This window comes from uncultured Odoribacter sp., assembly GCF_937966165.1.
Classification (GTDB): domain Bacteria; phylum Bacteroidota; class Bacteroidia; order Bacteroidales; family Marinifilaceae; genus Culturomica.
On the sequence record NZ_CALCLB010000030.1, the window covers coordinates 1 to 51204 of the forward strand.

General features: G+C 39.0%; 41 protein-coding genes, 1 tRNA gene and 2 pseudogenes. 18 read left to right on the plus strand and 26 right to left on the minus strand.

The window, feature by feature from the left end:
* Nucleotides 1-144: 144 nt before the first annotated feature.
* From Q0465_RS11425 to Q0465_RS11470, 10 genes are all read right to left on the minus strand, one after another.
* Complete coding sequence (locus Q0465_RS11425; protein ID WP_298616373.1) at nt 145-444, minus strand: class I lanthipeptide; 300 nt, start codon at nt 442-444, stop codon at nt 145-147.
* A 112-nt stretch (nt 445-556) separates the two neighbouring features.
* Nucleotides 557-814: a class I lanthipeptide gene (locus tag Q0465_RS11430; protein WP_298616375.1), complete on the minus strand. Its 258-nt coding sequence runs from the start codon at nt 812-814 to the stop codon at nt 557-559.
* Nucleotides 815-879: 65 nt separating this feature from the next.
* Nucleotides 880-1173, minus strand: a complete 294-nt coding sequence (locus tag Q0465_RS11435) for a class I lanthipeptide (RefSeq protein ID WP_298616377.1) — start codon at nt 1171-1173, stop codon at nt 880-882.
* A gap of 566 nt (nt 1174-1739) precedes the next feature.
* A complete protein-coding gene (locus Q0465_RS11440; protein ID WP_298616379.1) occupies nt 1740-2033 on the minus strand; it encodes a hypothetical protein in 294 nt (97 codons plus the stop codon).
* A gap of 447 nt (nt 2034-2480) precedes the next feature.
* Complete coding sequence (locus Q0465_RS11445) at nt 2481-3707, minus strand: DUF2264 domain-containing protein (protein WP_298616381.1); 1227 nt, start codon at nt 3705-3707, stop codon at nt 2481-2483.
* A 21-nt stretch (nt 3708-3728) separates the two neighbouring features.
* The gene (locus Q0465_RS11450) at nt 3729-4937 is read right to left on the minus strand and encodes a glycoside hydrolase family 88 protein (RefSeq protein WP_298616383.1); all 1209 of its coding nucleotides are present in this window, start codon (nt 4935-4937) and stop codon (nt 3729-3731) included.
* Between the two features lie 369 nt (nt 4938-5306).
* Nucleotides 5307-6488, minus strand: coding sequence for a nicotinate phosphoribosyltransferase (gene pncB, locus Q0465_RS11455; RefSeq protein WP_298616385.1), 1182 nt, complete (start codon nt 6486-6488; stop codon nt 5307-5309).
* On the minus strand, nt 6485-7288 hold the full coding sequence (locus Q0465_RS11460) for an isochorismatase family protein (protein ID WP_298616388.1): 804 nt from the start codon (nt 7286-7288) through the stop codon (nt 6485-6487). Before Q0465_RS11460 ends, pncB begins: the two co-directional genes overlap by 4 nt.
* Before the next feature lie 4 nt (nt 7289-7292).
* Nucleotides 7293-7880, minus strand: coding sequence for a uracil-DNA glycosylase family protein (locus Q0465_RS11465; RefSeq protein WP_298616391.1), 588 nt, complete (start codon nt 7878-7880; stop codon nt 7293-7295).
* A gap of 59 nt (nt 7881-7939) precedes the next feature.
* A complete protein-coding gene (locus Q0465_RS11470) occupies nt 7940-8896 on the minus strand; it encodes a carboxylesterase family protein (RefSeq protein ID WP_298616394.1) in 957 nt (318 codons plus the stop codon).
* Between the two features lie 342 nt (nt 8897-9238).
* Between Q0465_RS11470 and Q0465_RS11475 the strand changes: the two genes are divergently transcribed.
* The gene (locus Q0465_RS11475; RefSeq protein ID WP_298616396.1) at nt 9239-10630 is read left to right on the plus strand and encodes an MFS transporter; all 1392 of its coding nucleotides are present in this window, start codon (nt 9239-9241) and stop codon (nt 10628-10630) included.
* Nucleotides 10631-10793: 163 nt separating this feature from the next.
* Here the strand turns inward: Q0465_RS11475 and Q0465_RS11480 are convergent, their stop codons facing one another.
* Nucleotides 10794-11204: a secondary thiamine-phosphate synthase enzyme YjbQ gene (locus Q0465_RS11480; RefSeq protein WP_298616398.1), complete on the minus strand. Its 411-nt coding sequence runs from the start codon at nt 11202-11204 to the stop codon at nt 10794-10796.
* On the opposite strand from Q0465_RS11480, the gene Q0465_RS11485 reads away from it, so the two are divergent.
* Nucleotides 11193-11813 (plus strand): HAMP domain-containing sensor histidine kinase, encoded by a 621-nt coding sequence (locus Q0465_RS11485; RefSeq protein ID WP_298616401.1) that lies wholly within the window; start codon nt 11193-11195, stop codon nt 11811-11813. The two genes, Q0465_RS11480 and Q0465_RS11485, sit on opposite strands and share 12 nt — an antisense overlap.
* On the opposite strand, the gene Q0465_RS11490 is transcribed toward Q0465_RS11485, so the two are convergent.
* Both Q0465_RS11490 and Q0465_RS11495 read right to left on the minus strand, forming a co-directional pair.
* Nucleotides 11726-12796, minus strand: a complete 1071-nt coding sequence (locus Q0465_RS11490) for a Gfo/Idh/MocA family oxidoreductase (protein ID WP_298616465.1) — start codon at nt 12794-12796, stop codon at nt 11726-11728. The two genes, Q0465_RS11485 and Q0465_RS11490, sit on opposite strands and share 88 nt — an antisense overlap.
* 70 nt (nt 12797-12866) lie before the next feature.
* Nucleotides 12867-13586 carry a DUF5131 family protein gene (locus Q0465_RS11495; RefSeq protein WP_298616404.1) on the minus strand — a complete coding sequence of 240 codons (720 nt, stop codon included), beginning with the start codon at nt 13584-13586 and terminating at the stop codon, nt 12867-12869.
* A gap of 326 nt (nt 13587-13912) precedes the next feature.
* On the opposite strand from Q0465_RS11495, the gene Q0465_RS11500 reads away from it, so the two are divergent.
* From Q0465_RS11500 to mnmE, 5 genes are all read left to right on the plus strand, one after another.
* A complete protein-coding gene (locus tag Q0465_RS11500) occupies nt 13913-15136 on the plus strand; it encodes a mechanosensitive ion channel domain-containing protein (RefSeq protein ID WP_298616466.1) in 1224 nt (407 codons plus the stop codon).
* Between the two features lie 272 nt (nt 15137-15408).
* Nucleotides 15409-16797, plus strand: coding sequence for an RNA-directed DNA polymerase (locus tag Q0465_RS11505; RefSeq protein WP_298616407.1), 1389 nt, complete (start codon nt 15409-15411; stop codon nt 16795-16797).
* Between the two features lie 2 nt (nt 16798-16799).
* Complete coding sequence (locus Q0465_RS11510) at nt 16800-17384, plus strand: SLATT domain-containing protein (RefSeq protein WP_298616409.1); 585 nt, start codon at nt 16800-16802, stop codon at nt 17382-17384.
* 23 nt (nt 17385-17407) lie between these two features.
* A complete protein-coding gene (locus tag Q0465_RS11515; RefSeq protein WP_298616411.1) occupies nt 17408-17887 on the plus strand; it encodes a hypothetical protein in 480 nt (159 codons plus the stop codon).
* A 422-nt stretch (nt 17888-18309) separates the two neighbouring features.
* Nucleotides 18310-19704, plus strand: a complete 1395-nt coding sequence (gene mnmE / locus Q0465_RS11520; protein ID WP_298616413.1) for a tRNA uridine-5-carboxymethylaminomethyl(34) synthesis GTPase MnmE — start codon at nt 18310-18312, stop codon at nt 19702-19704.
* Nucleotides 19705-21213: 1509 nt separating this feature from the next.
* On the opposite strand, the gene Q0465_RS11525 is transcribed toward mnmE, so the two are convergent.
* Genes Q0465_RS11525 through Q0465_RS11535 form a run of 3 tightly spaced genes read right to left on the minus strand, consistent with a single transcriptional unit; the run spans nt 21214 to nt 22683 of the window.
* A complete protein-coding gene (locus tag Q0465_RS11525) occupies nt 21214-22149 on the minus strand; it encodes a HipA domain-containing protein (RefSeq protein ID WP_298616468.1) in 936 nt (311 codons plus the stop codon).
* Nucleotides 22142-22480 carry a HipA N-terminal domain-containing protein gene (locus Q0465_RS11530; protein WP_298616416.1) on the minus strand — a complete coding sequence of 113 codons (339 nt, stop codon included), beginning with the start codon at nt 22478-22480 and terminating at the stop codon, nt 22142-22144. Before Q0465_RS11530 ends, Q0465_RS11525 begins: the two co-directional genes overlap by 8 nt.
* Nucleotides 22477-22683, minus strand: a complete 207-nt coding sequence (locus Q0465_RS11535) for a helix-turn-helix transcriptional regulator (protein ID WP_298616419.1) — start codon at nt 22681-22683, stop codon at nt 22477-22479. Before Q0465_RS11535 ends, Q0465_RS11530 begins: the two co-directional genes overlap by 4 nt.
* A 529-nt stretch (nt 22684-23212) precedes the next feature.
* Here Q0465_RS11535 and Q0465_RS11540 point away from each other — a divergent pair.
* The 4 genes from Q0465_RS11540 (at nt 23213) to Q0465_RS11555 (ending at nt 26611) form a co-directional block, all read left to right on the plus strand.
* Nucleotides 23213-23461: a helix-turn-helix domain-containing protein gene (locus Q0465_RS11540; protein WP_298616470.1), complete on the plus strand. Its 249-nt coding sequence runs from the start codon at nt 23213-23215 to the stop codon at nt 23459-23461.
* 711 nt (nt 23462-24172) lie between these two features.
* On the plus strand, nt 24173-24715 hold the full coding sequence (locus Q0465_RS11545) for a hypothetical protein (protein WP_298616422.1): 543 nt from the start codon (nt 24173-24175) through the stop codon (nt 24713-24715).
* 365 nt (nt 24716-25080) lie between these two features.
* Entirely contained in the window at nt 25081-26259 is a 1179-nt protein-coding gene (locus Q0465_RS11550; protein ID WP_298616424.1) for a hypothetical protein, read from the plus strand.
* 13 nt (nt 26260-26272) lie between these two features.
* Nucleotides 26273-26611, plus strand: coding sequence for a hypothetical protein (locus Q0465_RS11555; protein ID WP_298616426.1), 339 nt, complete (start codon nt 26273-26275; stop codon nt 26609-26611).
* A 226-nt stretch (nt 26612-26837) separates the two neighbouring features.
* Here the strand turns inward: Q0465_RS11555 and Q0465_RS11560 are convergent.
* Together Q0465_RS11560 and Q0465_RS11565 are read right to left on the minus strand one after the other, a co-directional pair.
* Nucleotides 26838-26980 (minus strand): annotated as a pseudogene (locus tag Q0465_RS11560) (restriction endonuclease subunit S); the annotation flags it as partial.
* 240 nt (nt 26981-27220) lie between these two features.
* Nucleotides 27221-27508 (minus strand): annotated as a pseudogene (locus Q0465_RS11565) (metallophosphatase); the annotation flags it as partial.
* A 332-nt stretch (nt 27509-27840) separates the two neighbouring features.
* Here Q0465_RS11565 and Q0465_RS11570 point away from each other — a divergent pair.
* The 3 genes from Q0465_RS11570 (at nt 27841) to Q0465_RS11580 (ending at nt 34773) form a co-directional block, all read left to right on the plus strand.
* Nucleotides 27841-29805, plus strand: coding sequence for a DUF262 domain-containing protein (locus tag Q0465_RS11570; RefSeq protein WP_298616428.1), 1965 nt, complete (start codon nt 27841-27843; stop codon nt 29803-29805).
* A 4-nt stretch (nt 29806-29809) separates the two neighbouring features.
* On the plus strand, nt 29810-32128 hold the full coding sequence (locus Q0465_RS11575; protein WP_298616431.1) for a DUF262 domain-containing protein: 2319 nt from the start codon (nt 29810-29812) through the stop codon (nt 32126-32128).
* Between the two features lie 1697 nt (nt 32129-33825).
* Nucleotides 33826-34773, plus strand: coding sequence for an NADP-dependent oxidoreductase (locus tag Q0465_RS11580; protein WP_298616433.1), 948 nt, complete (start codon nt 33826-33828; stop codon nt 34771-34773).
* 301 nt (nt 34774-35074) lie between these two features.
* Here Q0465_RS11580 and Q0465_RS11585 read toward each other — a convergent pair whose 3' ends face one another.
* The 3 genes from Q0465_RS11585 to Q0465_RS11595 are packed head-to-tail and all read right to left on the minus strand — an operon-like array spanning nt 35075 to nt 40221.
* Nucleotides 35075-36481: a BACON domain-containing protein gene (locus tag Q0465_RS11585; protein WP_298616436.1), complete on the minus strand. Its 1407-nt coding sequence runs from the start codon at nt 36479-36481 to the stop codon at nt 35075-35077.
* A gap of 30 nt (nt 36482-36511) precedes the next feature.
* A complete protein-coding gene (locus Q0465_RS11590; RefSeq protein ID WP_298616438.1) occupies nt 36512-38980 on the minus strand; it encodes a BspA family leucine-rich repeat surface protein in 2469 nt (822 codons plus the stop codon).
* Nucleotides 38981-39024: 44 nt separating this feature from the next.
* On the minus strand, nt 39025-40221 hold the full coding sequence (locus Q0465_RS11595) for a BACON domain-containing carbohydrate-binding protein (RefSeq protein WP_298616441.1): 1197 nt from the start codon (nt 40219-40221) through the stop codon (nt 39025-39027).
* A gap of 487 nt (nt 40222-40708) precedes the next feature.
* Between Q0465_RS11595 and Q0465_RS11600 the strand changes: the two genes are divergently transcribed.
* Nucleotides 40709-41308: a DUF4251 domain-containing protein gene (locus Q0465_RS11600; RefSeq protein WP_298616443.1), complete on the plus strand. Its 600-nt coding sequence runs from the start codon at nt 40709-40711 to the stop codon at nt 41306-41308.
* Between the two features lie 52 nt (nt 41309-41360).
* Here Q0465_RS11600 and Q0465_RS11605 read toward each other — a convergent pair whose 3' ends face one another.
* The 3 genes from Q0465_RS11605 to Q0465_RS11615 all read right to left on the minus strand — a co-directional run bounded on the left by Q0465_RS11605 (nt 41361) and on the right by Q0465_RS11615 (nt 46915).
* Complete coding sequence (locus tag Q0465_RS11605) at nt 41361-43880, minus strand: alpha-N-acetylglucosaminidase (protein WP_298616445.1); 2520 nt, start codon at nt 43878-43880, stop codon at nt 41361-41363.
* Between the two features lie 121 nt (nt 43881-44001).
* Nucleotides 44002-45381 carry a tryptophanase gene (locus Q0465_RS11610; RefSeq protein ID WP_298616448.1) on the minus strand — a complete coding sequence of 460 codons (1380 nt, stop codon included), beginning with the start codon at nt 45379-45381 and terminating at the stop codon, nt 44002-44004.
* A 268-nt stretch (nt 45382-45649) separates the two neighbouring features.
* Nucleotides 45650-46915, minus strand: a complete 1266-nt coding sequence (locus Q0465_RS11615; RefSeq protein WP_298616451.1) for a DEAD/DEAH box helicase — start codon at nt 46913-46915, stop codon at nt 45650-45652.
* 263 nt (nt 46916-47178) lie between these two features.
* Here Q0465_RS11615 and Q0465_RS11620 point away from each other — a divergent pair, with 263 nt between their 5' ends.
* Nucleotides 47179-47421: a DNA-binding protein gene (locus Q0465_RS11620; RefSeq protein ID WP_298616454.1), complete on the plus strand. Its 243-nt coding sequence runs from the start codon at nt 47179-47181 to the stop codon at nt 47419-47421.
* Nucleotides 47422-47616: 195 nt separating this feature from the next.
* Complete coding sequence (locus tag Q0465_RS11625) at nt 47617-48795, plus strand: class I SAM-dependent rRNA methyltransferase (protein WP_298616457.1); 1179 nt, start codon at nt 47617-47619, stop codon at nt 48793-48795.
* 50 nt (nt 48796-48845) lie between these two features.
* On the opposite strand, the gene glmM is transcribed toward Q0465_RS11625, so the two are convergent.
* A complete protein-coding gene (gene glmM / locus Q0465_RS11630; RefSeq protein ID WP_298616460.1) occupies nt 48846-50228 on the minus strand; it encodes a phosphoglucosamine mutase in 1383 nt (460 codons plus the stop codon).
* A 156-nt stretch (nt 50229-50384) separates the two neighbouring features.
* A complete protein-coding gene (gcvH, locus tag Q0465_RS11635; protein ID WP_298616463.1) occupies nt 50385-50759 on the minus strand; it encodes a glycine cleavage system protein GcvH in 375 nt (124 codons plus the stop codon).
* A 286-nt stretch (nt 50760-51045) separates the two neighbouring features.
* Here gcvH and Q0465_RS11640 point away from each other — a divergent pair.
* A tRNA-Asp gene (locus tag Q0465_RS11640) sits at nt 51046-51119 on the plus strand.
* Nucleotides 51120-51204 lie beyond the last annotated feature (85 nt).

Consider the following 51204-nt stretch of genomic DNA (forward strand, 5'->3'; position numbering starts at 1 on the left):
ATTAGCCATCCCCTCATTAGTTAAGGAGACAATGATTTCTTTCTTCAGTTCTAATTTTTTTGTTTTCATAGGTATAATTATATAGGTTACAATTTATAAAACAGACTCAATTATTGAATACTGAATTTCCTAATTACAATAGCATCAAGGACAAGTATCTGTTTTAGCAATACAAAAATCACTGAGTATACAATCATCAGTCTTTACTACGCAATATTTTGTATCCGGTATCACACAAAGGCAGGTATCCCATTTTGTCATAGCACAATTCTTTGGGCTTTTTGTAATTTGTACACAAATTCCGCTTCCGCAACCTCCTCCTGCCGAAGGATGTATACAATCGGGGGTATTTCCGACCAGGTCTCCGCCTAGTACATGAGACATTGCATCATTATTCAAAGCTGCAATTACTTCTTTTTTCAGTTCTAATTTTTTTGTTTTCATCAGGAAGTTTTTTTAATCGTTAATTTAAAAGAAAAGAAACAAGTACAAAAAGCACCGATTGGCATTTTAGATTCATATAAATTTTTCAACAGCCTTTTAGAAAGTAGAATAACTACATCTCTACTTCACAATGTACTTCTGTACTGGGGATACACGCGTGGCAGATGGAAGCCACTTCGGTTTCACAGATCTTAATTTGTGAGTCACAATCCAACGTCCGGGAAAGGCACGTCCCTGACAAGCAGACCATATCTTCCGTAACGATACAGCGATTGGTCTGGTTAACGCCTACTTTTCCTCCGTATAATTCAGCCATAGCTTTCTCATTTAAAGTGGCGATCACTTCTTTTTTTAACACTAATTTTTTCATAACTCATTCTTTATTAAAATAAAACATAGGTTAAGCCAGGAAAAGTTTTTACGATAACAGGTTTTCTAACAAAAATCTGTTACTTTACATGCCATATCAGCAGTAGCACAATTTAAGAACATCGTCGGACATTTTGATTCGGTACGGGGAATACAGGCTCCACAAACAGAAGCTTTTGTCTCATCGACACACTTCACTTCTTCTGTTAACCGGCAAGGTTGTGTGAAGCAAGCTATTTCTTTCAGTGAAGCACAGTTTTTATCTGTGATTATCTCAACCCCGCCCAATACTCCAGACATTGTACTTTTATTTAAAGTAGCAATGATCTCTTTTCTCAATTTCAATTTTTTTGTTTTCATGGCAAGACTTTTAAACGTCAATGACAAAAAGAGAGAATTAAAATGAATAAAAGTTATAAACAAACAGACGAATGTTTAAACCAGACAAATAACGAAACGGTCAGCACAACCGTCTGCAGGCTTACCCGGATCCAGAGGTCCACAAATAACATCTGCATTGTTTAAATAAACAACACAATTATTTTCCATTGTTAATAAAGAGCATTTACTTCCGGTTTACAGAATTCCCGGAATAAGAACATACGATCTGAAAATGTTTTTCACTTCCCGTACATTTACCTTTATTTCACTATTTAAGGAAGCAACCGCTTTTTTACAATTTCAACTTTTGAAACTTTATATAAACAGGTCAAAAACTACTTTGAATACTTTTAAAAGCAGATTCTGTAATCAGGGTAACCCACTTTCCAGAATCGGAAGGAATCCTGGAAAGCATAGGGATAGGTCAGTTGTGAATCTTCCAAACACATCGGGAACATTCAGTTTCTACGTTTACTTTTTTATTAAATTTCAAGATTTACAATGATACCCAGACAAATTATTTTTTTTAAATCTTTATTTTACAATTAACAAAACTCCGATATAACACAGTCAATTGACTTACAGGGTGAAACAGTTGTTTTAACAGGAATACATTCATTTACAGTATCACAGGCATCTGATAATTTACAAGGAAAATCCGTTAATTTAATACAATTAAATCCTTCCGTTTGACAAGGAGATTTTTCAGAAATCATACATATGCAATCAGAGGGAGCATGAGTCGGTCCTAAAACATCTCCTCCTAATACGCCTGCCATCATGTTCTTATTCAAAGAAACAATGACTTCTTTTTTCAATTCTAATTTTTTCTTTTTCATACGAGTACAGATTAAATTAATATATAAGGATCGGTTTTTAGAAAAAACCGATAAAACTCGTTTTTCACTTCGACTTGTATTCTTTTTCTACTACTTTAACCGGAGAACAAAAAATCATTAAAAAGATAAGTGTATAATTTTCAGAATAATAACGCTATTACACTACAGCGTGGCACTTTACTACAGACTCAAAGGACTGCATACACCGAAAAAATCTTTTCTCTAAAGAACGAGAACAATATACAAAAAAAATTAATATAAAATATAGAAAAGTAAAGTATATGAAAAATTTTTTATATTTTATTTTACTTATATATAACATTAATTTACAAATACATAATTAAACATAATTATTGTAAGTTATATACATTTTACTCCAAATAATTGGAAGATAAATAAGAAAGAAAAGATGAAAAATTAAATTTTTTATTATTACAGGAGTATATTTTATTCAATGGCATGGTCTTTAGGGAAATTTTGACTGTTCCAGGCTTTTTTCTGGGTCCATGCTTCGTCCGGAACAGTCCAAAAAGAATGTTCTGCCGGTAATCCTAATGGCAGGAATACCAAACTTGTCAAATACAGGCTGCCGTTATTTGTATATACGTCTGCCAACGCGGGCTGTTGTCCTACAAAACCCAGTTGCAGAAATCCTTTGGAATTAAAATTACCGGCAGTAGTAAACATCCGTTTCATCGTACAGGTCAAAGCTGCCCTTACCTGTCCTTCGGTTAATTCTTTCGGTAAGTTTTCTTGCCAGGCCAATAAAGACAAAACATGAAAAGTTCCCAGCCGATAAGTCATGGATCTGCCGATAGCCGGATAACTACCTTCCGGAGAAATAAGCCTTTCGAGTATCACTCCGTAACGTTGCATTCTGCCGATAGCCTTTTCCAAACGCATTGCACTAACTTTAGGAGCTTTTCCCTTTTTTCGTAAAGCCTGTAAAATTTCCACATACATAGGCTGAATCACGTAACTGTTGTAATAATCGAAAGCAAAATCCTTTCCATCGGAATACCATCCATCGCCCACATACCACTCTTCTGTTTTGCGCAATCCCATCTCTATCCGATAGACATCGTACTGTTCCTCTACCGTCATCAGAAATGTCTCTATCATACTCACGAACAATAACCAATTGGAATAAACCGGCGTAAACCGGCGTAATCCCTGAAATTCGGAAATATATCGCTTTTTGGTCACTTCATCCAAAGGGGCCCATAAGCGTTCGGGAGCCCTTAAAAAACTCTCCGCAAGGTAAGCAGCATCTACCAGCGCCTGACTATGCCGATTCCAGAGCAAATAATCCGGGCTCTCCGGATCTACAGCCTGTGCATAACTTTTCAATGCCCAATCCCTTAGTCGCTTCCTTTGCTTTCCTTCTTTCGTATCGTCATCCGGTAAATTTAACCAGGGCGCCAAACCGGCCATAAGCCGGCCAAAACATTCCATGTAAGCAACTTCCGGACAACGACCGTCCCAAACCGGACTCAATTCAAGCTGCATATTCTTTTTCAATTTCCCCTCACTCATATTTTTCAGCACAGGCTCCGCTATCCTGTAAAGCAAATCAGTCCAATACTCCCGGTCCGCCGTACAAGCTGTATTTTCAGCCTTTCCCCCCACCCCAAACAATACGATAAAAACAATAAATAACCCGCTTTTTTTCATCCGTCCAGTTTCGAATAAATACTATCTTTTACTTTCCCTGATTTTCCTGTATCTGAGTAAAGCTTCTACAAAATAATAATCTGCATAGGTCAAAGGGACGTCCACTTCTACGTCTTTCATAAAATGCCCCACGCTGTGTTTCAGAATAAAATTGGCATTTTCCCCCGAAGAAGACAGATAATCAGGAGAACATAGCGTTTTCAACTGTCTCTCGGCCACGTCCATATATTCAGCCGCTTGTTTGGGCTCCACATATCCGCTTAACTCTAATAAAGCTGAACAAATAATAGCTCCGGCAGATGCATCCCGCAAAGCTTCAGGAATGTCGGGAGCATTGAAATCCCAATAAGGGATTTTATCCTCCGGCAAGTTCGGATGGTGTATGATAAAACCGGCAATCGCTTCCGCCTGTTGCAGATACGCACTGTCTTTCGTTTCCCGGAACATCATCGTATACCCGTATAATCCCCATGCCTGTCCCCGGGCCCAAGCCGTTTTATCTCCGTATCCCTGCGAAGTCTGACGAGCTTCCACTTTTCCCGTAAGTGTATCGTAGGAGATCACATGATAACTGCTGTGATCCAGACGGAAATGATTCTTCATGGTCGTAAGCGCATGCGTAACGGCTACCTGCTTAAAATAAGGCTGCCGGAACTTTTTGGCGCTCCAAAGCAGCATCTCCAAATTCATCATATTATCAATAATTACCGGAAATTGCCATTGTTTCGTTGCAGCATTTGCATTCCAGGAACGGGTACATCCTACTACCGGATTAAAACGGGTACATAAAGATTCGGAAGCCTGCCGGATGGGACCTAACCATACCGAATCCCCGGTTATACGATAAGCATTTCCGAAGCTACAAAAAATCATAAAACCAACATCGTGATTATCTGTACGGTATTGCTCTTTTTCCACTCTATAGGTATAATTTTCCGCCCATTTTTTCAATGCCGGATTCCCGGAATATTCGTACAAATACCAAAGCGTCCCCGGGAAAAAACCACTTGTCCACCAAGCAGAACCGGAAGTCTCTAATTTACCTTTATAAATACTTTTCGGTAAACGATCCGGTTGTGATTCCAATAATTCGGCCATCCGTAAACTCTGCTCCAACGCAATATCCAAAGCGATTTTTGTATCCGCCAACAAATGTTCCTGCCGCTTCTTTTCACAAGAAATCATTGTCATGGCTATTATTAACCAAAATATCCAGATTTGCTTCTTCATTTTATGCTTCCATTTTATTGTGGTGTGTATTTCCTCTTTATTGCCTCTTTTTCCAGATAGAGAAGACAACAAAGATAGATAATTATTTTTAAAGAATCGACATATTTATTTATCTATTTTAACTTTAAAGGACTAAATTTCGAACAAATTCTTGTTTATGTTAATATTTGAAAATAATTCAAAAAAATTATATTTGTTTTATATAAAAATACGCCAAAGATTCATGCATTTTATATCAGATTCACATCCGCCTGATAAAACCCGCTGATCAACGGACCTTCAGCCCGGAGGAAAAGATTTGTCCGGAATATTTATTCTCTTTCTCTGGAAAGCGTTAATTTATTTCTGTCAGGGGAAATCGTCCGATAATCAATTAAAAGGATGATCTTCTGCCGTTAAGCGTAATATGCCCAGACAAAGAGCAATTTCGTCCGGCTCACCGGTATGTTTCCCTTTTGTATCAGAAAGTTTTACGGTAGGGATAAAAAAGGGACAACCTTTCGGACGGCATTCGAATAATTTAATCACCATATTCAAAGGTTTCACTCCGACATCATTGGTAAGATAAGTTCCTATACCGTATACGTCATGGACACGTCCTTTTACAAATTCCCGAATTTTCCGGACTTCTTCCAAATTGAGCGCATCGCTATAGACAATTGTTTTGGTGTGGGGATCGACCCGATGTGAACGATAATGGGCGATCGCTTGTTCTGTAAAATCAAAAGGATTTCCGCTATCCCAGCGCAATCCATCAAACAGCTTTGCATATTTAGTTGTAAAACTCCCGAAAAAATTAGCAGATGTATAGGTATCCGTCAAAGCGATACCCAGGGAACCGTCGTAAACGTTCACCCAGTTTGCCAAAGCCAATTCATTCGCCGCCCGGTAACCATAATGGGCTCCGTGATACATAAACCATTCGTGCGGATGAGTACCCATAGGAATCAGATCGTGTTTCATTGCCAGATAGACATTACTGCTTCCGTTAAGCAGGGGGCCCATATATTGTTTTAATATCCCGACCACTTTATCCTGCACATCAAACGAAAACCGCCTACGGGTACCGAATTCAGAGAGTTCCGCTCCCATTTCCGTAAAAGCCCGGGCTTTCTGTACCGTCTTCTCTTCTACCCCTCGTGGTTTCTGGGCAGTCATCTGATAATAAAGTTCAGAAATAATAGCCATCAAAGGCACTTCCCACAACACAGTACGATACCAAAGTCCCCGGATCTCAACCGTCAGCTCTTCTCCTTTCTGCCGGATCATCACCTCACGGGGATCGAAACGGAATCCTTTCAATAAATCAAAAAATACGGCGTCAAAATAATAACATTTCCGCCTCATAAACTGTTCGGCTTCAACTGATAAAAAAAGCGAAGCCATAGCGTCTACTTCCTGCCTGAGTTTTTCTGCAAAACCAGGCGGGAAACGCGTTTTTCCCCGGTCGATAAAACGATAAGCCACTTCTGCTTCCGGAAATTTTTTCTGGATAGCATTCATGGTGGTAAATTTATATAAATCGTTGTCTATAAAATCCCGTATAATCATCTTTTCTTCATTTTATATCTCCCTTGCCGTAATTCCACAGAAGTCATAAAACGAACTCCCATTTCCCTGGCTTTATCGAATACAGCTTCTGCCCGCGGATAATCTCCGGGGACATCACTCATACAATCTTCCACTATTACTATTTTGGGAACAATTGCCGGGAAATCCAGCAATTGTTTGAGGGTAGCCGCTACACAATGAGTGCGGGCTTCTCCTGCTATCCAAATCGTATCGTAAGCATTCAGAACTTGCAGCAAAGACGTATTAAACCAGGTTGAAGGGGCTTCTTCAACGATAACTTCAGCCCTGAAAACACCGAATTGTTCCGCAAAAGGATAAGTTCCCTTTTCCACAATAGATATAAAATGTCCTTTGGCAGCCCAGGCCCGCACTTCCCGCATCACCCTCGAGACAATAGCAGCTCCCTCGCTACCAATAATACAATGTTCCGGCCAAACCCTGTGGAAATCATTTGTTTCCGATTCGAAATGCTGCAAATAATTCAGCACTTTCTCTTTCTCCATAAAAGGAATCCAATCCCCTCTTTCCACCTCCACTGCCTTAATAGGTGTACCGGGTTTCGGATGCCGTCCCCGTATATCCGTCCAAAAAACAGTATGTGTTATATTCATTACCTGATGAGCATCCTGTGCCAGAATAATTCCCTCAATTTCCTTTGTACAACTGGCAATCAAACGGGCAATACGACCCGCATCAAATTCTGCATTCGGAACGTACAAATTGCTGTATGGCCGGCAAAAATCATTCTGCATATCTATAATAAACAAACACATCTTCATCTCTCTATAACATTCCTAGTTCTCTGAACATACTTTTATATATCTCCGCCTTTTCCGCCAAAGGTTTGGGATATGCTCTGGAAGAAGAAGGCATACGGTAAATCCGGATTTGCCGGTCACCCGTTTTATACTCTGAAAAATGCCCCACCCGGGGTTCTTCTGCCGGCAAAAGGGTAAGCAGGATATCCGTGGCTTTCTGCCCTGTCGTAACCAACGCCCGGCACTCCGGCAATTGCGCTAAAATTCCTTTTATATCCGCTGTCTTTACAATCTCTAAAAATTTATCGGAAGCATTTCCCTTTTGACGGATAATCTCCCGGGCCGTATCGGATAAAGCAATTTTTCGCTCCTCTAAAAATTGCCGGATACAAATTTCAGAAAACGATTTCCGATCCGCTGTCAAAAAATGATCTTTGTCGTTGAAAAATACACAACCGAAGATTCTCCACATATCGTTTTGAAAATTCGGATAGTAAAAATTTATTTTCCACCTGTTTCTGGCCGGGGGAAAACTCCCCAGCATCAGCACCCGGGCTCCTTTCGGGAAAAAAGGTTCCAGGGGATGCAGTTCTGTTTTTATCTCATTTGCCATATTCTAAACATTATTCCGGTTGCACACACTCCCGGTATTTTCCGGTTTCTAATAAGCTATCACTCAAAATTATTATTTATATAATCCATCAGATCCAGTTCTTTTTTCATTTCAGCTTTCCCTATTGAGAATATCTCTGTATTGATAATTAGTATCTGTTTCTGCCAGACCAATTTATCCAGAAAAATCTCAATTTCTCCTTTATTCTCCTCCATGGGTACCCCCGCTATTTCATGCCCCGCATTCAAATATACACAAAAATAATGAGGAATATCCATTTTTGTCAGTTGGCGGGCGATGTAATCCGATCCGAAAAAACCTCCCTTTTCATCCCCAGCCTTATAGAAAGGAACCCGTTCATCCGCATCTCCCTGAAACAAAAGCATGGGCACAGGAGACTGTTGCCAATGTAAATCCGGTTGGGTACCCAAAATGGCTCCGGCAAAAGCAACTATTCCGGCATAGTTAAAACCTGAAGGCAATGTTGAAATTGCATTTCCTTGATTACAAATCTCATACTCTCCCTGAAGAACCGTAATCGCACCTGCACTCGAACCACTGGCAATAATACTTTTCCGGTCAATCTTCCACTCTTCCGCCCGGGACAATATATAATTTGTAGCCGTATATAAATCTTCTACAGCCATGCGGACAGCTTCAGTCAAAACAGGCAAAAACTGATCCGGGTTCTTATTTTCTTCCTTCCCTATACCTTTTAATCCTAACCGGTAATCTATAGCGACAACCACATATCCTTTTTCAGCCCAATAATGAAAATAAGGAATATAACGGGCATCATCCCTTTGTCCCCCTACAAATCCTCCGCCAAACAAAAATATCATACAAGGCTTCGGATCTTCTCCCCCTTTCTGCTCATATTTGTCCAAATACAAATGATCCGCCTCTTTTACTGCATATAAAAATGTCTGCTTTTCCACTTCTTGTATATTCTGAGCATTTATACCCGAACATAAAAACAATAAAAATACATTTACAATTCCCAAAACGTTTATCATCTTCCTTTCTCTCCTCCGATTTACGAACCCAATTTCCGGATAAAAATAATTGTTCCTGTTCTTTTGAAAACATACGAAATCTCTCCCTTTTGTGTTTACGGAATTTGCCTGTATTTTAAACCAGAAATAGAGAAGCAGTCTTTCCCTTCAGCCGGACTTCTGCATACAATACAATTACCTATTATTTTCATCTATAGATAAAATTTATAGCTTATCCTAATTCCCTATTTATTTATTGAAGTTTTTGATTAGTTTTGTACTTTTTCAAAAAAGAAGTATAAATAACAGGTGGTGACTTTTTTTCAAATTAAATATAAAACTTCTATTTTTTAAATTATTACAATGAGTACGACAGCAAAACCAAAAGAAAAAATCCGGTTCAGTAAAGCATTTTGGGTAGCGAACACGGTAGAATTATTGGAACGGGCTGCCTATTATGGGGTCTTCATCGTCATCACCCTCTATTTAAGCCGTATTTTAGGATTCAACGACCTTCAGGCAGCAGCCATTGCGGGTACATTTTCAGCTTTTCTTTATTTACTGCCCACTTTTGCCGGAGCAATCGCCGACAAAATCGGCTACCGGCATTCCATGTTACTGGCTTTTACGCTTTTGACAATCGGATACGGAGGATTAGCTTTATTCCCGACTTATCTGGAAAGTGCAGGATTGGTGGAATACGGGAAAACCACTGTATTCAAAGGATTGACGGAAAGCGGAATACGTTATGGCATTATTCCCATCATGACTCTGATTGTTTTGGGAGGTGCTTTTATTAAAAGTGTCATTTCTGCCACAGTAGCAAGAGAAACGACAGCAGAGACCCGGGCAAAAGGTTTTGCTATTTTTTACGGTATGGTAAATATAGGAGCCTTTTCCGGAAAGACAATTGTAAAGCCTTTGCGGGAAGCGATGGGCAACGAAGGTCTAATTAACCTGAATTATTTTTCAGCTTCCATGACTTTACTGGCTCTGATTGCGATCTGGTTTTTCTATAAAAGTGCCCATCACAGCGGGGAAGGAAAAACCTTCCGTCAAATCTGGTACGCTCTTCTGAAAGTCTGTACAAACGGCCGGCTCATCACACTCATCGTCATCATTACCGGTTTTTGGATGGTGCAACACCAGCTGTACGCCACTATGCCTAAATATGTATTACGTCTGGCCGGAGAAGGAGCTTCCCCCTCCTGGTATGCCAATGTAAACCCGCTGGTTGTGGTATTTACTGTAAATCTGGTAACTCAAATCATGCATAAGCAGACAGCTTTGACGTCTATGACCATTGGTATGTTTATCATGCCCGTTTCTGCCCTCTGTATGGCCTACGGAAACATGCTGAATCCCCAAAGTACAATTTTAACCATGCATCCGGTTGCCTTTATGATGGTAGTAGGAATCGTGTTCCAGGGATTGGCAGAAACCTTTATTTCTCCCCGTTTTCTGGAATATTTTTCATTACAGGCACCGAAAGGGGAAGAAGGTCTTTATTTAGGGTTCAGCCATCTCCATTCTTTCCTTTCTTCTATTTTAGGTTTCGGATTGTCCGGTTACCTGCTGAGTAAATACTGTCCGGAACCCGACCTTTTTTCTACCCGCGAAGAATGGCTGGCCGCCAGCAGCCACGCACACTATATCTGGTATTATTTTGCAGGAATAGCCCTTCTATCGGCTATTGCCCTCATTGTATACGGGCAAATTGTCAAACGGCAGGATGCCCGCAAACTGTCTGCTTAATCCTGCTTGCTAAATTTTTCACAACTTTTAGGCTGACAAATATACATCGCAAATCAGAAATACTTCGCTGATTAAACGGACCAAAGTTCAGAACCGGTAGTTCCTTAATCAGCGAAGTTTTAAATCAGTTTTTAAACATAAATATCTTTAACCGTTATCCGTATCAACTGATAACGGTAGCTACCATTCTCCGTTCCCCGCCCAAATGCCTGAACTCACACAAATATATGCCTTGCCAGATCCCCAGATTTAATTTTCCGTTTTTTACGGGCAGGGTAAGACTTACCCCCGTCAAAACAGTTTTCGCATGGGCCGGCATATCGTCATCCCCTTCTGCCGTATGGCGGTAAAAAGTTTCTCTTTCCTTCACTAAACGATCGAATATAGCCTCTAAATCCACCCGTACGTCCGGATCTGCATTTTCATTCAGGGTCAATGCAGCAGAAGTATGCTTTAAAAAAAGATGAACAATCCCCTTCATCGGTAAATCCGGTAAATGACGCTCGATTTCTTCCGTTATTAAATGTATTCCCCTGGAACGGGCCTGCAGCAGAAATTCTATTTGTCCTACCATTTTGTTTCCCTGTTTTGTACAACGAATATACGGAATTTTTCATTAGTCAGCGATGTACTCGATATTTCCGAACTGGAATCCGGTAGTTTTCAAGCTGATTTTATTCCTTGTGATGTCGTCCAGCTCAGTAGTAAAATTTTGAAAGCAGAAGCTGAAAAGAAATCGACCAATGCCCGGTTTATTTTTGATTCTTCCCTCAATTCTTACTGGTTGGAAACAGATATAAAACTACTGAAAAAACTACTGACTATATTACTGATCAATGCTGCAAAATTTACATCCTCCGGAGAAATCATTCTAAAGCTCCGGCCTGCTGCGGAAGATTTCATTTTTTCCGTAACTGACAGCGGATGCGGTATTCCTCAGAATAAACACGGTATTATTTTTGAACGGTTTGAAAAACTCGATCCATTCACTCAAGGAACCGGCCTGGGTTTGCCCCTCTGCAAATTGATAGCTGACACCCTGGGCGGCCGCATCTACATCGATTCGAATTATCAAAAAGGAGCCCGTTTTGTTTTTCACCATCCGCTCTCGAGTCCGGCACCGGCAGAAAATGAAACCGACTTTCTGACATTCTTGTCTGCAGGGAAAACGACACCCAACTGACGGCGGATTTCATCCGTAATTTCCAAAGTTATTAAAGAATGCAGGTGGGAATTGATTTCCGACTCTGGTTTTCCGTCCTGAATTAAATTTATAAATTCAGCTATTTCGTAATAATACTCATCTTTATTCGCCGTAACATCCAGCTTTTGCCGCAGAGGAGAAGCCCCTTTTCCGGAAGTGGCAACACCGTGAGGAATAAAAACTACTTCTGAAATTTTCTGTATTTTATCCAGCAGCAGCGTTCCTTTCTCTCCCTGTATTTCTGCCGGTAAATAAGAATCCGAAATTTTAGAATACAATACAGTCGCATTCATTCCTTCGTAAATCAAATGTACTGCAGCCTGCCCGTCTGCTCCTGTAGGCAATACTTCCCCACATGCCTGTATGGTAGAAGGACGGCCGAATAACACTACCAGCGGATAAATCGTATACACTCCCAGATCCATCGTAGCTCCATTTGAATATTCCGGTTTAAAAGCATTCAATACTACGCCTTCTTTTAATTTATCGTAACGGGAAGAGTACTGGCAAAAAGAAGCAAAATAACGGCGAACCCGGCCTGCATACTGCAAATGCTCCCGGACCCTGTTAAAATGAGGAGTCAAAGTCGGCTTCATCGCTTCCATTAAAGTCACTCCGCAACGCCTCGAAGTCTCAATCATCGCCTTTGCCTCAGCAACATTGGAAGCCAAAGGTTTTTCACACAACACCGGCTTTCCCGACTCCATACACAATATACTCTGGGAAGCATGCATAAAATTAGGTGAGGCGATATACACCGCATCTATGTCAGAACGACCTGCCATTTCTTCCAGAGACGTATATACATACGGAATTCCATGCTTTCGGGCAAACTCCTTCCCCTTCTCTTCCGAACGGGAACAGACTGCTTTTAACTCAAAACGGGCATCCTGACGGGCGCCTGCAATCACCCAGTCCGTAATAAAATTAGTCCCTACGACTCCAAAACGTACTTTCCTCATTTTCTCTCTTTCCATTTTTACACATTAGGGACGTGCCCTTTTGTGTAATTTTACTCTTTCCTGATCCCCTTTATCTTTTATAATCAATACCTGCGCGCCGGGCCTGCGAATGCTGAAACTCCCGCCGGATCCGATATAATTTTCCTCTCTTCCGCAAACGGGCGCCGGTCTGATGAAAACAAAACGGCACCCCTTTTTCCATACATTGCCGCCGGATATCCAATACCCAATCATACTCACAGATTCTCGCCTCCGAACCGGAATCTCCTCCCACAGCAACTTCTTCCACCGAAGCATCCAGATAAGAGATCAAATCTAATTTTTCCAGTAAAGGAGCGCATATAATGATCTTATGCTTAATCGGTAATTCTTTATAAATAGGCAAACGATAATCTGCCATGGCCTGATTTTCCACTGTACAAGCGATAGACACGTGTTCGTATCCTTCTCCCCAATCTTCCGGCAAGGACACCTGAAACCGGTCTATCCGCTTTGTAATCATAAAAAACTTCAAATCCCGTCTTTCGCTGATCATCGCCCAGGCCTCAGCCCGCCATTTATCGGCATCCTGTACAAAAAAATCAGATGTAAAACAAGTATACACGGTTTCTCCGGCAGGTACTTTATAAGTTTTATCCCGTTTCCGTTTTACCGGTAAAGCAAAATTAGCTGTACGGATCACAACACTGCTGTCTTTTCCATATTGTTTATCCTGCCGGTATACATAGCAATGCCGGCATCCTTCACTTATTTTCCGGCATCCATGCCATAAATTCCACATGACAGCCATATTATCTTGCTTTTATTTTCTTCTTTAAATCTACTCTGACGATCTCCGATCTGTATGATCTTTGAGAAAATATCTTTTGCAAAAATAAACATCCAAAGGTTAAAATCTTCACAAGGAAGAAAATAATCTTCTGTCCCTCTCCTTTTTTACGTTTCTAAATTCCCTTATTTTTTCCAAATAATTATATCTTAGCAGTTCCGAATCTGAAAAATCCAGCTCAATCTTTCTTTCAGATTGGAAATTTACTCTATTTTATTGATAAAGATATGAAAATCATAAGCAGTTGGGTTCAAAAACTTTTGGAATATTTAGGAGTTAGTGAAAACATGAGCGGTGTTGTCAATCACCTTGTCATTCTTTTTATAATTCTCATTATTGCTTACTTGGCTGACTTTATTTGCCGTCAGGGCCTGATCCGGCTGATCCGTCAGGTCACCCAACGTACAAAGGCGACCTGGGACGATTTATTGTTCAATGACAAAGTGATGAACAACTTCTGTCATCTGATTCCTCCTGTCATTCTCTATGCCTGTCTTCCGCTAGCCTTTCCGGATGTCACGGATCTTTTCATTTTCCTCCGGAAATTGTGTATGATCTACATTATTGCCGTCTCCATCCGGTTTTCCAATATTTTTTTAGGCACCTTATTTGAATTGATCAACCAAAAAGAAGCCTTTCGGGAACGTCCTTTAAAAGGAATATATCAAATCATTCAGGTCGCCTTATTTTTTATAGGGAGCATTCTTATTATCAGTGTACTCATCGGGAAATCTCCCGCCCATCTTTTAGCTGGCCTGGGAGCCTCGGCTGCCATCCTGATGTTAGTATTCAAAGACAGTATCATGGGGTTAGTGTCCGGCATACAGCTCTCTGCCAATGATATGCTTCGGCCGGGCGACTGGATTACTATGCCGAAATACAATGCAGACGGAGTGGTGATAGAAGTTACCCTCAACACCGTTAAAGTCCGTAATTTCGACAATACGATTACGACCATTCCCCCTTATGCTTTAGTAAGTGACTCTTTTCAAAACTGGAGAGGAATGAGCGAATCGGAAGGCCGGAGAATCAAACGTTCCATCAACATTGACATGAATACGGTACATTTCTGTACCCCGGAAATGATTGAAAAATTCAGGAAAATTACAATTCTCAAAGATTACATTGAAAAAACAGAAAAACGGGCACAGCAATATAATAAAGAACATCATATTGAGGATTGCCTGCTAATCAATGGACTGCATCAGACAAACCTGGGGGTTTTCAGAGCTTATCTGGAAAACTACCTCCGGCATCTGCCTGTCACCAGTAAAAACCTGACCCATATGGTGCGTCAGCTCCAGCCCACAGAAAAAGGTATTCCTTTAGAAATTTACTTCTTTTCTTCGGAAAAAAATTGGGTTCCCTACGAAAATATACAATCCGATATCTTCGATCATATCCTGGCGGTTATCCCTGAATTCGGACTGAGAGTTTTTCAAAATCCTTCTTCTGCAGATATCCGGGAAGTTTTAATTTCCGGTAAAACAGACTCTGCCTTTTATTTTTAGCGGACCTGCCTTACCTGATTTCTCATGAATACTCAGAACCTGACATATAAATGAAATATAAAATATCAGAAAGATCAGGAAGCAGATAACAGGCGAACATTTAAAATAAAAAACATTTGTAAAGCTAAAATGTCCGGTGGAAAAACGATTATCAACGTATACTATTATCCCCAAAAACTGCTGGAAAAACAATTCATAGCTTCCAGCTTTTACAAGAAGTTTTACATATATATTTCTTTGTTCTATCTTTTTTACATATTTTTGTAAAACAGATGGGACACATGACTTTTGATGATATTATATCTACTTCTAACTTAAAAAAATTATTTTACTCTTCTATCCGGTCTTCCGGAACGAGGGGAATTGATTTTATTTCCCCTATTACTTTCGAAGCCCGTTTGGAAAAAGAAATTCGTATCATTCAAACGAAGAGCAGGGCACAAACCTATAAGTTTACGTTTTACCGGGAAAAACTAGTCAATAAAGGAGCCGGACGTCCCCCCCGGGTACTTTCTATCCCTACGGTTAGAGACCGTTTATTGCTTCTGGCTTTAAAAGAATATCTTCAGATTACATTTCCGGAATGCATCAACCGGGATTTGCCCAATAAAAAAGTAGCGGATATATTCCAATACATCCAGCAACATCCGGGTATAGCTTATTTAAAAACAGATATCAAAGGATTTTACGATCATCTCGATCCTCATCTTTTATTTCAGCTATTAAAAAAGAAAATTAAAGACGAACGGATTTTATCCTTACTTTGGAAAGCTATTCATACCCTTACGGTTCCTCAAAATTTTAATTCCAAAACAACCCCAAAGCAACAAGCGGACAGGGGAATTCCTCAAGGGTTATCCGTCTCCAACATTCTGGCTGAAATTTACATGTCTGATTTCGACCAGACATTGGGAGCTCATTTCCCTCTATATAGCCGTTATGTTGATGATATACTGATTTGTACAGAAGGGACGCTTCAGGCATGCAAACGAGAAGTTAAAGACTTTCTGAAACAAAAAAAACTGAGCTGGAATCTGTCAAAAACAAGTTGCGGGAAACAAATGCGGGAAATTGTTTATTTGGGTTATCTCCTTTCTCCACAAAAAATTACAGTACCGGAAGAAAAAATAGCCCGTTTTATCAGGCGGATTGCCGGTATTTTCACCGAGTTAAAAAAACAATACTTACAACCAGAATACTGTCCGGCTTATTACAAAGATAAACCCGAAGCCCTGAAAGACTATTTCCTGGAAGAAGTAAATAAAAAAATAACGGGTGTAAAATATGGTAAGAAACGATACGGCTGGATTTGTTATTATTCGCAATTAACCGATATAACGCTATTGAGCCGTATGGACCACATCATTACAACCTTTTTTAATCAATCTGAAATTTTTGCATATCAAAAACCGAACCGGCTAAAATCTATAGTACGGGCCCATTACGAACTCAGAAAAGGGAAAAATTCCTATCTCTTTGACTACGATTCTATCAATACATTGGAGAAAAAAAGGACCGAACTGATCCGGCATAACCTAATACGGGAGGAACATCCCTACACGGCTGAAATGCTTGAGCGTCTGTACACGAAATTCCTAGCCAAAAGCCTATACAGTTATGAGAGAGACAGCGATATCATGAACGGAAAAAACAGTGGTTAATTATGGATATTCTCATTGAAAATTTAGAAAAAAAAATCTGGAAAACCAGAGGAGCACGGTTTAATGCACACAGAAGGATGCGGTTAAACAATCTTTACTCTACTTTGTCCGTAACCGTTCTCACCGTATCGATTATTGGAATGAACTTGTGTATTTTTCTGCCGGATTACCAATCGAAAAGTACGTTAGTAACCCTCTTAACGATCGGTTTGTCTGTATTTGTCCTAGCTATTTCCCAGCTTATTGCAGCCCGGGAATACGGATTGAAAGCCATCAATTTCCATAAATGCGGATGCGAGCTTTCGGCTTTATTGGATGAACTCAGTATATTAAAAGTAAGGAAAACAGTATCCGAGCAAGAACTCAAACAAATCTTCGAAAAATACGAAGCCCTCCTTATCAAATATGATAACAACCATGCCGGAATCGACGTCAAACAATTTAAAGCTCAACATCCTAAAGAATATTCTTTATCCCGCCGACAAATTTTGTTTATCTGCCTGCAATGGATTTTTCAAATTTATCTTGTCTATTTTCTTTTAGGAATCGTTCTTCCCATTTTAGGGTTTTATTTAATATTCAACTAAACTTATTCAAAAACATCATTTCTATGCAAATCCGCGTAATTGAAAGTTTCATTCCTCTGTTAGCAAAACTAAATAAAAAGACAACTTTTTATCTCGTGCCCCAAAAATGGAATGATTATAGTTATACGACCACTTATGAATTATATGCCAATCAGATTGTAAAAGAACCTTTAGATTCATACTTAGTCGGGACCGTGAAAATTATGAAATCCGGATTAAAGAAAAAAACCTATCCTTTAGCAATAGATACAGATTTCGAACGATTAGATGAAAATTTTTGTTCCCTGGGTCAATCCGCTGACTATTACAGCAATTTAAACCGGCTCGTTCCCGCCTATAAAAATGGATTATTGGAATCTTTAAGGGATATTGTGACTTCGCCTGATTTAAAACCTTTATATGAGGATGAAGATGTATTTTGTTTATCTTTAATGCGTGATTTTCACGAAAGACCCTCGCTTCTGGAAGAAATAAACTGTATTTGCCAACAAGGGAAACTATAAAGTCCGCCTTCGGCCTGTGCCGAGATCTGTCCCCGGACAGATATTTGTAATCCTGCTCTTCCTAAGAGACTTTATCCTCCGTTTTCGGAGGAATAAACCGTAAACCTATGGGCGGCTTTATGTTTTCTTTATTTTTAAATAATACAAAACTCTACCCATTGAAAAGTTAAAATGTAAATTCAGAGGTTCAGGATTCTTTTAATGAGCGATATTTCCCGGCAGATCAGCTAAAAGGGAAATCATTTCTCCGATCAGCCTCCTGACCGGGACAGGAGGTTTGCGAATCAGCGAATCGTCTGAAGGGGATTATCCCGGAGCGAATGGTATTCATCTCCCCAACATTTTACATTTTAACATTCGGTTTTCTCTTTTCTGATTTTTAAGTCTAAACTGAAAACCTTAAATTTGCCAAAAAGCAAGTTATGATCGACGAGTCTGTCATTTGTGCAATTTCCACGGCTCCCGGAGCAGGAGCAATAGCTTTAATAAGATTATCCGGGAAAGGATGTATTGAGTTAGCCGATACCTTATTTGTTTCCCCCTCCGGAAAACAACTGAAAGAAAGTGCGGCGAATACGGTACATTTCGGACAGCTTTATGATGATAATCAATTGATAGATGAAGTCTTGATCACCCTTTTCCGAGGGCCTCATTCTTTTACAGGCGAAGATTCTGTAGAAATATCCTGTCATGGCTCTGTCTATATTCAGCAACGCCTTTTACAATTGTTGGTCAGCAGAGGTGCCCGTCTGGCCTTACCCGGTGAATTTACTCAACGGGCCTTTTTAAACGGAAAGATGGATCTTTCACAGGCCGAAGCGGTTGCCGATCTGATCGCTTCTTCTTCTGCAGCTTCCCACCGGATGGCTTTAAACCAAATGAAGGGAGGATTTTCCGCTGAATTAATAAAATTAAGGGCGGCTTTATTACACATCACTTCCCTTTTGGAATTAGAACTCGATTTTTCCGAAGAGGATGTAGAGTTTGCCGACCGTTCAGAACTAAGGCGTATCGCTGTCCATATCGAAACACTTTTAAACCGCTTATGCCGTTCTTTTTCCCTGGGAAATGTAATTAAAAACGGAGTCCCGGTAGCTATCGTAGGAAATACAAATGTAGGGAAAAGCACTCTCTTAAATGCATTATTAAAAGACGACAAAGCCATCGTTTCCGATATTGCCGGCACGACCAGGGATGCCATCGAGGACACCATCAACTTAAACGGGATCTTATTCCGCTTCATCGACACCGCAGGCATCCGGAAAACGGAAGATACAGTAGAAAATATCGGTATCGGACGCACCTTTGCCAAAATTTCGCAAGCCAGTGTTGTTTTACTACTGACAGATTTAAGCCGGGGGACCGATACCTTCGAAAACTATTACCATCAGGTAAAAGAGCATCTTTCGCCACAAGCCCGTCTTCTGATCATTTTAAACAAAACGGACCAAGTAGAAGACCCGCTAACCACTCTGGAAACAATCAAATTGCGGACAAGCGGTGAAAAACTGATCGCCATTTCAGCGAAAACCGGTCATAACCTCGAACTCCTGATAGACGAACTTCTCAGCACCGTCAATATAAACAGCCTAAATTCCGGAGATGTCGTTGTCAGCAACATTCGTCACTACGAAGCCCTTTCCCATGCTCTCTCGGCTATTCAGCGTGTTATCTCCGGCCTTGACTCCCGTCTCAGTGGTGAATTCATCTCCCAAGACATCCGCGAATGCCTCCACTACCTCGGCGAAATCACCGGCGAAATCACCACCGACGAAGTCCTCGGCAACATATTCAAACACTTTTGCATCGGGAAATAGGTTGTGATTACCAACGATTAGCATATATTATCAATGATTATTAAGACGTTCATTTTGAGCGCCTTTCTTTTTAGCCTTATAAGCGATGGTGATCATTTATAGAGAGATTTTGTTGGAACAATGTTTTGAATCCCAATGCTCGGTTATTGAAAGCTAAGTTAAAAGCATCATCGGTGAATGATGTTGGCTCAATGTCGTTATATCCTATTGGGAAACTTGAAAGCGACTTTTTCATTGCAGTTCTGAACTCAAACCTAATATTCGATGTTTATTGTGAGTTCATAAATTGTACTGTGAATGTTCAAATAAATGATCTCAGACAACTGCCTATCAGAATTCCTGACGAGAAGCAGTTGTCTAAGATAAAACTACTGGTTAGTAATGTTTTACAAACAAAGAAGTGCATATCTGCCAGTTTCAGTTCGTACTCTTCTAACAAAAAGTCAGACAATTTAGAAACAGAGATTGATACGACCATTTCAAAGCTATATTTGATATAGTTCCAATGCCAATTTGTCTATTTCCTTCTGTATGCATGCCAACTTCTCTTCTGCCTCATCTTTAGATCAAGTAGAGGAGAAGAAACTTCTCTTAATTGCAAATGCTTCATCACAAACCTCCTTTATTTCTGATAGCTGTTGTTGGGTAGAAATAACTATTGGAAGTTGTCGCGCATCGTTAATTTGAAAATGGGAAGTGTTGTTAATGAAATTGTCAACATAAAGACTAACGACTTCTGTATTAATTAAGCTAACATAATACCAGCCGGGAAGTTGTGTCATTGTAAACAATGTCATACTAAGCATATCAAACACTCCATTTCTTTTTAATCGTGCTTTGAGATAAGTTGAATTCACATCAATCCAACAAAATCCCTCAATCAATCAAGACCATATAGTTTATAGACGCAATTATCAAGTTGCTTTTGAAAAGATTTCCAATCATATTCATTATGCCACTTCTTCTGTTATATTGCAAAATTTACTATTTTATCAAAGCAATTTATTTGTTCGCTTGTTGGAACAATGATTGGTAATTGTCTGTCATCATTGATTTGAAATGTCTGAGTGTTATTTACATAACCATCCACATAGTGGCTGATAAAGCTTGAATTTATCATCGCTATGATATAATTTCCTGGCACTTTGTTTCCCATTGCAAATATGCTCATACTCTTCACGTCATGTATGCTTTGGGGCTTCTTCCGACACTTTAAATAAGTTGTATTGATGTCACTCCAGCATAATCCCTTTCTAAAGAAGAACTATGGATTCCGAACAACAGGCATACCAGCACCTTTCTTGCCTGAATTTGTCTTCAAAAAGCGGACGAAATCATACGACAAATGACAGTTAGGCAGACTGCTCAAACGGGTACAGAAAGACGACCTGATATATTGATGTTTTAAGCTAACTTCAAAGAAGGTCAATTTAATGTGATATGGTCAGAGTTTGAACACTAAAACATATACGACATATCTATCTGTTCAAAATTTAACTGTTTTATAACTTACTGCGAAAGTCTGCCAAGCCGCTCTCTTAGCAAATCACTATACTTTTCTTTTAGGTCAGCACTTAGAAAAGAGTTTTGAATGACAGTCTCAAACTTAGACAATAGTTTGATATACTTATTTATCAGTCGTTCTACAATCACATTCTCTATACCCAGAGTGGCTGCTGATTTGACAAAATCTTCCCTTTGTAACTTCTTCTTCCGCCCATTCAAGGTCAATGCCAGTTCTTCATCATCCTTTGGATTAATGATAGCTGCATTCAGTAAGTCGTAAGCCAGAGCCAAACGTATCTTATCTGTTGTTTCATACAAAGAGAAGTTTTTTAAGTGCATGTCGTTGTTTCCTGTCAGCCAAGAAAAAAGTACCAACTCGAAAAAATTGGTAACATCCATTTTAGGCAGAGACGAGTATCTTAAAACCGCCTTACCGATACGCTCATAACTACTCTTATACTTATACTCCGTTTGCCTTTCTGTCAGTTGGCACATATCTTCCATCGCAATCTTCTCTCCGGTAGGAGTTCTGTCTATTCGACGTGTAAGATAGCAAAGTGTATCATCTGCCATCCGCATCAATGTGTGAGGAACCACATTAATACGTGCTATTTCTGCAAGGTGCATGGTCAAATCCTCCACCTCAGGCATCATTTCATATTGCGAAATCTGAGGCTTACAAATGTAACCGCCCCAAAGCCCGACAATAGTCAATCGCTTACTACCCTCATGCTCATTCAAATGCAAAGACAACTTCGGCTGAACACCAGTCAGAGAGGTTTGGTCTCGAATGATTTGCAGAGCAAGTTGGTCAAGTTGCTCTGTCGTATAATCAAGAACAGGCAATGTCGTTGTTCCAAAGAACTTTTTGATACAAGCCGGATGCATATCCTTTTCTCCTTTCAGAAGTGGACGATAACAATACAAGCAATTACACATGAACATCCTCCTTTCTTTCAATCGGAACGACACTCACCGCCCCGATACAATCCTTGCAACAGGTCAGCAACAATGACATTCGGTCAAGTATGCTGATGTCCGTATTCCGCAATGCAACATCCAACAACCACCCTTCAGGAATCAAACCATCGAAAAATGGGAATAACGTAGGACTTATATATGCCTCTTCTTGCAAAGGTAATGTCAAACTAACAGCCTTTGCTGTTTCCAAAGACAGATACTCCGGCAAATAATGAAACTCATATCCGGTATCGTTTTCAGTCAGAATCCCAGCTAATTGGTCTTTGTAAAATATATGGGCTTGTCTCATTGATTATTAGTTTTTGACATGGCAACCATTTCATAATTGAAGAAATCAAGAAGCTGATTCACCTTATCGAGGCGCAGCGTTTCCTTCCCTTGTTCAAGATCACGAACAAAGCGCAACCCTACACCCGACTTCAACGAAAGTTCTTCTTGTGTCAGGTTATACTGCTTTCGCAACATTTTGACCGTAATAGAGAGATTATTCATAAGTATCCAACTTTATACCTTTTCGGGTACAAAGTTAATACAAATATTTGACATTATACCATAAGGGGTATAATTTATTATTGTACGCCACAATTATATCATATAGGGTATATTCCAAGAATATTTTTAGCACTTTAAACAATGCAATTCCAAGAAAAGCCCTACCCCTGTATTCAACAAACGTTCTGTAACATACATGCGGAAATGTCCTATCATTCAATACATTGTATCTGATAGCGGATATTTCGCAAAACGGCTGAAAGAAAGCGGTACAACACGTATATGCAAGGCAATGAAATACAACGATTTGCATTTGTCCCCGCATTCTGTGCATTTGTAAAAACAGAGGTTGTACCGATTAAAATGAATTGCCACTGATAATCAGTGATATAAATGTGTTGCATCGGAAAGAGTTAGAAAAAAGAAAATTGAATAATTCCAACAACGGTACACGGAAGAGGTAAAGTCACACTCCGAAAAAGAGTTTCTAACACCGAGGGAAGTTTCTTCTTTTTTAAGTGTTGGAAGAATCTCTGTTTATAGGTACTTGAGAAAAGGTAAAATCAAAGCTGTAAGATTTGAGGGTAAGACTCTTATAAGACGTTCTGATATAGATAAAATGTTTGATTTCTTAATTGTATCAGAAAAGCTAATGCACCTAAAGAGAAAACACCTATTTCAGATTTCTACACCACTGCCGAGGCAAAGGAAAAATTTGGTGTCGCAGAGTCTTGGATTTTCAAGGTCGCCAAAGACAATAACATCCCCGAACCTTTAACCGAGTCAAAACATACTGGAGTAAGAAACACATTAATGCTTACTTCGAAAAGAAAGCCCCAAGCTCAGACATTACTAAATGGTATAGTGTTGCTGAAATTTAAGAGGAATTCGGCATGACACTAAGTGTCATATATTGTTTTGTTTTAAAGAATATGATTCCAAAGAAGAAATAAGGGATTACAGTATCTTATTCTAAAAAGCATTTTGATATAGCCAAAGGTCTATCAGCACCTAAGTATTACACCATAGCCGAAGCTATAGCTAAATTCAATATGACACGTGACCAATTATATCATTGTGTAGCCTAATTCTGCCCTATACCAAGGAAATAGTAAGAAAGCTACTCCTGTAAATTGACAATTATAGTAAACAAGTTGACAAATTTACAGACAATAGCCATGGAGTAGATCCCTTCTCATTACCTCTTGACCAGTCATCTGGTATTGATCCTGAAGAGGTACAATTCAGACGACAGATGCAAAAGAAAAAGAAAAAACAAGATTAAGATCCTAAGCATATGGGAAATGTAGTAGTAACTCAGATGTTCAGCGAGTTGAAAAAACTATGTGGTAAACGTCTAAACAAAATTTTAAAGCAATTAGAGAACAACTCTAAAGTAGAACGACCAACGCAAGCGTTTACACCGCCTCCAGCTTCTGAAATAGATTGATCAGGGATAGAAGCCTCTTTTACCGAAACCCAAAGCGAGGTGCAACAATGTACCAAGCAAACGAAGGATGAGCTAAAGCTGTTACATGAGCACATAGATGAAACTGCGCATAAGCCATTGCCACCCAAAAAGTTGATTCATACAATAGATATTCGCTCTTCAAAGGTAATGATTGCACTTGTGTCGTCGTTCTTTCTGTTACTCTGCTCTATTATCGGCAATGGCTATGAGCTCTCTCAGAACTTAGCTCTGAGAGATACAGACATCAAGTATCGTCACATTAAAATGACAGATGGTATCGACGCGGACAATCGATATAAGTTGGAAAACATTTTTAACGATGAGTCCTATCGGGAACAGCAGAAGATTATCCGTCAACGTGTAAACGAGTATGAAGAACGTGTTGCCCAACGAACTGCGGAACTAGAGCGTGTAAGGCTCAAAGAAGCCCAAGCAGAACAGCTCCGCCAGGAAGCTGAAGAGTTGAAGAAAAAAAGGAGTATTAACATGAAGAAGGGCGTTTACCCCTCCTTCCTAATTCATGTTTTTTATCAAGGTCTTTTACATAACGCTAGTCTGTAACTATATCTGTGTTCTTTTTTTATTGTCATCATTGAATATCCTGCTCTGAAATTAGGAAGCCTTAGGTCTAACTTTGGGTATTGTTGCTTTAGGGATAATGATGGTTTAAACAACCTTTTTTCTAGAATTTTGCCGGAATCAACCTCATATATGGAAAGTTTTATGTTATATTTAATAAAGTGAAATAAATTCACCAAATTCGCAATAGAAAAATAAACTTGATATGGAAGATGTCGATATTACCGAAGAAGAGTTCAATACTCGCCTGAACAATTACAAGTAAACACTTACAGAGCAATTTGCAGAGAGCCATAGTCTGGAAACAGAGATTATGAAGCAACTTAATTCTATAAAATTTAACAGCTATGACTGATTCATTGAAAGATATTCTTTCCGATTTGCAAGACATAGTAGAGGACAACAACAAACTCGATAATGAGATTGAATCGCTTAATTGTAAAATAAATCATCGTATTGATGTTTGTGAACATACACAAGATATTCTTGATAATGCAACGAAGGAATTTAATAGCCTAACATCAATCATCAATAAGAAAGACATTCCGTTCTTTGTATTTTCTGTACTTCTTCAATGTGCAATGAAGTACTATATCAAAACACTCCGTGAAATGAGTGATAAAGAATTGGCTAAGAAAACTCCATTTCACAGAGATGAGAAATCTGATCGTCTTGGTAATGCGTATTATGCCTCAAAGGAAGAAATTATTTCAAATCCCGTTCCATTCGATGCTATTCAAAAAGAACATGATAATAATTGGTATAAACTAAATAAAGCTGAGCGTCCAGGATTCACTGGTTTTAACCATCGTGTTATAGCATTGGGGCACGACCCTCTTCTTGGTTTAATATTTGGAACAGCAAATATTATGACTGCGACAATAACTCGTTATGATTTTGCTAGTTGGCATATTAATACTATGGCACATTTAAGAAAAGCAAGAAACGGAGAAGAGTACTTCGCACAGCTTGACACCATTTGCGAACGCGCTAAAACAATTGATATTTTCAGAAGTATTGGAACAAGGCTTAAAGAAGAAGGTGAGGAAGGTTGGATAACTCTTGGCTATGCTTTGTTCAAGGAAATAGTTCATTTAATGTCTGATTTACCCAGCAAGCAAAGTTTACCAATACCCATAATCTCAACATTTTCACCAAAGCTTGCTCGAGAGTTATCTTTATACGGATTAAATACAGGAACAGTAGTACAAGGTGGTATTGCAACAATGGTCATTAATTGGACAATAGGTTTTCTCCATGGTATTACTCGTTCAAAAGATGAGAATGAAAACCTATTTAAGGTCAGAACATGTAAAATCATAATGTATTCTAACATTTTAGCAACTGTTTCTGATATTGGTTATTCTATATTCACTGCTTATATGGGAGACAAGAATACCATGAGAAAATTCGACTTAGGCGGCTATTTAGTTACACTCTATCAAATAAGTCATAGTTCAAATGTCATTAGTGCAATTGAACAAGAGTTTTATACAAAAAAAATAATTGAACAATTAAACAAATAGTACATACACTGTCATGGACAAAGTTATTAAAATCATATTATCAATCCTAGGTGCGCTTCTGTTATTCCTTGCTGGTTGGTTTGCCAAAGCATGGGGAAATAGAGGTAAAGTAACCAAAGAGGTTAAACAAGCTATGACCGATCTAAATAATGAACATAAAAAAGCATTAAAGGCTTTACTGAATGATCATGAAAAAAAAATGCGTAAGAAGGACGAAATTATCACGAGATTACTTCAGATAATAGAAAGACTTATAAATACTTCATCAGCTTTACCTCACAACAACGTTGTTGATAAGCTATTACGTAATCTTGCGATGAATAAAAATAAGTTGCATAAACTTAAAAATTAGAGTTGTATAAATTTAATAAAATATAAGCTAAGAGACATAGCCGAAATACTAGTTAACAGTATCGATAAGAAATCGAAAGATAATAAACCCCCTCTAAGGCTGTGTAACTTTGTGGATGTTTACCATAATTGGGCAATCACCGCAGACATGATCCCCAATTTTATAGAAGCTACAGCCAATGTTAAGAATAGATTCTCATTGAAATAAGGATATGTAACATTCACAAAGGAATGCTTTTCTTCAACTTCTCATTCCACACCATCTCACCACCACCAGACTTGTATGGTTTTACTTTTTCATTTGGAAAATCAAATTGTACAACCAATAGTCGTACAGCTGTTTTGCCATCGCCTTTAAATTATGATTTATCTCATCCCGTAAAAATACAGCCTATATTTATTATTAAAAGATATAGCATTTTAACCCAGTGGTTAAAATGGTTTAGCTGAAGTACGGAGGCATATCGCCAATTAGAGAGAGATGTAAGTAGGCAAACTATTCGTACAGTTAAACTATCTGAAAAATTGAGATAGTTTAATGAGGAGACTAGACGACACAACTATTCTATCATCTTGATTCTATAAGCGATAAGAAAATTCAGCTATTCGAAAAATCAGTATCCTTAATCCTGACAACTTGATTTTGGTAATATCCAACATTCTTTTTGTGCTACCAATTCCATTGTAGCCCATGTTCCATTCTATCAGAGTAATGCTAGTACTCATGATCACCAAGCACGATAAGCACTTGCTTGTAATTTGACGAAGCCTACTTGCACAATGTTGATTACGGTCCTATAGTATTTTGAAGGTAGCAGATATCGCCAGTCAACACAAGCATTTCTCCTGTTATAGGTCGCTCATTTTACTGAAAACATCTACCTTTTTTGAGAGTTATTTATTTGAAAAACAATTACATACACTTTTGAATCGGCAAATAATAGCTTGGAAACAGCCGTAACCAACCTATTTTGTTGGTAAGGTTCTTATGCAGTTGCAAAATATAGGCAATAAAGTTTTGCTAACTTATTACAAACATCATGCTTAAGCGAATACTATAATTCCCCTTGCCAAAAAACAGTAGTAACCCAGCTACACGCTTTCCGAACTCAGTCACAGCATACACTTCCTGAATAACATAGCAAAGAATTTCCTGATTTAACGATAAATTTCTGAGAAACAACTAAATTTGCATTATGATCTCTTGCAAAATTCTTAAAAATATCCATTATGGAACTGTTTGATTCCTTAGATTTGGTTGCCGTATATAAACTTCTTTCTCCGGAGTTTAAATTCTTTGTTCCTGCATATCAAAGAGGGTATCGGTGGAGCTCAGATCAAGTCGAGCAACTTATCGATGACCTTATGGAGTTTGGAAAATATCATTATCAAAAAGATAAAGACAAATTTTATTGTCTTCAGCCCCTTGTGGTCAAAAAAAGAAATGGTGAAGATAATTCTCTTGAGGTAATAGACGGACAACAACGTCTTACCACGATTCTCCTTGTTCTACAAGCACTCCATTTAGTAGATTTCGAAGAAAGAGGATATGGTGATGGTGCATCGGTAAATGTAGCTCCAAAACTGTTTTCAATCAAATATGAGACGCGTGCTCATAGTAACGAATGGCTCAAAAAGGTTAATTTGGTAGTATGCGACAAGTCCAAATATATAGAATTTGAAAATCACAATTGTGACTACAGTCATTTCGCAGAAGTATTTGTTGCCGCTTACAATCGTTTAAAAGATTTGGATCAGGATGAAAGAAATAATTTTGGCGAAATATTAAGAAAAGGTACCAAGTTTATTTGGTATTATCCAACCTTATCTTCAGGCTCAAATGCTGATATTTTCGACCGTCTTAATGCAGGCAAGATTCATCTAAATAATGCAGAACTTATAAAAGCCCTTTTGCTCCAAAAGAGTAATTGGCAGTCAAATGATATTGCTAAAGCAAGATCTCTTGCACTAGAATGGAATGAGATTGAAAACACTCTTCAAGGTAAGGAGTTTTGGGGATTTATATATAGCTCACAACATCCATTTTCATATGATACCCATATTGAATACATATTTGATTTACTTCAAGGTAAAGTGGAGTCTCTACATGAAAAACATTTCTATACTTTCAACCAATATCTCAATTCATATAGATTAATGATGGGTACTGGAGGAAAAGATATTAACGGAAGAGAGAAATGGGTACTTGAACAATGGCTGAAAGTCAAGAATCTATTTGATACTCTTAAGGAATGGTATCAAGAAAAATCCATATATCATCGTATTGGTTTTATACTTGAATATGTTACTGGTGAAACTGTTCTTACACTTAAGAATAAGTTGGAAGGCAAAAAACATACGGAGAGAATTGCCTTTCTGGACGAAATCATAAAAGGGGAAGTCTCAAAAATACAAAGCAACCGTCTTTTCTATGGCAAAAAAGAACTCTCTGAGATTCTTTTCCTTTATAATATTATGCTTGAAGACAAACGAATTGCTGACAATGCCCGTTTTTCGTTTGCTGATTATAAAGGTGTACGAAAAGATAAAGGCTGGGATCAAGAGCATGTAGCTTCACATATAGATTATTCTCCTGACATTAAAAAGGCTGAAGCACTTTCAAAAGACATACTAGAACTTCTCACGGGTTCAACACCTACGAAAGATGCGGATGAAATATACTTTATTGCTCCAGATATCATCAAAAACATTGAAAAAGAGGAACTATCGATTTGTTATAAAGCAATCGACATATTGAATGCCCAGATAAATCCGACAACAGCTGATAAAAAGAATACAGCTGAACTTTCAGATATTTCTCCTAAAGAAACAAATGATATTGAATCTTTCTACAATCAGGTTACTAATCATTTCAAAAGCGATGACGATGAATTTAAAATTATACAAATGAATAACCGTGACATAGATGAAAAAGATTTTATCTGGAACTTTGTGTTACTCAATGCCGGTACCAACCGAAGCTATGGTAACAATATTTATCCAGTAAAACGTCGCCGCATACTTCAAGATGAATTTCAAGTTTACACTCCCGTGGGAACACGGAATGTTTTTGAAAAGGCATATTCCCGGAAAATCAAACAGATGCTTTTTTGGTCAAAGAGCGATGCCATTGCTTATTGGGAAAATATCTGTTCAACACTCGAGCCATATGTTAATTTAACCTTACCATTCTAATATTATGAATGATAAAATAGACGTCAAAGAGATGTCGTTCCTCGACATCTTTCTAAAAAATAAATATGAGATAGTTATTCCTTCTATCCAAAGAGATTATGTACAAGGTAGAACGACTGATAAAGCTAAGAAAATTCGCAAAGATTTCATCAGTGAACTAAAATCATATATTCTGAATGGAGGGTCACATAGTCTCGACTTCATCTATGGATATATTGATAATACTCGCTTTATACCCCTGGATGGGCAGCAGCGCCTTACCACCCTATGGCTTCTACATATTTATCTTGGAAGCATTAAAGGGGAAAAGTCCACATCTTTTGTACTCTCATACGAAACCCGTGATAGCTCTACACGTTTTTGCAAAGAGTTACTAGTCAACTGCGACAAAGTCTTTTCTGTGGAAAATATAAAAAAAGAAATTAAAGATAAAAACTCGGGAAAGAAAAGAAAAATTAAACCAAGCGAGCTAATAATGAATGAAGCTTGGTGGTTTTATAGTTGGCTTGCAGACCCTACGGTTAAAGGAATGCTTACCATGCTCGATGAAATTGACAGCCAGTTCCATGATGTCGTTCATGAAGCCTATACCAATCTTTTTGACAATAAGATTAGGCCCATAGTGTTTGAATTTCTGCCATTGAAAGAATTTCATGACATTGATGACCTTTACATTAAAATGAATGCACGTGGGCTACCGCTAACGTCTTTTGAAATCTTTAAAAGCAAATTTATAGAAGATGTTGAACAATATCTTCCAGCTATCGAAAAAGAATTTAAAGCAGATATTGATGTGAACTGGTCTGATACTCTTTGGAGCCACAGAGACCGTGGAGATAAGAATATTGATCATTTCCTTGAGCGCGCTTTGAAAGTACTTCTTGCCAATGAGGGGCCGCTTGCAAGGAGAGAGAGTTCATTAAAGCCAGAAGATCTTGATTATCTTTTTGAAGCAAACAATAAAATTATCACATTTGCTCACAATTGGTATGAAAAAAGGGGACTTGTATTTAATTCGTCTCTTTTGAAAAGACTTATTGCAGATCTAAAAATTCTTCTGGACTCAGCACATACAGCACTTGAGCATAGTAATCTTTTTGGCTATCAGACTGACTGGTTTGATGTTGTCAAAGCTATTGAAAGATGGATTTTTCAGGGGAAAAATGTTAGCGATGACGGAAACCTTACCTATAACACACGCTTAAAAATTCATGCATATCTCCATTTCTTGCAGGATTGTGGGGACTTAGGAATGAGCGAACTATCGGAATGGATGCGTCTCATATATAATCTTTCTGAAGCAGCCGGACTTGACAATTCAGAAGATATGGTAAAGGCACTTAAAAGCGTTGAGAAACTTCTTGATAATTTTAATACAAAACGTAAGATATCCAATGGATTGATTATAAACGAATGGATTGCCATATCGAAAGACTTAAAGCCCGATTTCTTCCCGGCTTATCAGTGGGAAGAAGAAGTAATCAAGGCTCAATTACGTCGTCAAAGCAATTGGAAAAATCTTATAGACCATGCCGAACATCATCCATATCTGAATGGACAAATAGGCATTACATTATATCTTTCCGGCGTGTTACCGAATAAGACTCCTTTCCAGCCTTTGGAAAACATACCAAGTGCAGATATTTATAAAAAAAGCCTTGACAAGGTTCTGCCTTTATTCTCACAAATAGGTCAGGCTGACTCCAAGATAACAAAAGAATTCTTGATGGTAAAAGCCATGTTATCCAAAGATGACTATATGCCTTGGCTTTCAAGTTATAGAAAAAACTTTTACAATCGTCCTGGACATCGGGACTATTCATGGAAAAGATTGTTTAGAATTGATGATAATTCTAACATAATCAGCCTCAATTGCCTCAAAGCAATAATAGATGATTCAGATTTCGACGGTAATCAGATTGAGGAATCGCTAAATAAGATAATTTCTAAATGCAATGATAGACCACTATGGGTAAAAATACTAACAGGAAAGTTTGGAACAAATATCATGAGTCATGCCAAACAAGGTTTCATAGCTTTCGACAATAACAACATCCTTATTTATCATCAAAGTCAGAGGAATCATTATCATTCTGAATTGATGACATGTATTCTTTATGAAGAACTTAAGCATATCTATCAGATGAAACCAGAATACATATCGGTTAAATCTCAAGAGGATGATTGCAGGATTAACGTGAACGGATATTCTATATGCCACTGGAATGGAAAGTGGACTGTTTGGGAAGGTTATAATGAAAAGAAATATGACAAAAAAGACGATGTTATCAAATTTTTAACGGACTCTGCAAAAGAAAAATAATTTCGACTTTACTTTATCACCGTATTCTGTATATAAGATTATTAAAGTCAAGCTAAATAGAAGGAAGAAAAGAAATGGCTTCGCCATACTGGGTATCAACTCTAATTTCCCCTTTTCTTTTGATTGCAACCAAAATATAAGCGAATGCATCTATGGTTTTACAGAACCAATCGGAGAAATAACTACCAATATACCTTATATTTGTGAACCGGAAGTTTCGGAGTAAACGAGAGCGATTTTTCTCTCCTTCCTTCCGTTTTCTGGCATAATATGCGGCATCGGAGAATAGGTTGATTAATATAACGGCAATCAACTAGTTGCAAACAAAGTATTAAAAATCAATATAGCAATAAACAACTATTCATCCACCAATTAGCACCAAATAAACTATAATCTCATTTTTGTCGCCATTTGTTGCTCAGAAATATTTGAGCAATAAGAGGAATAAGTTTCATATAAAACTAAAAATATAAATTTTATAAACACGCTATAGGGAAACAAAAAAAGAACGCTGATGGAAATATCCAATAATCCAGAAAGCATGACTGAAAAAGAAAAAGAGGATATGACAAAGTTGTTTGAGTCGTTCAAAGCATTGGTAAAATCATATGAGCCATATAATAATATTGAACCTGTACTTAAAAATATCGCAAGCACATTATCAGAGTGTTTTTATCAAGAATATTTTATTATGTCTGCCATATTGGAGGCTTTCATCAAAAAAATGAGATTTCATTCAAAGAACTTAATGAAACCATTGTCAATGATGTTCCCAAAGAATTCATCTGGGAGATATCCATAGCCCGAATAAATCTTGTTATTTCAAAGATGACCAGGTTAGGATTGGTTGAAGCTATCGAAACGGATAATAAAGATACCCCTGATTTCAAGATTACAGATGATGGCATAAAAGCAGCATACTTTTCAAACATTAGCCACTTCGTCTTTCTTCAATTATCAAACCTATCAACGAAACAAAAAAGCAGATAGAATGTCGAAATTAATGCTGATGACAACAATTATGTCTGTTTTAGTCGCTATTCTGTTTATAATAGTGACAATTTATGCAGCTAGCAAATAAAGTTGTAAAAATTACTCAAAGTAAGCATTTTTGTTGTTGCTGGTTTATTGCTCGGGAGAGTACATTTTACACATCAATAAACTCATTTATATTAACTAATTTTTCGAATTTTACATCGGCGAGAAAACCAAACAATGCACTAAATATCAATAAATTATAAAACATCGATACTATAAAAGTTTGTTCCTTTTGTCTGTCGTCTCTTTGCATTAAAGTTAAGATAAACAATGAATTTTCTTTTATAAAACTTGATGTATCTATATTGATGGGAGTTAACTTATTGTTTGTTTATCTTCCTCATTTCTTCTTTAAACACATTCTCATTAAAATGGATTGGCAATAACAATCCGTTTCCGTTATGGAATATCTTTTTATTATTTACAGAGCAACAAAAGGTAATAATAAACTTAATGCGTATTGATAAAACAGATGTATAAACCTTCCGCCGATAAAATGGCTTGTCTTAGGGAGACTTGCAGTGAAAGATAAAGAGAAGGCAACGAGGAAACAAAAAATCCGTTTAAATAAAAACGGAACAGACGACGGGAAACGATTCTAAAACAGAATCAAAAGGAAAATTTTATCCATATCATTTAAAAAATAAAATTATACATATATGAAAGCAATGATTTTAAAGCAATTCGGGGGAATTGAAAATTTTTCCCTGGAAGAAGTGCCTAAACCGAAAGCAGGCCCTGAAGAGGTACTAATTGAAATCCAGGCAATAGGAATTGACCAGATTGATGTAAAAAGCCGGAAAGGAGAAGGAATGTTAAACGATCTGAAACAGGAACATCCGATGATTTTGGGCTGGGATGTATCCGGAATAGTTTCAAAAGTAGGGGAGCAGGTTAAAACCTTCCGGGCAGGGGATGCTGTGTTCGGTACAATCCATTTCCCGGGGCCCGGCAGTTCTTACGCGGAATTTGCTGCTGCCCCTGCTGACCAACTTGCTCTCAAACCCGAAAACATATCCCATGCGGAAGCGGCAGCCGCCACCCAATCCCCGCTTACGGCCTGGCAAGCCCTGATAGATACGGGCCACCTGAAAAAGGGAGAGCGGGTTTTGATACACGGAGGAGCCGGGGGAGTGGGAAACTACGCCATACAGATTGCCAAACATTTCGGATGCTACGTCATTACAACCGTATCGGATAGGGATAAAGCATTTGTAAAAGCGCTGGGTGCTGATGAAATCATCAGTTATCAAACCCAGAAGTTTGAAGAAGAAATCAGTGAAGTCGATTTTATCCTGGATACCTTAGGAGGAGACAATTTCGTCCGTTCACTGAAAGTATTAAAACCGGAAGGGATGATTGTACTTCTCCCTTCCAACAAAAAAGCAGCAGCCGACAAAGCAGCTGAAACATATCATATCAAAAACTACAAACATATCCTGATGCATTCCAGCGGGAAAGATATGCAGGAAATTGCGGAAATGTTGCGAAAAGGCACCCTAAAAGTATATATAGATAAAACATATCCTTTCAAACAAATCCCTAAAGCCCATGAACAACTGGAAAATGGAAAAGTCAGAGGGAAAATAGTAATTACCCTGAGCTGAATAAAAACAGGGATATATCAAAAAGGAAAACGGTCGGGGAACAGGTTCGGGTTCCGGCATCGGAAAAGCGATAACTTTTCTTTTGGCATAAGGAGGTATACCGACAACTGTCATTTATTATTCAGATGAAGAACAGACCCTAATCATAGCAAACAAGGGAAAACAAAAGGAAGGAAAGCGAAGGTTTATTGCAAAACAGAGCTGACGGGAAGGGAGTTAGTAAACCGGAAAGCCTCCGAAAGTCAAATTCCAGACATTCGGAGGCTTTTATAAAAAGAAGAGGATTCTCTTCTAAATTGAATTACCGTTTCACACAACGAATCAGAAGACCGCTGCCTTTGGCCACATGAGAATAAAAATTTGAATTAATGGCGAGATATAATCGTCCTCCACAATCCAGACTTTCCACTTGCTCTTCACGTGTCCAATATATTCCCAAAGCTCCGCAATAATTCAAAGCTCCTCCCTTAACCTGCAAAAAGCCGGGCAAAGGATAAAAATCATTCGAACCACCCGTCCAATAACGTCCGTTATTGGTAAAAGATCCCCACTCTTCCTTTATTGTCGGGCTGTTCCACCCGCTGGAAGGAGCTACCATATAACCAGCCGGACAAGGATCAAAAATCGTTTTTTCCTGATCATCGGTACCCCACAAACCAGACTCAACTTTAGCAGCTACCAGCCAATCTTCAAAAGAAGAACTGGTTAAAAAATCAGTAGGTCTTTCAACAGCATATTCCATATTTCCAGGAAGTTCTCTAACATTCCGCATAGGATGGTTGTAATTCCATTGGGCAGATCCATCCCCTACTTCATTATTATAACGATTAGCTTCAGGAATATTACTAAAATCAGTTACCATATAGGAAGCCCTGGATGGCAAAAAAGGATCTTTCCGTCCCCACTGATAAAGCAATCCCCGATTACTTGTATTTCCAGGTGTATTATTTAAAGCTCCCAAATTACGATCCATCCAAACCAATCCCTTTCCTTCTGTAGTAGTTATCTCTTCATCTACCACCCAGATATGCCAACTCCACAATATCGTTCCATAGGCATCTTTTACGGCAATCAATGCGTTTCCCTGAACCGAACCTGTAGAAAAGTGAATTTCTCCATCCCGATAAACAGGCTGCCCCATGATGATGTCCCGACTTTTATTTTTATCCGCATCAAAAGTAGCCTCCCATAGCAAATCAGCATAAGCTACATGCTGAATCTCTACTCCATAACGATTAATATAACCGCTCTTGCCATCTGTCGTGCCGTTTCCTTTCACATCTGCCCGAAAACTGTAATTTCCACCGGTTTTAGCAATATAACAATTCGCCGTTTCTCCTTCTGACAAATTAATTATTTCTGTAGCATACTGCACCACCGAAATCGAATCTTTTACCATATTTTTCCCATCACTGATGGAAAGCACAATTTGCGAAATCCTTTGCTGAGCGTCCGGATTGGCACTTGCTACAATCGTCAGTTGATTTTCTTCTTCGGTTACAGTTAACCATTCTTCATTTTCAATCTTCATATCTCCCCGATTAGCTACAACAGCTACAACAGCTGTCCCTCCTTCTCCCGGAAATGCCACATTCCAGGAAGAAAGCGTAATTCTGGGTGCATTTAAAATGCCTGTATTATCTTCCTCATCGGAACAACTACCGACAAATAAGGGAAGAAAGGCTAACATATATAATAATTTTTTCATCTCTTCTTATTATTTCAAATTAGTAAAAAATTATTTCCATTCGGCTGGAATAGAATCATAATCACTCAAACCCGTACAATTGAAAAAGCATTTAGTCTTAGTTGCCGGCGTTTTAAATCCATTATCAGTGCTCCGTTCATATAAATGAACTTTTATTCCATTCACCAGTGTATAAGGAGACTCTCCCGTTAAAGCCGTACATCCGTTAAAAGCATTAGCAAAACTACTTACTTTTTTACACTGATCAAAAAGACTTACCGGCACACTCTTTAAATTCGTACATCCGCTAAACAATGTAGCAAAACCGGTAACTTCAGTAAACGAATCAAACAAGCCTTTGGGTATAGAAGTCAAATTGGAACAATCTTCAAATAAGCTAGCTGAATTTTTAGTTTTAGAGAGCTCCGGACAATTAAATATATCTGCCGGCACCGTTTCAAGTGCAGCACAACCTTTAAATACCCGGGCAAGACTATTCACTAACGGACTATTTTTAAATAAACCGGCAGGAACAGTCTTTAAAGATGTACAATTCTGAAAAGCCCCAGAGTAAACAGTACACTTCGTAAACGAATCAAACAAGCCAGCCGGTAGGGTCATAAGAGAGGAACAACCGTTAAATATCATATTAGCATTTACTACTTCCGTCATAGAAGCGAAAAGATCAGCAGGAACAGTCTGTATGGACGTACAATAGGAGAACATGTAACTACAACTCGTTACTTTTGTCAATCCAGCAAACAATCCCTGCGGAATGCTATTCAACTGCGTGCAATTGGAAAACAAACTAGCCAGATCCTGCGCGTTTTCACATCCTTGAAATAAGGTTACAGGCACTTGCACCAAAGAAGAGTATGCAAAAGCACTATTAAAATTTTCAGCCAGTTTACAATTAGAAAATAACTTGGCCGGTACAGTGGTAATACCCGTTTTATAGAAAGTATAACTCAGGTCTTTCGCTTTCTTTATATTATCAAACAACCCTTCCGGAACACTGGAAAGAATTGTATTTCCCCAGAACAATCCGCCAAAATTCTCTCCATTCACACAATTATCAAACAGACCAGCCGGTATTTCTTTCAACATAGTACCTGTCCCACTGCTAGCAGCAAAGATATATCTGAAAGAGGTAGCTTTAGAAGCATACTGCAACAAATTAGCCGGTATTTCCTGTAAAGAAGTACATTCACTAAAAGCCGATTCAAAAGAAATTACTTCAGCAAAAGACTGAAAATCATCTCCGGCAATAGCAACAAGATTAGTACATTTTTCCATTGCACTCTCCATATTGGTCAAACCTGTACGTCCCCAGTTAATTACCCGTGTCAATAATTTAGCACTTGCATTCAAATTTGAATTGCTAAGAGCTGTCACTGTACCAGAAATTTTTACCTGATAAACACCGGCTGCAGCATAACGATGAGTCGGCTTAACAGTATTCACATCTTCTGCTGACCCATCACCCCAGTTGACTGTACAATTGACAGTTCCCAGAAGCGGTAAGGTAATATAAGTATTGGGGGAAGTTATCGTATATTCCAGAATCAATAAATCGTCTTCTTTACTCCACTGTGATATATCTATATTTCCTATCGTCACATTTTCCCCTGTCCCACAAATAACCGGAATCCGATAATTCCGCTGATCTTCACCCGTATTTTCTTCCACAGTTACTTCAATGTGGTTTTTTCCAGCAACGGCTTTTATCCAGCTCTCTGTAATTTCTCCCAACTGCCAGGGCTGATTCGCTGCCACCAATACGGTATCTTTACCTCCTGACTTCAAAAATACAAGCTGATCCGGCTGGAATAAAATTACAGGAACCGCTTCATTGATTACTACTAATTCTTCTGTAGCAGCTAATTTTCCATATCCGGCTGTCACTTTTACAACAAGGGTATCATTTGCCACCGTAGCGTTCGGATCAGGCGTTAATACCAACGTATTATCTGCCTCTTTTTCAATCAACAACCAAAAACTAGGTGACTTTGTTTCGAAAAACCATTCTTCTTTTGTGTTTACCTTTATTCTACAAGGTTCCAGATTCTGAGGAGTAAAAACAACTTTATTTTCCTCCAATGTAAGTTCAGGATCTCCGGAAGCTCTTTGATTTACGTCTAACACTGCTTTTACTGCTTTTTCACCACTTCCAGCTATAACAGTAACCGTTGTATTCAATGTTTCCTCCCCACTATTTACCTCTACCGAAAAAGTAAGACCTGTGGCATCTTGCTCTATTTTTAACCAGGGACTGTCTCCCTTTTCAACGGTCCACGTTCGTTGATTGGTTTCTACTGTGATACGGGACTTTCCCCCTACCGTTTTGAAAACCACAGTTCCTTCCAACCCACCTTCCTCAATTTGTACATTCGCATCTGTCGAGGAAACAGAAAGAGAAACGTCCTGCCCTGTAATGTCGACCAGCTTATCTCCTTCGTTGTTACATCCTGCAAACAGCAAAACGAATACCGATATGATAATGTATGTTAATTTATTCATAACCTAATAATTGATTAAATTCATATAACTTCCTTTTATAAAGGTTACCGTATAGAAAAAGTTGAAGTCATTTTTCCGTTCAAAGCAGCAGACCGATCGTTGCCAGGAATCTCTTTTTTTCCCGGAATGACAAAATAATGATCTGCCATTTTCGCTCCAGCTCCCCGCTTCTTAAAAGAAATCTCCGTACCCGTAGCGTAATAAAGATCATTGAATTTGGCCAAATTATATCCGTCATTTCCAATAATACCTAAACCGTAACCGTTTTCAAAACCACTCAAAGTAATCGTATTATGATCGGCCGAAAGAGTTCCGGTAATCATAGTTGACTTAGCATTTCCTGTTATCATATTTGTCGCACAAAGATAACAGGCATACAAACCGTTCGTACTCATCCCAACATAACCTCCCAACGGAATACTCATACTACCGTCTTCCGGATTATAATAAACTTCCAGTTGCATACCCTCCAGAATCAGATCCTGGATAAAATACTTATCCTTTGCCACTTCTTCTTGAATCGTAAAGTTTGCATGGCTTCCAGCTCCCAGCGTCTGATCCCCGAATACCCATTGATTGGAATACAGCTCCCATTCTCCTACCATAGCCAGATAAGGATTTTCAGCAACTGTATATTGGGTAATTGTCAATTCAACTGTTTGTAAATTATCTGAAGGCCCTGCCGTTACAGAAATCCGGGCAGTCCGTTTTTCACCGTTATTTTCACCTGCACTCAATGTCAAAGTATTTGTTTCCTTGCCGGAAGTTACCTCACACCAGTCAGCATCTGAATTTACCGACCAAGGATAATTCGAAGAAACTGTCAAGGTAAGAGTTCCTCCGTAAGAATCAAACCCAAATGCTTTGTCTGAAGGAACCAGCGTTAAAACAGGCTCCGAAGCACCTGCACCTAACTGAACGACTTCAATAGCCGCGCTTATGCTACCCGTAATCAACACAGAAGTCTTTTTAACCGATAGACCCGCGTTCTGAGGAGCATGAATTAAAATACCATCAGCATTCTTCGTTACAGTAAACCAGTCCGTATCCCCGCCCGAAACGAGAATATCCCAATCGAAACCGCTCGTCGCAACCGAAATAGTTTGGTCACCACCCGAAGCACCAAAGGCACAACTTGTTGTGGATAACTGAAGACGTATATCGTCATCATCAGAACAAGCTGAAAACAAGACAAATGCGACAACAAATAAACCCGTTGCCAACTGTTTAAGTGCTTTCATAAAAAAGATTTTAATTATATTTATAAATATTAGTTGAAGTTTCAAAATTAATGAAATTAAATCAATACCAGTCCGTTTTTTAAGATATTTTTGAGCATTTTTAGACAATATTTAACACTTGTATCAACCCAGTTTATTTCCATTTACATAAGAATAGGAATATAAAAATCAAAATATTCACTGTTTATTGATACACAATTTTTTATTTCCAGCCGGGCTCAATACCAAGTAAAAGTTTATATTCTATCAATTCGTCAAAAAAATTTCTGTCCCTTGTCTGCCGTTTAGGCTAAATGAATAAGGAAGAACGGTAACTCTCTTTTTTAGTCAGTCAAAGTCTCCTTTTTTAATTTTAGTCTTTTTTAATTAATCCTTATAAACTCATGGCTTATTTTTTGCGTATATGAGCATAAATTAATAATCGGATGAGTGTCCAGCCCTACAGGCCCCGGATATAAAAATTTAATAACTAATTAAATTACCTACCATGAAAAAACTATTTTTACTTTTACTTATGGGTATGTTTATGATGCCAGCTACAGAAATTTTAGCACAAACGCAAATCCAGACTCACACCCAGGAACTGACTAAAAAACAAATACGTCAGGCCAAAAGAGATCAGAGACGGCATGCCAGACAAGTTGCCAATCAACAAGCTTTCAATGCTGCTGTTCAGGCTCTGAAAGACAATAATTGGGTATTAATGGCTAATACGTTATACGGACCAAGAGGAAACTCCATTCCTGTATCCGACAATACGAACTTTATACAGTTCAAAGGGAACACAGTATATTTACAATTGGCATTTACGGGTATCGCAGGACCAAACGGATTAGGAGGGATTACCGTACAAGGTACCCCTTCGAACATCAGTTCGCAAACAGATAAGCACGGGAATATTACGTATTCTTTCAATGTTATGGGAACAGCAATTACGGCACAGGTGATCATCAATTTATCTTATGGCGACAACTATGCACAAGCCACGGTATATCCGATGATGAATAATAATAACCTGACGTTCTCCGGGATCTTAGTGCCAACCGACCAATCCAGTATTTTTAAAAGCGGATTTATCAGTTATTGATACTGCATCCGAAACTGCTAATAAAAAATGGGGTTGTTACCAACCCCATTTTTTATCGCCCTTCTTCTTTCGCTAAAATCATACGTATTTCGCCGTAAGAATCAGCATTCCGGTCACTTTGTATCTTCGCCCGGATATAACATTCGTTATTTCCGGTTGCACCTTCCGGAATTTTAAAATAGAAGAAATTATCCCGGTTTATATCTCCGGTTGTACCGTTTTGCACCACTTTACACACTTCTTTGCCGTCAGCAACCAAGGTCACTTCACTTATATCCAACTTACAAGCCCCTCTCACATATTCAAACAATATTCCTCTTAAAACAGGCAATTTCTCTGCCGGAATATTGTAAATCACTTCTTTCCACTCTGTGGAAACATCGGAAGGAGTCCAATAGCCGATTACAGTTTCTTCTTCTTTAAATGTTTCCACTTCTTTTGCTTTTTTCATCCAACGGATAGCTGCCTTTACCGGATCAGCATAAGGAGTAAGAGGCGTAACTCCTTTTTTCCGGGTCACCCATTCACTTTCCCAAGGAGCCAAATCGTATTTACTGCCTGTTGCCTTACAACGGAAGTACTCCTGCCAACGGGGCATATAATAATCCCGGATTAAGCCGGACCAAAGTTTACAGGCATAATCGCTTACAGGAGGTCCCCAGATGGTGACAATCCTCCGGGCATTCATTTCGTAGTAATCCTTCAGTTTTTCCGTATCTCCGTGCTTCCGGGCAAAATCAATCCATCTTTGCAAACGGTATACCGGATGAGACTCCAGCAATGAGTCCAATCCAAATCCCAGTTCTTCAAACTGCTTTTGCATTTTTAAAGCATCTGCCGTATTCCCATAGAGATATGATTTTCCGATAGCACCGGCTAATGCCTCCATTTTCCCTCCCAAATAAAAAGCGGTCATTTCCAAAAAGTCTGCCTCAAACAACAGGCTCCCCGCCATTTTAGAAGCACAATCTGCCATTTTTTCCACTGCCCGGTAAAAAGTAGAATCCGTATTGACAGTCCCTTTTCCGGAACGCCCCGGCCGCAATTGCCAAAGAAAACGGGGATGATCGGTGAAGGTACCGTAAACGGATTTACAAAGCCCGTCCCAGACTTCGTCCATTTCCGGATAACTTTTTCCATAACGACACAAAGAATAGTCTTTCAGCCACTGTTTTACATCAATTTCCGAAGAACTCCAGCCAGCATCACAAATCATTTCATACACAACTTCATTGTTTTCCGTTCCTTCCGGTGCCATACCGAAACCGAACAAATGACCCCGGTTCGGAGAATTCAATGCTTCCAGATGTCCGTTCGCATAAAATGAAAGAATGCCGGTAGCTCCCGTCTTACCACCCATATTCGGGATAACACTGTAAACCCAAAGTTTATCGAAAAAACCTTTGTAAAAATCCCAATTCATCCCATTCCCCCATACATTTTTATTGTAATCGGCAGCTAAATCCAACAGCATCATTTTATCATCCGGGACCCGGCTGACCAAAGCCTGTAAGGTTTCGTAATCCCAGATATCCCGCTGATAACCGAACATCCAGCCTTGCATAACCCAAACAGCATCCGAATTTCCCCCTTTAATGCCTTTATACACCTGCTCCCCGTAAAAAGCCAGCATGTCATATCTTTCCTTGGTACCGATAGGAGGAAAAGGTACATCCATCTCATTAAAACTGTCCGCCAGATAAAAATCATTTTTCCCGAATTCTTTTTCCCACTCCTCAATAAATAACTGTCCGATTTGGGTAAACAATTCCTCTTCCGGGGAAAGCATCCAATTGTGGAAACCCGCCCAGGTAGTCTCTATAATTTTTACATCCGGATACAGCCTTTTTAAAGCTAAAGGTACAAATCCTGCAAAAGCCGGACAAATAGGTTTCATTCCCAACAATTTCATCCGTTTTAATATTTTATGCTGTAACCCGATTTGATCCTGATGCCACTCTACAGGCATAGGACCGTCAATCTGGGAAATATTTCCCATCCGCATCCAAGGCAGATGAGCCGGTCCTACAAAATAAGACTGGATTTCCTCCTCTGTTAATCCCAGTCTTTTCCATACCCTGGCCGTTATCGCTTCATTTGCAACCAACGCCAAAGGCATATCGACCCCGTGCAGAGACATCCAGTCGATCTCTTTTTCCCAACGCTCCCAATCCCAATAAGGAAGAGTATAACCATAAGTCACTACATTGTAATAATAATGACGCGGAAAAGGAGAAACAACCCGTTTCTCAAAATTTTCCGGTAACTGAGCCGGAAATACACAGCGATTTCCCGACCAGGCCGAAATACCGGCATGATTGGACTTTATAAAATCGTAAAACCCCCGGCAAAGTGCGACTCCACTGCTCCCCCGGATTTCCAGTTCTCCCTTTCGGACTTTGGTCTCAAAAACATCACAATTGTTTTCTTTCTCAATTAAGGAAAGCTTTAACTTCACCGGCAATTCCCCAGAAAAACGGTGAATAACCTCCCGTGCTTCCCGTACAGTCTGCTGACCATAAAGACAGGAAAAAGAAGCTAAAACGAAGGATAACAGAATAATACGCAACATATTGAAAAAATATTTAAATTTTTCAAAGTTACTAAAAAAAGACAAAAATGTTCTTCTTCCCCTTATTTTTAAAGGGAAGAAGAACGTTAAAAACAAATTGTTTGGTAAAAAACGGAAAATCTTATTTGGCTGGCTCCAATTCTACAGTAAAATGGCGCATGATCGGGAATTCTTTTGTAATTACATATCCCCTGGTAATTTGTTCTCTCCTGTCGAATACGTTTTTCAAAGCAGCGGCAATAACATCCATGTGATTATTGGTATAAGTACGTCTGGGAATAGCCAAACGTAATAATTCCAATTTCGGATAACGGTTTTCACGGGTCACCGGATCCCGGTCAGCCAGAATAGATCCGATTTCTACTCCCCTTATCCCGGCTTCCAAATAGAGCTCTATGCCTAAGGTTTGGGCAATGAATTCCTCTTTGGGAACATGGGTCAGCACCTTCTTTGCATCTACAAAAATAGCATGTCCTCCGGCTGGCCGCTGGTAAGGGATACCGTACTCATCCAGTTTTGCCCCTAAATATTCTACCTGACGAATACGGGTTTCCAGATATTCAAACTCTGTTCCCTCATCCAACCCTTGCGCTAAAGCGTTCATATCCCGGCCAGACATCCCTCCGTACGTAATAAATCCCTCATTCATGATACAGAACATCTGGCATTTTTTCCACAGTTCTTCGCTTTTAAAAGCCACAAAGCCACCCATATTGACAATGGCATCTTTTTTAGAAGACATCGTCATAATATCGGCATAAGAGAACATCTCCTTTACAATTTCCTTGATTGTCTTATTCTCATATCCTTTTTCACGTGTTTTGATAAAATAAGCATTCTCGGCAAAACGGGCAGAATCAATCTGCAAATTCACCCCGTATTTTTTGCAAAGCGCTGACACTTCCCGGATATTCTGCATAGAAACCGGTTGCCCACCGGCCGTATTATTGGTAATAGTCAGTACTACCGCCGGTATTTTTTCTTTGGGATATTTTTTCAAAACAGCTTCGAGCTTAGCCGGGTCCATATTCCCTTTAAAGGGAATTTCCAACTGCGTATCGGCAGCTTCATCTATAGTACAATCCAGGGCAATGGCTTTCCGGAATTCGATATGTCCTTTGGTCGTATCAAAATGAGAATTACCGGGTAAAATATCCCCTTCTTTAATAATGGTAGAATACAATACATTTTCGGCAGCCCGCCCTTGATGAGTCGGCAAAAAATATTCGAAGCCCAATATTTCCCGGATAGCATTTTTCATCTTGTAATACGAACGTGCTCCGGCATAACTTTCATCCCCGAGCATCAGCTCAGCCCATTGCTTATCGCTCATAGCCCCGGTCCCCGAGTCTGTCAGTAAATCGATAAACACCTGGTCACTTTTCAGGTTAAAGAGATTGTATCTGGCCTCTTTTATCCATTGTTCCCGTTCTTCACGGGTACTTTTCCGGATGGTTTCCACCATCTTGATCCGAAATGACTCTGCAAATGGTAATTCCATAATAATATTATTTTAGGTTATAAATATCAGTCGATAAAATCGATGAATAAATCATACAAAAGATCCTTAAAATACGCCTTCTGTATAAATTAAGAAAAAATGAGTGATTAATGAGTTTCAGAAGACAAACTCATCCCGCTTTTTAATGTTTAAAAAAAGCCGGTTTGAAAATATAATACTTACCTGATGCATACGATTGCAAATATATAAAAAGGAAAAGGAAATCGGAATCCGATTTCCCTTTTAATTTTGAAAATTAAAATTTCTTTTATTTTCTTTTTTTACCTGGGGTCTTACTGTTTTTAGCAGAACGGGCATGAAAAGCGCCTCCGCCTTTGGGTCTTCCCTTCTGATAGACAATATTAGCAGTCTGTATTTTCTCTTCGTCCAGCAAAATATCGGATATTTCCAGTTTTTCCGGTAAAGCTTGTAATACGATCTTCTGACCGATCAATTGTTCTATATTTTCGATCCGTTCTTCTTCTTTAGGTGAAACCAAACTGACCGCTACCCCTTGTTTGCCGGCCCGGGCCGTACGTCCGATCCGGTGTACATATTCTTCAGGTAAAGCCGGAATATCGAAATTGATGACATGCGATACATCCTGAATATCAATCCCCCGGGCAGCAACATCCGAAGCGATCATAATCCGGGCTCTTCCTTCCCGGAAAGCCCGCAAGGCATTTAAACGGGTATTCTGTGCCTTATTGGAATGGATAACACTCAATTCGTCTTTCCAGAAATCAGCCAATTTATCTGTGATACGATCGGCATTTTTCTTACTTTCCGTAAATATCATAACACGCGTATATTCCGCTTTATCAGCCAAAATTAATTTTAAAAGATTGATTTTCGTCATAATATTGGGAATATCATAGCGCAATTGCAATACGGTATCTACTGGAGTCGCCTGAGGAGCGACTTCTACTTTCACCGGAGCTATCATAAATTCAGAAGACAAGGCCGTTACCGTAGCCGAAAAAGTAGCCGAAAACAGTAAAGTCTGGTGTTTTTCCGGAATAACTTCCAAAATGCTCCGCAATTGCGGCATAAATCCCAAATCCATCAAGCGGTCAGCCTCGTCTACCACTACCGTCTTCACCAAAGGTGTGCGAATTATGCCATTCATATAAATATCCATAAACCGCCCCGGAGTTGCCACTAATAAATCCACTCCTTCATATACGGCATTTTGCTGGGTACGTATATTCGTTCCCCCGTATATACCCACACAGCGGATATCCATATATTCAGTCAGCAATTCCACACTTTCACACACCTGAACGACCAGTTCCCGTGTCGGTACAATTACAATAGCCCTGGGATACTTTCCCTGTGCATATTGCAGCTTCATCAATATCGGTATCAGATAAGCCAATGTCTTACCTGTACCTGTACGGGCAATCCCAATCATATCCTTTCCAGACCGAATCACCGGAAACGCTTCCTTCTGTATGGGGGTAGGCTCTTCAAATCCCGCCTCCGCCAAAGCATTCAATATTTGCTTACTGATATTCAAATCTGTAAAAGCCATAAAACAAACGATTTTAAATTAAATAATAAAACGAACCGCATTCCCGGTATTCCAAAGGCAAAGATAGCAAAAAAAGCGCCTCACAAAAATTCAATTCTCTTAACAAAGAAAAACACAAAATTAAACGTTTATAAATCAAAACCTTATTTGGTATTTCATTTATACCTCCCCTTTTTTAAACTATAGTGCAAACGTTTTATTTGGTTTTCTCAAAATTAAGTTATACATTTATTCCACTGAATAACCATTAAACTATTAAGAATATGACAACAATGACATTCAATGAATTGAGGAGAATCAAGGATCAATTACCCTCAGGTAGCATGCAACGGATTGCAGATGAATTAGGCATTGATGTTGAAACGGTTCGTAACTATTTCGGAGGAGATAATTACGACGACGGAAGAGCAGTCGGACTGCATTTCGAAAAAGGCCCGGAAGGGGGAATTGTCCAAATCGATGATACAACCATTCTAGAAAAAGCAAAAGAAATGCTTGCAAATTAATTTAATCCGGGAGCTGCACCTAAAAAAAGCTCCCGGATTTTTTTGTGACAAGGGGACGGTTCTTTTGTCACCAAATAATCCTCTTTCCTCCTTCCTTTCTTTCCTTTTTACGGCTATCCATTTCTGGTTTTATTTTTCTTCTATCCGGGTATCGATTTTTTTACCTATTTTTGCCGCCAATAAATTATACACCGGATGAACAGTATCATATTAAAAAACGGAAAAGACAAATCCGTCTACAGGTATCATCCCTGGATTTTCTCCGGGGCTATTGATAAAATAGAAGGAACGGTTCAGGAAGGAGACCTCGTAAAAGTATATAATGCAGAAAAAAAATTTCTAGCCATCGGTCATTATCAGATCGGCTCTATTGCCATTCGCATTCTCAGTTTTAAAGAGGAAGAGATAAATTATACTTTCTGGACCAGGCGTCTTCAAAAAGCCTATCGGATGCGGTATGCCCTGGGACTTTGCAATGCGGTGAACAATAATGTATACCGTCTGGTACACGGCGAAGGAGATGACCTTCCAGGATTAATAATCGATATGTATGCCGGAGTAGCCGTCGTTCAGTTCCACTCTGTCGGGATGTATCTGCAAAGGGAAATCATTGCCCGGGCTTTAACCGAAGTAATGGGCGAAAAAGTCACTGCTATTTATGATAAATCGGAAACCACACTTCCTTTTAAAGCAGCCCTTGAGCCCCGCAATGGTTATTTATATGGGAAAGCCGAAAACTTCATCGCATTGGAAAACGGGCTGAAATTTCATGTAGACTGGCTGGAAGGGCAAAAAACCGGATTCTTTATTGATCAGAGGGAAAACCGGAGCTTACTGGAAAAATATGCACGAGAGAAATCGGTATTGAACATGTTTTGCTATACTGGTGGTTTTTCTTTTTATGCTATGCGTGGCGGAGCCAAACTGGTACATTCGGTAGACGTTTCAGCCCGGGCCATTGAACTAGCCAACCGGAATGTTGAACTGAATTTCCCTCACGACTCCAGGCACGAAGCCTTTGCAGAAGAAGCATTCAAATTTCTGGAACATTCCCATAATAAATATGATTTGATCGTTTTGGATCCTCCCGCTTTCGCCAAACACCAGAATGTGCTGAACAACGCTATCCAAGGTTATAAAAAATTAAACCGGAAAGGAATTGAAGTAATCAAACCCGGAGGTATTCTTTTCACTTTCTCCTGTTCCCAGGTCATGACCAAAGATCTTTTCCGGCAGACCGTATTTACGGCAGCTGCTAATACCGGAAGGAAAGTTAAAATCCTGCATCAGCTAACCCAACCCTCTGACCATCCGATCAGTATTTATCATCCGGAAGGAGAATATTTAAAAGGACTCGTATTGTACGTAGAATAAAAAGGTCCGGAATCCACAGGACACCGGACCTTTTCTAAATCGTCAGGAAATCAGCAAAGTTGTTTAGCAGCCTCCATAACTTCCTCTGCCAAAGCATTCGCAGCAGCTTCATCTCTTGCTTCTGAATAAATACGGATAATCGGCTCTGTATTCGATTTACGAAGATGCACCCATCCCCTTTCAAAATCGATCTTCACTCCATCGATGTCCGTCACTTTCTCGTTAGCATATTTAATTTTCAAACCCTCCAGAATTTTATCCACATTTATTTCCGGAGAAAGGGTAATCTTATTTTTCGAAATAAAATATTGAGGATAATCTTTTTTCAATTCTGTCATTTTCTTGCCTTCAGCTACATAATGAGACAAAAACAATCCCACTCCGACCAAAGCATCCCGGCCATAATGACTTTCCGGATAAATCACGCCTCCATTTCCTTCTCCACCGATTACTGTATGGGTTTCTTTCATTTTAGCCACTACATTCACTTCCCCGACAGCAGCTGCATTGTATTGTTGTCCATAAGCCTCCGTTACGTCTTTCAATGCCCGGGAAGAAGACAGATTAGAAACAGTATTCCCGGGTGTATGTTTTAACACATAATCCGCTACTGCCACTAATGTATATTCCTCTCCAAACATTTCTCCGTTTTCACATATCAAAGCCAGTCGGTCGACATCCGGGTCCACAACTATACCCAAATCAGCCTTGCATTCTTTCATTTTAGCCGAAATTTCCGTCAGGTTTTCGGGAATCGGTTCCGGATTATGATGAAATTTACCTGTAGGCTCACAATTTAATTCGACAATGTCTTTTACCCCCAACGCCTTCAGCAAACGCGGGATCACTATCCCGCCAACAGAATTGACAGCGTCCACAACAATCTTTAGGTTGGCCCGGGCTATTGCTTCCCGGTCTACCAATTTCAAATCCAATACATGCTGAATATGATAATCTGTATAATCTTTTTCCGTTATGGTACCTAATTCATCCACTTCCGCGTATTTAAAATTTTCTTTTTCCGCCAGCTCCAAAACCTGAGCCCCATCAGCTGCCGTCAGGAATTCGCCCTTATTGTTCAACAACTTTAAAGCATTCCATTGTTTCGGATTGTGACTGGCTGTCAAGATGATACCACCATCTGCATGTTCTGCTGTAACAGCGATTTCAGTAGTAGGAGTAGTTGCCAAACCGATATTTATCACATCGTGCCCTAATCCATTCAAAGTAGCCGATACCAACTTAGCATACATATCTCCCGAAATACGGGCATCCCGCCCCATCACGATTTTAGCTTTTTTCTTCCCCGTCCCTTCTTTTAACCAGCTCGCATAAGCAGAAACAAACTTAACAATATCCAGCGGAGTCAGGTTATCTCCGGGATAGCCTCCAACTGTCCCGCGAATACCTGAAATTGATTTAATAAGAGTCATTGGATTTCAGATTTTAAATTTAAGATAGGGTAATCCCCCGATGTATAAACCTCATTTCCCGGACAACAATAACACACTTTATCCTTTTTGTATCCGGTCTAGCTATAAAAACAAAAAAGCTGTGCTTTCAACGGAGAGCACAGCTTTGTATTTTAATTAAATAAGGGCTTTATAGCCTTCAGCATCCAGCAAATTATCCAATTCTGAAGGATCGCTTACTTTAATGCGGATAATCCAACCTTTTCCGTAAGGATCTTTATTTACCAATTCCGGTTCCCCTTCCAGTTCCGGATTAAATTCCAAAACTTCACCGCCTACCGGTAAATACAAATCAGAAACAGTTTTTACAGCTTCAACGGTACCAAAAGTATCCCCTTCTGAAAGAGTTTCACCTTCCGTATCGCATTCCACAAAAACGATGTCGCCCAATTGACTTTGAGCATAGTCTGTGATACCAATCACTGCTTCCTCACCTTCAACACGAATCCATTCATGTTCTTTAGTGTACTTTAATTCTGCGGGTACATTCATTATCTTAAAATTTTTTTTAATTTAGTAATAATTGTGACCTCAAAGTTAAATAAAAAATCTAATAAGCAATTTAACATACAGGATATTTTTTATTGCTTCCTCATGAAATTATTTACAGCCTTGCAATCAAAAGATTAAGTATATTAAAAAGAAATAAAATTTTTAAATACTTTCCGGTATTCCGTTTTAAATCCCAAAATTTCACATTTTTCCCTTTAATTTATTTGCTATTTCAAAAAATCGTCCTACATTTGCACCGCTGTAAGAGATACAGTCTTAACAAACTGGTGCGGTAGTTCAGCTGGTTAGAATACAGGCCTGTCACGCCTGGGGTCGCGGGTTCGAGTCCCGTCCGCACCGCTGAAAAGTTCTTCAATTTTTATAGTTATTCTGGTGCGGTAGTTCAGCTGGTTAGAATACAGGCCTGTCACGCCTGGGGTCGCGG

What these genes read in the sequence shown, in the direction of transcription:
- Q0465_RS11425 (WP_298616373.1), bottom strand. Translation starts at nt 444, where the DNA reads ATGAAAACAAAAAAATTAGAACTGAAAAAAGAAGTAATTGCAGCTTTG.
- Q0465_RS11430 (WP_298616375.1), bottom strand. Translation starts at nt 814, where the DNA reads ATGAAAAAATTAGTGTTAAAAAAAGAAGTGATCGCCACTTTAAATGAG.
- Q0465_RS11435 (WP_298616377.1), bottom strand. Translation starts at nt 1,173, where the DNA reads ATGAAAACAAAAAAATTGAAATTGAGAAAAGAGATCATTGCTACTTTA.
- Q0465_RS11440 (WP_298616379.1), bottom strand. Translation starts at nt 2,033, where the DNA reads ATGAAAAAGAAAAAATTAGAATTGAAAAAAGAAGTCATTGTTTCTTTG.
- Q0465_RS11445 (WP_298616381.1), bottom strand. Translation starts at nt 3,707, where the DNA reads ATGAAAAAAAGCGGGTTATTTATTGTTTTTATCGTATTGTTTGGGGTG.
- Q0465_RS11450 (WP_298616383.1), bottom strand. Translation starts at nt 4,937, where the DNA reads ATGAAGAAGCAAATCTGGATATTTTGGTTAATAATAGCCATGACAATG.
- pncB (WP_298616385.1), bottom strand. Translation starts at nt 6,488, where the DNA reads ATGATTATACGGGATTTTATAGACAACGATTTATATAAATTTACCACC.
- Q0465_RS11460 (WP_298616388.1), bottom strand. Translation starts at nt 7,288, where the DNA reads ATGAAGATGTGTTTGTTTATTATAGATATGCAGAATGATTTTTGCCGG.
- Q0465_RS11465 (WP_298616391.1), bottom strand. Translation starts at nt 7,880, where the DNA reads ATGGCAAATGAGATAAAAACAGAACTGCATCCCCTGGAACCTTTTTTC.
- Q0465_RS11470 (WP_298616394.1), bottom strand. Translation starts at nt 8,896, where the DNA reads ATGATAAACGTTTTGGGAATTGTAAATGTATTTTTATTGTTTTTATGT.
- Q0465_RS11475 (WP_298616396.1), top strand. Translation starts at nt 9,239, where the DNA reads ATGAGTACGACAGCAAAACCAAAAGAAAAAATCCGGTTCAGTAAAGCA.
- Q0465_RS11480 (WP_298616398.1), bottom strand. Translation starts at nt 11,204, where the DNA reads ATGGTAGGACAAATAGAATTTCTGCTGCAGGCCCGTTCCAGGGGAATA.
- Q0465_RS11490 (WP_298616465.1), bottom strand. Translation starts at nt 12,796, where the DNA reads ATGAGGAAAGTACGTTTTGGAGTCGTAGGGACTAATTTTATTACGGAC.
- Q0465_RS11495 (WP_298616404.1), bottom strand. Translation starts at nt 13,586, where the DNA reads ATGGCTGTCATGTGGAATTTATGGCATGGATGCCGGAAAATAAGTGAA.
- Q0465_RS11500 (WP_298616466.1), top strand. Translation starts at nt 13,913, where the DNA reads ATGAGCGGTGTTGTCAATCACCTTGTCATTCTTTTTATAATTCTCATT.
- Q0465_RS11505 (WP_298616407.1), top strand. Translation starts at nt 15,409, where the DNA reads ATGGGACACATGACTTTTGATGATATTATATCTACTTCTAACTTAAAA.
- Q0465_RS11510 (WP_298616409.1), top strand. Translation starts at nt 16,800, where the DNA reads ATGGATATTCTCATTGAAAATTTAGAAAAAAAAATCTGGAAAACCAGA.
- Q0465_RS11515 (WP_298616411.1), top strand. Translation starts at nt 17,408, where the DNA reads ATGCAAATCCGCGTAATTGAAAGTTTCATTCCTCTGTTAGCAAAACTA.
- mnmE (WP_298616413.1), top strand. Translation starts at nt 18,310, where the DNA reads ATGATCGACGAGTCTGTCATTTGTGCAATTTCCACGGCTCCCGGAGCA.
- Q0465_RS11525 (WP_298616468.1), bottom strand. Translation starts at nt 22,149, where the DNA reads ATGTGTAATTGCTTGTATTGTTATCGTCCACTTCTGAAAGGAGAAAAG.
- Q0465_RS11530 (WP_298616416.1), bottom strand. Translation starts at nt 22,480, where the DNA reads ATGAGACAAGCCCATATATTTTACAAAGACCAATTAGCTGGGATTCTG.
- Q0465_RS11535 (WP_298616419.1), bottom strand. Translation starts at nt 22,683, where the DNA reads ATGAATAATCTCTCTATTACGGTCAAAATGTTGCGAAAGCAGTATAAC.
- Q0465_RS11550 (WP_298616424.1), top strand. Translation starts at nt 25,081, where the DNA reads ATGACTGATTCATTGAAAGATATTCTTTCCGATTTGCAAGACATAGTA.
- Q0465_RS11555 (WP_298616426.1), top strand. Translation starts at nt 26,273, where the DNA reads ATGGACAAAGTTATTAAAATCATATTATCAATCCTAGGTGCGCTTCTG.
- Q0465_RS11570 (WP_298616428.1), top strand. Translation starts at nt 27,841, where the DNA reads ATGGAACTGTTTGATTCCTTAGATTTGGTTGCCGTATATAAACTTCTT.
- Q0465_RS11575 (WP_298616431.1), top strand. Translation starts at nt 29,810, where the DNA reads ATGAATGATAAAATAGACGTCAAAGAGATGTCGTTCCTCGACATCTTT.
- Q0465_RS11580 (WP_298616433.1), top strand. Translation starts at nt 33,826, where the DNA reads ATGAAAGCAATGATTTTAAAGCAATTCGGGGGAATTGAAAATTTTTCC.
- Q0465_RS11585 (WP_298616436.1), bottom strand. Translation starts at nt 36,481, where the DNA reads ATGAAAAAATTATTATATATGTTAGCCTTTCTTCCCTTATTTGTCGGT.
- Q0465_RS11590 (WP_298616438.1), bottom strand. Translation starts at nt 38,980, where the DNA reads ATGAATAAATTAACATACATTATCATATCGGTATTCGTTTTGCTGTTT.
- Q0465_RS11595 (WP_298616441.1), bottom strand. Translation starts at nt 40,221, where the DNA reads ATGAAAGCACTTAAACAGTTGGCAACGGGTTTATTTGTTGTCGCATTT.
- Q0465_RS11600 (WP_298616443.1), top strand. Translation starts at nt 40,709, where the DNA reads ATGAAAAAACTATTTTTACTTTTACTTATGGGTATGTTTATGATGCCA.
- Q0465_RS11605 (WP_298616445.1), bottom strand. Translation starts at nt 43,880, where the DNA reads ATGTTGCGTATTATTCTGTTATCCTTCGTTTTAGCTTCTTTTTCCTGT.
- Q0465_RS11610 (WP_298616448.1), bottom strand. Translation starts at nt 45,381, where the DNA reads ATGGAATTACCATTTGCAGAGTCATTTCGGATCAAGATGGTGGAAACC.
- Q0465_RS11615 (WP_298616451.1), bottom strand. Translation starts at nt 46,915, where the DNA reads ATGGCTTTTACAGATTTGAATATCAGTAAGCAAATATTGAATGCTTTG.
- Q0465_RS11620 (WP_298616454.1), top strand. Translation starts at nt 47,179, where the DNA reads ATGACAACAATGACATTCAATGAATTGAGGAGAATCAAGGATCAATTA.
- Q0465_RS11625 (WP_298616457.1), top strand. Translation starts at nt 47,617, where the DNA reads ATGAACAGTATCATATTAAAAAACGGAAAAGACAAATCCGTCTACAGG.
- glmM (WP_298616460.1), bottom strand. Translation starts at nt 50,228, where the DNA reads ATGACTCTTATTAAATCAATTTCAGGTATTCGCGGGACAGTTGGAGGC.
- gcvH (WP_298616463.1), bottom strand. Translation starts at nt 50,759, where the DNA reads ATGAATGTACCCGCAGAATTAAAGTACACTAAAGAACATGAATGGATT.